General features: G+C 64.0%; 54 protein-coding genes (2 of these 54 running past the window's edge). 30 read left to right on the forward strand and 24 right to left on the reverse strand.

Annotated elements, in window-relative coordinates; translation table 11 throughout:
* Positions 1 to 360 carry the beginning of a site-specific DNA-methyltransferase gene (locus AB4037_RS20835; RefSeq protein ID WP_441772807.1) on the reverse strand. The gene continues 813 nt to the left of window position 1, outside the view, so the window shows 360 of its 1173 coding nt (coding positions 1-360); the start codon lies at positions 358 to 360; the stop codon falls past the left edge of the window.
* Between the two features lie 267 nt (positions 361 to 627).
* Here AB4037_RS20835 and AB4037_RS20840 point away from each other — a divergent pair, with 267 nt between their 5' ends.
* From AB4037_RS20840 to AB4037_RS20860, 5 genes are all read left to right on the forward strand, one after another.
* Positions 628 to 1608: an ABC transporter substrate-binding protein gene (locus AB4037_RS20840; protein ID WP_434955435.1), complete on the forward strand. Its 981-nt coding sequence runs from the start codon at positions 628 to 630 to the stop codon at positions 1606 to 1608.
* 182 nt (positions 1609 to 1790) lie between these two features.
* Positions 1791 to 3347 carry a sugar ABC transporter ATP-binding protein gene (locus AB4037_RS20845; RefSeq protein WP_434955436.1) on the forward strand — a complete coding sequence of 519 codons (1557 nt, stop codon included), beginning with the start codon at positions 1791 to 1793 and terminating at the stop codon, positions 3345 to 3347.
* Positions 3340 to 4296 carry an ABC transporter permease gene (locus AB4037_RS20850; RefSeq protein WP_441772808.1) on the forward strand — a complete coding sequence of 319 codons (957 nt, stop codon included), beginning with the start codon at positions 3340 to 3342 and terminating at the stop codon, positions 4294 to 4296. The genes AB4037_RS20845 and AB4037_RS20850 overlap by 8 nt, the downstream gene beginning before the upstream one ends.
* Complete coding sequence (locus AB4037_RS20855; RefSeq protein WP_441772809.1) at positions 4296 to 5333, forward strand: ABC transporter permease; 1038 nt, start codon at positions 4296 to 4298, stop codon at positions 5331 to 5333. Before AB4037_RS20850 ends, AB4037_RS20855 begins: the two co-directional genes overlap by 1 nt.
* 9 nt (positions 5334 to 5342) lie before the next feature.
* On the forward strand, positions 5343 to 5789 hold the full coding sequence (locus AB4037_RS20860) for an RbsD/FucU family protein (protein WP_434955439.1): 447 nt from the start codon (positions 5343 to 5345) through the stop codon (positions 5787 to 5789).
* 18 nt (positions 5790 to 5807) lie between these two features.
* Here AB4037_RS20860 and AB4037_RS20865 read toward each other — a convergent pair whose 3' ends face one another.
* Positions 5808 to 6380, reverse strand: a complete 573-nt coding sequence (locus AB4037_RS20865) for a ribonuclease HII (protein ID WP_434955440.1) — start codon at positions 6378 to 6380, stop codon at positions 5808 to 5810.
* Between the two features lie 186 nt (positions 6381 to 6566).
* Here AB4037_RS20865 and AB4037_RS20870 point away from each other — a divergent pair, with 186 nt between their 5' ends.
* Complete coding sequence (locus AB4037_RS20870) at positions 6567 to 7028, forward strand: hypothetical protein (RefSeq protein ID WP_434955441.1); 462 nt, start codon at positions 6567 to 6569, stop codon at positions 7026 to 7028.
* A 152-nt stretch (positions 7029 to 7180) separates the two neighbouring features.
* On the opposite strand, the gene AB4037_RS20875 is transcribed toward AB4037_RS20870, so the two are convergent.
* The gene (locus tag AB4037_RS20875) at positions 7181 to 8305 is read right to left on the reverse strand and encodes a PA0069 family radical SAM protein (RefSeq protein ID WP_434955442.1); all 1125 of its coding nucleotides are present in this window, start codon (positions 8303 to 8305) and stop codon (positions 7181 to 7183) included.
* On the opposite strand from AB4037_RS20875, the gene AB4037_RS20880 reads away from it, so the two are divergent.
* Positions 8286 to 8999, forward strand: coding sequence for a glycosyltransferase family 2 protein (locus tag AB4037_RS20880; RefSeq protein ID WP_441772810.1), 714 nt, complete (start codon positions 8286 to 8288; stop codon positions 8997 to 8999). The two genes, AB4037_RS20875 and AB4037_RS20880, sit on opposite strands and share 20 nt — an antisense overlap.
* Positions 9000 to 9088: 89 nt before the next feature.
* On the opposite strand, the gene AB4037_RS20885 is transcribed toward AB4037_RS20880, so the two are convergent.
* On the reverse strand, positions 9089 to 10243 hold the full coding sequence (locus AB4037_RS20885; protein WP_441772811.1) for an FAD-dependent oxidoreductase: 1155 nt from the start codon (positions 10241 to 10243) through the stop codon (positions 9089 to 9091).
* Positions 10244 to 10325: 82 nt separating this feature from the next.
* On the opposite strand from AB4037_RS20885, the gene AB4037_RS20890 reads away from it, so the two are divergent.
* Entirely contained in the window at positions 10326 to 10997 is a 672-nt protein-coding gene (locus tag AB4037_RS20890; protein ID WP_441772812.1) for a TetR/AcrR family transcriptional regulator, read from the forward strand.
* 70 nt (positions 10998 to 11067) lie between these two features.
* On the opposite strand, the gene AB4037_RS20895 is transcribed toward AB4037_RS20890, so the two are convergent.
* The 7 genes from AB4037_RS20895 to uxaC form a co-directional block, all read right to left on the reverse strand.
* A complete protein-coding gene (locus tag AB4037_RS20895) occupies positions 11068 to 12147 on the reverse strand; it encodes an ABC transporter ATP-binding protein (protein ID WP_441772813.1) in 1080 nt (359 codons plus the stop codon).
* Positions 12148 to 12157: 10 nt separating this feature from the next.
* Positions 12158 to 13225 carry a Gfo/Idh/MocA family protein gene (locus AB4037_RS20900; RefSeq protein WP_441772814.1) on the reverse strand — a complete coding sequence of 356 codons (1068 nt, stop codon included), beginning with the start codon at positions 13223 to 13225 and terminating at the stop codon, positions 12158 to 12160.
* Positions 13225 to 14235: a Gfo/Idh/MocA family protein gene (locus tag AB4037_RS20905; RefSeq protein ID WP_434955448.1), complete on the reverse strand. Its 1011-nt coding sequence runs from the start codon at positions 14233 to 14235 to the stop codon at positions 13225 to 13227. Before AB4037_RS20905 ends, AB4037_RS20900 begins: the two co-directional genes overlap by 1 nt.
* A gap of 120 nt (positions 14236 to 14355) precedes the next feature.
* A complete protein-coding gene (locus tag AB4037_RS20910) occupies positions 14356 to 15225 on the reverse strand; it encodes a carbohydrate ABC transporter permease (RefSeq protein ID WP_434955449.1) in 870 nt (289 codons plus the stop codon).
* Complete coding sequence (locus AB4037_RS20915) at positions 15215 to 16147, reverse strand: carbohydrate ABC transporter permease (RefSeq protein WP_434955450.1); 933 nt, start codon at positions 16145 to 16147, stop codon at positions 15215 to 15217. Before AB4037_RS20915 ends, AB4037_RS20910 begins: the two co-directional genes overlap by 11 nt.
* Before the next feature lie 5 nt (positions 16148 to 16152).
* Entirely contained in the window at positions 16153 to 17436 is a 1284-nt protein-coding gene (locus tag AB4037_RS20920; protein WP_441772815.1) for an ABC transporter substrate-binding protein, read from the reverse strand.
* A gap of 129 nt (positions 17437 to 17565) precedes the next feature.
* The gene (gene uxaC / locus AB4037_RS20925; RefSeq protein WP_441772816.1) at positions 17566 to 18966 is read right to left on the reverse strand and encodes a glucuronate isomerase; all 1401 of its coding nucleotides are present in this window, start codon (positions 18964 to 18966) and stop codon (positions 17566 to 17568) included.
* Positions 18967 to 19186: 220 nt separating this feature from the next.
* Here uxaC and AB4037_RS20930 point away from each other — a divergent pair, with 220 nt between their 5' ends.
* Together AB4037_RS20930 and AB4037_RS20935 are read left to right on the forward strand one after the other, a co-directional pair.
* Positions 19187 to 19927 (forward strand): GntR family transcriptional regulator, encoded by a 741-nt coding sequence (locus AB4037_RS20930; protein ID WP_434955453.1) that lies wholly within the window; start codon positions 19187 to 19189, stop codon positions 19925 to 19927.
* 163 nt (positions 19928 to 20090) lie between these two features.
* The gene (locus AB4037_RS20935; RefSeq protein WP_441772817.1) at positions 20091 to 21359 is read left to right on the forward strand and encodes a Gfo/Idh/MocA family protein; all 1269 of its coding nucleotides are present in this window, start codon (positions 20091 to 20093) and stop codon (positions 21357 to 21359) included.
* A gap of 285 nt (positions 21360 to 21644) precedes the next feature.
* Here AB4037_RS20935 and ypfJ read toward each other — a convergent pair whose 3' ends face one another.
* On the reverse strand, positions 21645 to 22547 hold the full coding sequence (gene ypfJ, locus AB4037_RS20940; RefSeq protein WP_441772818.1) for a KPN_02809 family neutral zinc metallopeptidase: 903 nt from the start codon (positions 22545 to 22547) through the stop codon (positions 21645 to 21647).
* Positions 22548 to 22785: 238 nt separating this feature from the next.
* Entirely contained in the window at positions 22786 to 23622 is an 837-nt protein-coding gene (locus AB4037_RS20945) for a uracil-DNA glycosylase (RefSeq protein WP_434955456.1), read from the reverse strand.
* 146 nt (positions 23623 to 23768) lie between these two features.
* On the opposite strand from AB4037_RS20945, the gene AB4037_RS20950 reads away from it, so the two are divergent.
* Both AB4037_RS20950 and AB4037_RS20955 read left to right on the forward strand, forming a co-directional pair.
* Positions 23769 to 25175 (forward strand): cell wall hydrolase, encoded by a 1407-nt coding sequence (locus tag AB4037_RS20950; protein WP_441772819.1) that lies wholly within the window; start codon positions 23769 to 23771, stop codon positions 25173 to 25175.
* A gap of 439 nt (positions 25176 to 25614) precedes the next feature.
* Positions 25615 to 28419, forward strand: coding sequence for a DUF2339 domain-containing protein (locus tag AB4037_RS20955; protein WP_441772820.1), 2805 nt, complete (start codon positions 25615 to 25617; stop codon positions 28417 to 28419).
* A gap of 575 nt (positions 28420 to 28994) precedes the next feature.
* Here AB4037_RS20955 and AB4037_RS20960 read toward each other — a convergent pair.
* The 3 genes from AB4037_RS20960 to AB4037_RS20970 are packed head-to-tail and all read right to left on the reverse strand — an operon-like array spanning position 28995 to position 30739.
* The gene (locus AB4037_RS20960) at positions 28995 to 29504 is read right to left on the reverse strand and encodes a tyrosine phosphatase family protein (protein ID WP_434955459.1); all 510 of its coding nucleotides are present in this window, start codon (positions 29502 to 29504) and stop codon (positions 28995 to 28997) included.
* A gap of 6 nt (positions 29505 to 29510) precedes the next feature.
* On the reverse strand, positions 29511 to 30119 hold the full coding sequence (locus tag AB4037_RS20965; RefSeq protein ID WP_434955460.1) for a hydrolase: 609 nt from the start codon (positions 30117 to 30119) through the stop codon (positions 29511 to 29513).
* 2 nt (positions 30120 to 30121) lie between these two features.
* Positions 30122 to 30739, reverse strand: coding sequence for a DNA-3-methyladenine glycosylase I (locus AB4037_RS20970; protein ID WP_441772821.1), 618 nt, complete (start codon positions 30737 to 30739; stop codon positions 30122 to 30124).
* A 150-nt stretch (positions 30740 to 30889) separates the two neighbouring features.
* Between AB4037_RS20970 and AB4037_RS20975 the strand changes: the two genes are divergently transcribed.
* Complete coding sequence (locus AB4037_RS20975; RefSeq protein WP_434955462.1) at positions 30890 to 31900, forward strand: LLM class flavin-dependent oxidoreductase; 1011 nt, start codon at positions 30890 to 30892, stop codon at positions 31898 to 31900.
* Here the strand turns inward: AB4037_RS20975 and AB4037_RS20980 are convergent.
* Together AB4037_RS20980 and ygfZ are read right to left on the reverse strand one after the other, a co-directional pair.
* Positions 31882 to 32472, reverse strand: a complete 591-nt coding sequence (locus AB4037_RS20980; RefSeq protein WP_434955463.1) for a hypothetical protein — start codon at positions 32470 to 32472, stop codon at positions 31882 to 31884. The genes AB4037_RS20975 and AB4037_RS20980 overlap by 19 nt on opposite strands.
* 379 nt (positions 32473 to 32851) lie before the next feature.
* A complete protein-coding gene (ygfZ, locus tag AB4037_RS20985; protein ID WP_441772822.1) occupies positions 32852 to 33715 on the reverse strand; it encodes a CAF17-like 4Fe-4S cluster assembly/insertion protein YgfZ in 864 nt (287 codons plus the stop codon).
* Positions 33716 to 33854: 139 nt separating this feature from the next.
* On the opposite strand from ygfZ, the gene AB4037_RS20990 reads away from it, so the two are divergent.
* On the forward strand, positions 33855 to 35180 hold the full coding sequence (locus tag AB4037_RS20990; protein WP_441772823.1) for a dihydroorotase: 1326 nt from the start codon (positions 33855 to 33857) through the stop codon (positions 35178 to 35180).
* A 20-nt stretch (positions 35181 to 35200) separates the two neighbouring features.
* Here the strand turns inward: AB4037_RS20990 and AB4037_RS20995 are convergent, their stop codons facing one another.
* On the reverse strand, positions 35201 to 36739 hold the full coding sequence (locus tag AB4037_RS20995; RefSeq protein WP_441772824.1) for a rhomboid family intramembrane serine protease: 1539 nt from the start codon (positions 36737 to 36739) through the stop codon (positions 35201 to 35203).
* Between the two features lie 153 nt (positions 36740 to 36892).
* On the opposite strand from AB4037_RS20995, the gene AB4037_RS21000 reads away from it, so the two are divergent.
* The 9 genes from AB4037_RS21000 (at position 36893) to AB4037_RS21040 (ending at position 45957) form a co-directional block, all read left to right on the forward strand.
* A complete protein-coding gene (locus AB4037_RS21000; RefSeq protein ID WP_068284665.1) occupies positions 36893 to 37141 on the forward strand; it encodes an exodeoxyribonuclease VII small subunit in 249 nt (82 codons plus the stop codon).
* A 136-nt stretch (positions 37142 to 37277) separates the two neighbouring features.
* A complete protein-coding gene (gene dxs, locus AB4037_RS21005) occupies positions 37278 to 39197 on the forward strand; it encodes a 1-deoxy-D-xylulose-5-phosphate synthase (RefSeq protein WP_434955467.1) in 1920 nt (639 codons plus the stop codon).
* A complete protein-coding gene (locus AB4037_RS21010) occupies positions 39197 to 39946 on the forward strand; it encodes a TlyA family RNA methyltransferase (protein ID WP_434955468.1) in 750 nt (249 codons plus the stop codon). Before dxs ends, AB4037_RS21010 begins: the two co-directional genes overlap by 1 nt.
* A 73-nt stretch (positions 39947 to 40019) precedes the next feature.
* Positions 40020 to 41246 (forward strand): class I SAM-dependent RNA methyltransferase, encoded by a 1227-nt coding sequence (locus AB4037_RS21015; RefSeq protein WP_434955469.1) that lies wholly within the window; start codon positions 40020 to 40022, stop codon positions 41244 to 41246.
* Positions 41247 to 41355: 109 nt separating this feature from the next.
* Positions 41356 to 41874: a gluconokinase gene (locus tag AB4037_RS21020; protein ID WP_434955470.1), complete on the forward strand. Its 519-nt coding sequence runs from the start codon at positions 41356 to 41358 to the stop codon at positions 41872 to 41874.
* Positions 41875 to 42011: 137 nt separating this feature from the next.
* Entirely contained in the window at positions 42012 to 43430 is a 1419-nt protein-coding gene (locus AB4037_RS21025; RefSeq protein WP_441772825.1) for an FAD-binding oxidoreductase, read from the forward strand.
* Position 43431: 1 nt separating this feature from the next.
* A complete protein-coding gene (locus tag AB4037_RS21030) occupies positions 43432 to 44037 on the forward strand; it encodes an NAD(P)H-dependent oxidoreductase (protein ID WP_434955472.1) in 606 nt (201 codons plus the stop codon).
* A gap of 14 nt (positions 44038 to 44051) precedes the next feature.
* Positions 44052 to 44777, forward strand: coding sequence for a 3-keto-5-aminohexanoate cleavage protein (locus AB4037_RS21035; protein WP_441772826.1), 726 nt, complete (start codon positions 44052 to 44054; stop codon positions 44775 to 44777).
* A 148-nt stretch (positions 44778 to 44925) separates the two neighbouring features.
* Positions 44926 to 45957 (forward strand): D-alanyl-D-alanine carboxypeptidase family protein, encoded by a 1032-nt coding sequence (locus AB4037_RS21040; RefSeq protein ID WP_441772827.1) that lies wholly within the window; start codon positions 44926 to 44928, stop codon positions 45955 to 45957.
* An 11-nt stretch (positions 45958 to 45968) separates the two neighbouring features.
* On the opposite strand, the gene AB4037_RS21045 is transcribed toward AB4037_RS21040, so the two are convergent.
* Both AB4037_RS21045 and AB4037_RS21050 read right to left on the reverse strand, forming a co-directional pair.
* Positions 45969 to 46196 (reverse strand): hypothetical protein, encoded by a 228-nt coding sequence (locus tag AB4037_RS21045; protein ID WP_441772828.1) that lies wholly within the window; start codon positions 46194 to 46196, stop codon positions 45969 to 45971.
* Positions 46197 to 46346: 150 nt separating this feature from the next.
* Positions 46347 to 46976 carry an SOS response-associated peptidase gene (locus AB4037_RS21050; protein WP_441772829.1) on the reverse strand — a complete coding sequence of 210 codons (630 nt, stop codon included), beginning with the start codon at positions 46974 to 46976 and terminating at the stop codon, positions 46347 to 46349.
* Between AB4037_RS21050 and AB4037_RS21055 the strand changes: the two genes are divergently transcribed.
* From AB4037_RS21055 to AB4037_RS21075, 5 genes are all read left to right on the forward strand, one after another.
* A complete protein-coding gene (locus tag AB4037_RS21055; protein WP_441772830.1) occupies positions 46975 to 47460 on the forward strand; it encodes an NUDIX hydrolase in 486 nt (161 codons plus the stop codon). The two genes, AB4037_RS21050 and AB4037_RS21055, sit on opposite strands and share 2 nt — an antisense overlap.
* A complete protein-coding gene (locus AB4037_RS21060) occupies positions 47457 to 47882 on the forward strand; it encodes a TIGR02301 family protein (RefSeq protein ID WP_441772831.1) in 426 nt (141 codons plus the stop codon). Before AB4037_RS21055 ends, AB4037_RS21060 begins: the two co-directional genes overlap by 4 nt.
* A gap of 86 nt (positions 47883 to 47968) precedes the next feature.
* Positions 47969 to 48229 (forward strand): hypothetical protein, encoded by a 261-nt coding sequence (locus AB4037_RS21065; RefSeq protein WP_068284643.1) that lies wholly within the window; start codon positions 47969 to 47971, stop codon positions 48227 to 48229.
* Between the two features lie 109 nt (positions 48230 to 48338).
* On the forward strand, positions 48339 to 48977 hold the full coding sequence (locus AB4037_RS21070; protein WP_434955479.1) for a hypothetical protein: 639 nt from the start codon (positions 48339 to 48341) through the stop codon (positions 48975 to 48977).
* Positions 48978 to 49035: 58 nt separating this feature from the next.
* Entirely contained in the window at positions 49036 to 49341 is a 306-nt protein-coding gene (locus AB4037_RS21075) for a hypothetical protein (protein ID WP_441772832.1), read from the forward strand.
* Between the two features lie 36 nt (positions 49342 to 49377).
* Here AB4037_RS21075 and AB4037_RS21080 read toward each other — a convergent pair whose 3' ends face one another.
* The 3 genes from AB4037_RS21080 to AB4037_RS21090 are packed head-to-tail and all read right to left on the reverse strand — an operon-like array spanning position 49378 to position 52979.
* On the reverse strand, positions 49378 to 50313 hold the full coding sequence (locus AB4037_RS21080; RefSeq protein WP_441772833.1) for a histone deacetylase family protein: 936 nt from the start codon (positions 50311 to 50313) through the stop codon (positions 49378 to 49380).
* A 22-nt stretch (positions 50314 to 50335) separates the two neighbouring features.
* Positions 50336 to 51199 carry an SDR family oxidoreductase gene (locus tag AB4037_RS21085; RefSeq protein WP_441772834.1) on the reverse strand — a complete coding sequence of 288 codons (864 nt, stop codon included), beginning with the start codon at positions 51197 to 51199 and terminating at the stop codon, positions 50336 to 50338.
* Positions 51200 to 51212: 13 nt separating this feature from the next.
* Entirely contained in the window at positions 51213 to 52979 is a 1767-nt protein-coding gene (locus AB4037_RS21090) for an acyl-CoA dehydrogenase (RefSeq protein ID WP_441772835.1), read from the reverse strand.
* Between the two features lie 106 nt (positions 52980 to 53085).
* Here AB4037_RS21090 and AB4037_RS21095 point away from each other — a divergent pair, with 106 nt between their 5' ends.
* Together AB4037_RS21095 and AB4037_RS21100 are read left to right on the forward strand one after the other, a co-directional pair.
* Positions 53086 to 54057, forward strand: a complete 972-nt coding sequence (locus AB4037_RS21095; protein ID WP_434955484.1) for an L-threonylcarbamoyladenylate synthase — start codon at positions 53086 to 53088, stop codon at positions 54055 to 54057.
* Positions 54058 to 54776: 719 nt separating this feature from the next.
* Positions 54777 to 55735, forward strand: partial view of a hypothetical protein gene (locus AB4037_RS21100; RefSeq protein ID WP_434955485.1) — the 5' portion only. It continues 106 nt past the right edge of the window; the window shows 959 of its 1065 coding nt (coding positions 1-959); its start codon is at positions 54777 to 54779; its stop codon lies off the right edge, out of view.

A 55735-nucleotide genomic window follows, 5' to 3' on the forward strand; every position in this document is an offset into this window, starting at 1 on the left:
GATCACCCACAGCGTGGCATCGGGCTTCATCACGCGCTTGACGGCGGCGAGCCAGGCCCGGGTGAAATCGTCATAGTCGCGCAGGGATGCGAACTTGTCCCAGTCGTCGTCGACGGCGTCGACCATGGAATTGTCGGGCCGCTGAAGATCGCCACCCAATTGAAGATTATAGGGGGGATCGGCAAAGACGAGATCGACGCTCGCGGCTGGCAAGCGCTGCAACGCGGCAATGCAGTCGCCCTCGATGATGGTATCGAGCGGTAGAACCGCACTCGCCATTGCAGACGAACGCGATTCTACACGCTTCAACCCTGGGCTCATCCGAAGCGCTTGGGCGGCTCCGGTACGCGAGATACTCATGGGGTACTCATACGCAACGCTTACTGACAACACGGTGGATCCTGGGCCGGTTTGGTAAATTCCGCGTTGCCATCCTAATAAAAATTTCGTGCCGGAACGGGACGCCCGCCGCTCCGCCACGCTTGCTGTGATTGTCCGCGTTCTGCTCAAATTGATGACTTGACGCGATTGAAATTGTCCGACCATTCTAGCCGCCGACCATGGCACCGAAACTGCGTTGCCGGCGGTCCGGGCCCGTCGGAACCAGGGCCCAAACGGGAGAGAAACATGATTACGCGTCGTTCCTTGCTGCAGATCGCGGCCGGCAGTGCTGCGTTCACCGGCCTCGGGCTGGTGCCTGCTTACGCCGACCTGCCCAAGCTGAAGAAGAAAGACAAATACAAGGTCGGCTTCGCGCAGACGGAGAGCAACAATCCCTGGCGTCTGGCACAGACCGCCAGCATGAAGGACGAGGCCCAGAAGCGGGGCTGGCAGCTCGTCTACACCGACGCCGCCGGCTCGGCCGCCAAACAGGTCGCCGACGTACGCTCGATGATCGCCCAGAAGGTCGACGTCATCCTGCTGTCGCCGCGCGAGGAAAAGCCGCTCGTGCCAGCGGTGATGGAAGCCAAGAAGGCAGGCATCCCGCTCTTCCTGATCGATCGCGGTGTCGATGCCAATCTCGCCAAGGGCGGCAAGGACTATGTCGCCTTCATCGGCTCCGACTTCATCAAGGAAGGCGAGATGGCCGGCGAATATCTGGCCAAGGCTGTCAACGGCAAGGCCAAGATCATCGAGCTGCAGGGCACGGTGGGCTCTTCTCCGGCCAACGACCGCAAGACGGGCTTCGAGAAGGCGATCAAGGCCTATCCCGACATGAAGATCATCGCCTCCCAGTCGGGTGACTTCGCCCGCGACAAGGGGCGCCAGGTGTTCGAGACGCTCTATCAGGCCCATCCCGACGCGACCGCCCTCTATTCGCACAATGACGAGATGACCATGGGCGCCATCGCCGCGATGGAGGCTGCCGGCAAAACACCGGGCAAGGACCTGATCCTGGCTTCGATCGACGGTACGCGCGATGCGGCCCAGGCCGTTTCGGACGGCAAGCTTCTCGTCCTGATCGAATGCAATCCGAAATTCGGTCCGGCTGCCTTCGACGCCATCGTCAAATATGCCGCCGGCGAAGCCGTGGCGCCGCGTCTCGTCAATACCGACCGGCTGTTCAACAAGGACAACATCGCCGCTTATTTGCCGGAATCCTATTGATCCGGCGGTCTTAGAACGCTGACTTTTGTCATTGCCGGGCTAGCCCCGGCAATCCAGCTCCTCCTTTATGACAGAGAGCCTGGATGCCCGGGTCATGCCCGGGCATGACAGAGGTCGAGCCTAAGCGGCGATTCTTTACAATGATAGAGGCGGGTTTAGCCGCCATTAGAGCTAGAGACTGAATGGCACCATCGTCCCCGCTTCTTTCCATGGACGCCATCACCAAGAGCTTTGGTGGCGTCAAGGTCCTGCATGGCGCGACCCTCGACATCGCCCCTGCTGAGGTCATGGCCTTGGTGGGCCAGAACGGGGCCGGCAAGTCGACCATGATCAAGATCCTCAATGGTGCCCATACGCATGATGGTGGCACCATCACCTTCGGCGGAGCACCCTGGCAGGCCAGTTCTCCGCAGCAGGCCCAGCGCCTGGGGGTGAGCACCATCTTCCAGGAACTCAACCTGATCGGCTATCGTTCGGTCGCCGAGAACATCTATCTCGGCCGCGAGCCCAAGCACCGCGGCTTGTTCATCGACTGGAAGGCGATGAATGCCGGTGCACGCGAACTCCTGGCCCGTTTCGACGTCAATATCGACGTTACCCAGCCGCTGGGTGAATTTCCCACCGCCATCCAGCAGATGGTGGCGATCGCCCGCGCGGTGTCCTTCAAGGCCCGCCTGGTGATCATGGACGAGCCGACTTCCTCCCTCGACGAGGCCGAGGTGGCGGTGCTGCTGCGCACCATCCGGCAGCTCAAGGATGACGGGGTTTCGGTGCTGTTCGTCACCCACAAGCTCGACGAGCTCTATGCCGTCTGCGACCGGGTCACCATCATGCGCGACGGGCGCACGGTCGCCGTTTCGCCCATGCAGGACATGCCCAAGCTGACCCTTGTCTCTTCCATGCTCGGCAGGGCCCTTGCGGAAGTGATGGCGAAAGGCACCGCCGCCGAACGGGGAGAGGGCTCGGCTGTTCGCGAGGAACTGCTCGGCGTGCGCTCGCTCGCCGTCGGGCGGCGCGTCAGCGATGCCTCCCTTTCGATCGACAAGGGCGAGATCGTCGGATTGGCTGGATTGCTGGGTTCGGGCCGTACCGAGACGGCCCGCGCCATCTTCGCCGCCGACAGGCGCGCCAAGGGAGAGATCGCCTTCAATGGAGCCAAGACGGAGTTCCGCACGCCAACGGAAGCCATCAAGGCCGGAATGGGATTTTGTTCGGAAGACCGCAAGGTCGAAGGCATCGTCCCCGACATGTCGGTCGCCGACAATCTCACCCTCGCGCTGATGCCGGCCCTTTCGCGAGGCGGCCGCTTCGACCTTGCCGAGCAGAGGCGGATCGTCGAGCGTTTCATCAAGGAAATCGGCATCAAATGCTCGGGCCCGGACCAGAAGATCCGCGAATTGTCCGGCGGCAATCAGCAAAAGGTGCTGCTCGCCCGCTGGCTGTGCATGAATCCCAAGCTTCTCATTCTCGATGAGCCGACGCGCGGCATCGATGTCGGGGCCAAGGCGGAAATTCTCAACCTGATCCGCCGCTTTTCCGCGGAGGGGCTCGGCGTGCTGGTGATTTCTTCCGAACTGGAGGAGGTCATCGAGGCGGCAAGTCGCGTCTTCGTGCTGCGCGACGGCTTGAGCGTGGCGGAGCTGCGCGCCCCTAACATCAATGAGGACAGCATCATGGCCGCCATGGCCCACGGCGCCAGCCCCGCAGCCGACGAGACGGGAACGGCTAACCATGCGTGATGTTCCTGCGTTTCTGCAGCGCTACGGTGTCATCATCGCGCTGCTGCTTCTGATCGGCTTCAATTTCGCCGTCACTCCCAATTTTGCCACCACCCAGACCCTGTTGGTCAATCTCACCCAGGTCTGCACCATCGTGATCGTCGGCATCGGCATGACGCTGGTGATCGCAACCGGCGGCATCGACCTGTCGGTTGGTTCGCTGATGGCGATTGCCGGTGCCCTGTCGCCGATGATCTTCACAGGCAAAATCGTGGATTTTTCCAACCTCTATGTCGCGATCGCCTTCGGCATCGTCATTCCGGTGCTGGTCGCGGGCGTATTCGGCCTCTTCAATGGCTGGCTGATCACCCGCTACAACATCCAGCCGATCATCGCGACGCTGATCCTGTTCATTGCGGGCAGGGGGCTCGCCCAAGTCTCCACCAATGGCGACCTGCAGGTCTTCAAGGTCCCGGAATTCCAGGCGATCGCGCTCGGCAAGGTGCTGGGATTGCCGTTCCAGGTCTGGATCATGGCGGTTCTGGTGATCGCGGCCGCCTATGTGCTCAAGGGCACCGTGTTCGGCCGGCAGGTCCTGGCGGTCGGCGGCAATGAGGCGGCGGCCCGACTCGCCGGCGTGCCGGCGGCCCGCGTCAAGGTGCTGGTCTACTTCATCTGCGGCCTGTGCGCCGGTATCGCCGGCCTCATCGAGATCGCCATGAACTCGGCAGCCGATGCCAATCTGATCGGCATGGGCAAGGAACTCGATGCCATCGCGGCGGTGGCGGTTGGCGGGACGCTGCTCTCCGGCGGCCGGGCTACCATCGTCGGTACCTTGCTCGGAGCACTCATCATCCAGCTGGTGCGCTACACCTTGCTCGCCAACGGAGTGCCGGATGCGGCGGCTCTCATCGCCAAGGCAGTGCTGATCGTGCTCGCTGTCTGGCTCCAGCGGCAGGGGACGGCGTGATGGCGAACTTTCGGTTCTCTCCGGCCCTCGGCGTGCTGCTGGCCCTCGTGCTGCTCGCGGCCTTCGGGGCCTGGCGCTATGACGGCTTCCTCGGCACCTACAACATCCAGACCGTGCTGCGCTACAATTCGATGTTTGCGCTGGTCGCCCTCGGCATGTGCTTCGTGATCATGACTGGCGGCATCGACCTGTCGGTCGGCACCACCGCCGCGCTGGCCAGCGTGGTCTCCGCCTATCTCAGCTCCTATGGCCTCATCGCCGGCGCCGCCGGCGGGCTTGCGGCGGGAGCGGCCGTCGGCATCATCAATGCGCTGATCATCACCCGTTTGAAGATCCTGCCTTTCATCGCCACGCTCGCCACCATGCTGGCGGCGCAAGGCACGGCCCTGCTGCTGGCCAACAACCAATCGGTCTCGGCTTCCTATGACACGGCCTTCACCGCGCTCGGGCAGGGCGATCTTCTCAGCTTCATGCGACCTGAATGGGTGGATGCCGAAAATGCCGGCACCGCCGCGAACATTCTCGGCTTCATCCTGAGCTTCCCGACGCCGGCCTGGATCGCCCTGGTGGCGTATATCGTGGGCGCCATTACCCTGAACTCCACCTCTTTCGGGCGCCATGTGCTGGCGGTCGGCGGCGGCGCGGAAGCCTCCCGGCTGATGGGCTTGCCGGTCAACCGCACCATCTTCGCGGTCTATGTGATCTCCGGCGTGACGGCCGGCATGGCGGGCGTGATCCTGGCCTCGCAATTCGGTGCCGGCCAACCGATCGAAGGCATTGGCTGGGAGCTGATCGCCGTCGCCTCGGTGGTGGTGGGCGGCACGCTGCTGACAGGGGGCAAGGGCTCCATCGGCGGCACGCTGGCCGGCGCCCTGCTGCTCGGCCTGATCTACACGATCCTCAATTTCGAGAATGGCATGGGCTGGATCTCGCTCTCAGCCTATTGGCAGTCGGTGGTGCGCGGCGCCTTCTTGCTGATCGTCGTCATACTGCAGGCCAAGCTCATGCAGACCAGACCTGCGCAGATCGCAAAATAGGAAACTACCATGCTCAAGAATATCGATCCGTTGCTGAATGCCGATGTGCTCTATGCCCTCCGAGCGATGGGCCATGGCGACACGCTGGTGATCTGCGACACCAATTTCCCGGCCGATTCGGTCGCTCGCGAGACGGTGCTGGGGGACCTCCTGCGCATCGACGGTGTGACGGCCGCCCGTGCGGTTGAGGCCGTACTGTCGGTTGTGCCGCTCGACACCTTCGTCGACGACTCGGCCCGCCGCATGGAGATCGTCGGCTCGCCCGACGAAGTCCCGCCGGTCCAGCAGGAAGTGCAGGCCGCGATCGACAAGGCGGAAGGCAAGTCCTGGCCGATGACCTCGATCGAGCGCATGGAATTCTACGAACACGCCAAGAAGGCCTATTGCGTGATCGCTACTGGCGAACGGCGCTTCTATGGCTGTTTCATCTTCCGCAAGGGCGTGGTCGCGCCGTAAGGAGACAGCACCGCTCTCTCAAACCCGATATGCCTTCAGCCTTCCGAAGGACAGGCGGTGATGCGGGCAGGGTCCATGCGTGTCGATGGCGGCGGTATGTTCGGGCGTGCCGTAGCCCATATGGCGCTCGAAGCCATAGAGCGGGTAGGTGGCCGAAAGCTTGATCATCAGGCGGTCGCGGGTGACCTTGGCGATGATCGAGGCGGCGGAGATGGTCGGCACCAGCGCGTCACCGTCGATGATGGCGCGGGCCGGAAGCTGCAGGCCGTGGGGCACGTCCTTGCCGTCGATCTCCACCGACGAGGGGCGCAGGGACAGCCCCCTGACGGCCCGCCGCATGGCGTCCAGCGTGGCGCCGCGGATGTTGAGCCGGTCGATCAAGGCTGGACTCGAAAAGGCGACCGAGACAGAGAGCGCCGAGGCCATGATCTCCTGATAGAGCTCTTCGCGCCGTGCCGCCGTGATGACCTTGGAATCGGCCAGGCCGACCGGCACCCTGTCGGGATCGAGGATGACGGCGGCAGCCGATACCGGGCCCGCCAGCGGTCCCCGGCCAGCCTCGTCGACGCCAGCGAGAAGATGTTTTGTCATGAACTGGCGTTAGAAGATTCCCGCCGGCAGGTCCAGCGCAGAGGGTGGGCTGACGCTGTACCGATACAAATCGTGACTTGCTTTGTGCCTCTGCCATGTCAAGTTTAGCCGCAATTTTTCACGGTATGTTGCCGACAACGATGGACAGCGTTTGGGCAGATAGCGTTTGTTGCGGGGCAGGGCGGAATGCAAAAGAACGTGACCGATATCGAGGCTGCTACACCTTCTCAGGACCATCAATCCCAGAGCGAAGCGGCGCCGGCTCCGATCAAGGCTGGCTTGCCCTCCGACAATGTGTTCGATCGCCTGGTGCATGACGAGGAGGATGTCGTCGGCCTGCTGGCCTTTTCCCTCTCCACGCAGAACAAGCGCGACTGGCTGGTGGCTTTCAAACAGGAGGTCGGGCGCGATCCGACACCGGACGAATTGGCCGCCTACGACATCGGCGAGCGGATCGACCGTCGCCTGGCAACCTATCGCAAGCTCGCCGAGCATGCCCTGGCCGGCAATTCCTTCTGGGCTTCGGCGACCCTGACGCCCGTGAGCGAACTGCCCGGCCCGACGATCAGCGAGCTTTTATCCACGCCGGCCAAACCGGAGCCGGCCAAACCGGCGCGCTCGTCCTGGTTCAAAGGCAGCAAGCGGTGATTGCCGGCAGTTCTTCGGATATTAGGGCGGAAGAAGACCGTTTCTTCACGGTCCGCGGCGTTGCCCCCTTGCCCTCTCTCTGTAAGAACCGGGCAACGGCAAGGGCGACAGGCAACACGACCGAAGAACGAAAATATCTGCTTTTCGCCTGATCAGAACAGCGCCAGTTGTTCACCCATCCGCACCGGGCGGGTGAACAGGTCCGTACGCAGCTTCAACCGCCTGGCGTTGAGGCCCAGCCGGGCGGCAGCCAGTTCGAAACGCCGCCCGATCATCCAGGCATAGGGTCCGGTTCCCGACATGCGCAGGCCCCAGCGCGAATCATAGTCCTTGCCGTCGCGGCTCGATCGCATCAGCGAGAAGACATGGTTCATGGCATCGGGGCGATGCTCGCCCAGCCAATCGCGCATCAGGCCCGAAATCTCGAGGGGCAGGCGTAGCATGACGTAACCCGCCTCGCGGGCGCCCGCCGCACGGGCCGCTTCGAGGATGCGCTCGATCTCGGCATCGTTGATCTTGGGGATGATCGGCGCCACCATCACCGTCACGGGAATGCCGGCATCGGCCAGCTGACGCATGGCCTTCAGGCGCAAGGACGGCGTGGCCGCTCGTGGCTCGAGCGAGCGGGAGAGCTTTGCGTCGAGGGTGGTCACCGACAGGGCGACCTTGACCAGGCCGCGCCGCGCAAGGCGTGCGAGAATGTCGATGTCGCGGGTGATCAAGCCCGATTTGGTGACGATGCCGACCGGGTGGCTGGTTCTATCAAGAACCTCCAGAATGGAGCGGGTGATGCCGCGCTGGCGCTCGATCGGCTGGTAGGGGTCGGTGTTGGTGCCCATCGCGATGGTGCGCGGCTGATAATTCCTGGCCGACAATTCTTTTTCCAGCAGGGTCGCCGCATTCGGCTTGGCGAACAGCTTGGTCTCGAAGTCGAGCCCCGGCGAGAGTCCCATATGCGCGTGCGTCGGCCTGGCGAAGCAATAGACGCAGCCATGCTCGCAGCCGCGATAGGGGTTGATCGAACGGTCGAAGGAGATGTCCGGCGAGTCGTTGAAGGTGATGATCTTGCGGGCCTGCTCGTCCTGGATCTCGGTGCGCAGAGTCGGCAATTCCTCGATCGAGTTCCAGCCGTCATCCTCGATGAAGCGCGAAAGCCCTTCGAAACGCCCGCTGGCGTTGGAGCCGGCGCCGCGGCCCCGCCGCCGATCGATGTCGATCACGGTCGTGCCCACCGGCACCGCATCGGTAAGAGAGACCTTGCTTATCGGCACGCCCATGGCCGCCTCCGCGAATCAAATTCCTCTGTTCTCATTAGAACAAAAAGAGAACATTGCTGCAAGCGAAACGAAATTGCCGATAATTTGCGCAGGATCGGCTGTTTCGGGCTCTGATTTCGAAGGGCGCCGCGTGATATGCGAGGAGGAGAATGAGACTGAAACAACCCCCCTGCCTGCCATGATCAGTGTCGTCATCGCCGCGAACGGCCAGGAATTGCTGCTGGCGGAAACGCTGGCTGCCCTTGTCCCGGCGGCGGCGGATGGTTTCGTGCGCGAGGTGGTGGTCGCCGAGAGCGGATCTTCCCAGGGCACGCGCCTGGTCGCGGATGCCGTCGGCTGCGTCATCGTAGAAGGTGACGAGCGTACCGGCCTCGAGGCTGCCCGCAGCGATTGGGTGTTGGTGATGGCCCCCGGCGTGCGGCTGGAGAGCGATTGGTTTCGCGAAGCCGGCGTGATGATGCAGCGATTGCAGAGAGTGGGCGACCGGCCGGTCGCGATGCTGTTTCGCGGCGCGGTCGACGATTATGGCTGGCGGGCAAGAGCGCGGGAGATCCTGCTCAAACTGTCGCGCAGCCGCAGGCGGCGGCAGGCCGTGCTGGCGCCCCGCCAAGCGCTGCTGGCCGGCGCGCGCCTGGCAATCCATGCGCTGCGGGCGCGTGCTTTTACGGGCGGGGTCGGGCCTGTTGGCTTATGAGACAGATCCTGTCGGCTTGAGCCAGCCTTTTGCCCGCGATGATCCGGCGAGAGCGTCGGCCGTCATGCCGGCACTGGTGGTGGCGCGGATCAGGACAGGGCGCTTTCTTCCTGTCTCCCCTGATGGGCGGCAGTGAGGAAGTCGATAAGTCCGAACGGAGCGCGGTCGCCGAGGCAGATTTCCAGCATCAAATGCGCGTCCGCGGCTTCGGGGGCGCTGCGCGCGAACATCGCATTTTCATGGATGGCGAGGGCCGCTTCGATGTCGTCGGGGCGAGCGGCGATCGCTTTTGCGAGTTCGGCGCCGTCGAGCATCGCCAGGTTCCCGCCCTCGCCGGCGGGGGGCATCAGGTGGGCGGCGTCGCCGAGAAGCGTCACCCCGGGCACGCGGTCCCATCGGTGTCCGACGGGAAGCGCATGGATCATGCGCGGGGTCGGCGGAGTCTCGCCATCGGTAATCAGCGCGGTGAGCGCCGGCGCCCAGCCCTCGAATTCAGCTGCGATCCGGGCTGTTGCGGCAGCGGCGTCACTAAAGTCGATGTCGGCGATCCATTCGGCGGAGCGGTTCAACTCGACATAGGTGTGAAGGATATTTCCGGCCTCGCGATGTGCGACGATGCCCTTTCCCGGGGCGAGTGCGTACATCGCGCCGCGGCCGACGGCTCCGGCAGACGCGGAATGCCGTTCGTCGACATCATGTAGATAGGTCTCGATCAATGTGGTGCCGACATAGTCGGGCTTCGCATCGGACAGCAGGGGGCGGACCTTCGACCAGGCGCCATCCGCCCCCACGAGAAGTTCCGTTCTCGCGGTCGACCCGTCCGTGAATGCCAACTCGTGCCGGCCATCGCCGAGGTCCGCGACGTGGGCGAGCTTCTTTCCCCACTGAATCGTATTCTCGGGCAGGGACTGGACAAGAATTCGTCGCAGGTCGCCTCGAAGCACCTCGGGACGTCCGCTGGTGCCGTCGTCGGGCTCGTCGAGTAATAAGTTGCCGTGTCGGTCGAGAATGCGTGCCGCCGCGCCGCCCCGGTGGATGATCGCGTGGAATTCATCGAGGAGGCCGGCGTCATCGAGCGCGCGTTGCCCGTTATATTCGTGGATATCGAGCTGTCCGCCCTGCGTGCGCGCCCCGGCCGAGGGCTCGGCCTCGTAGACCGTCGCCGAGATGCCGTGCCGGGAGAGGACGCGTGCGAGGATGAGGCCGCCGAGGCCCGCGCCGATAATCGTGACTGGTGTCGTCATTCTATTCCTTTCAAATGTCTATGGAACACTGTTCCATAGACATTTGTTGGAACGATGTTCCAACCATGTCAAGATGGTGGGTATGACAACCAAGATTCAGCGAACCGGACGGCGCGCGGACACGCTCTCGAAGGAGAGGATCGTCGAAGCCGCGATCGAGATCCTGGACAGCGGGGGGGAAGGCGCCCTGACATTCCGCGCACTCGCCGCCCGTCTGGCAACGGGAAGCGGAGCGATCTACTGGCACGTCGCCGACAAGGACGAGCTCCTCGCGGCTACCACCAACGATATCATTGCCCGCGCCATGACCGAGGTGGGCGATGGAGACAGGCCCCAGCAGGCCATCAGAGCCATGGCGCTCGGTGTGTTCGATGCGATCGACGCACACCCCTGGGTGGGTGCGCAACTCTCCCGTGAGCCATTGCAAGCCGCCATGCTCCAGATTTCCGAAGGCATCGGCAGCCATCTCCAGGCGCTCGGCGTTCCCGAGCGGGCGGAGTTCGACTGCTGGTCCGCGCTCGTGAATTACATTCTCGGCGTCGCCGGGCAGAACGCTGCGAATGCCCGTCTCGCCCCGCGCGAAATGGACCGGACGGCGTTCCTCACCACCGTTGCAGCGCGGTGGAGGCAGCTCGACCCCGCCAAATATGCCTTCGTGCATCGGTTGGCGACGCGGCTGCCCGGCCATGACGACCGGGAGCAGTTCCTTGCCGGCATCGACCTCATCCTGGCCGGGATCGCAACCGTCCGATAGCGTTGCCGACCCATCCATCTGTCGCGGGCGCACCACCCTTCGAAATCGGCGTTCCGGCGATCCGCTGGGCTCACCGTCGCAGGGAAGCACCCTCTTGGTTGAAGACATGGCAGAGGGCGGGGTCGGCGCGCAGGGGCACGGTTTCGCCATGGCGGACTCGTAATTGCCCAGGGGCCGAAATGGTCAGGTTCTCCCCGCCTGAGGTGGTTGCGTAGAGCACGGTCTCTCCGCCGAGATGCTCGACCAGATGGACTTTGACGTCGCCGAGCGGCTCGCCGGCCCCGCCGCCGACCAGGACATGCTCGGGGCGCACGCCGAAGGTGACGGGGGCAGTCGTCCTGGCGCCCGCTAGAGGCGAACCGAGGCTTACGGTTCGGCCGGCAACTTCGATCGCATCGCCGGCTCCGGCCAGGCGGCCGGCCAGGAAATTCATCTTGGGCGAGCCGATGAAGCCGGCCACGAACTGGTTGGCCGGCGCGTTGTAGAGATCGAGGGGTGCGCCGACCTGCATCACCACGCCGTCGCGCAGCACCACGATCTTGTCGGCCATGGTCATCGCCTCGACCTGGTCGTGGGTCACGTAGATCATGGTGTTTCCGAGATCCTGGTGCAGCTTGGCGATCTCCACGCGCATCTGCACCCGCAGTTCCGCGTCGAGATTGGAAAGGGGTTCGTCGAACAGGAAGATGCGCGGTTCGCGCACGATCGCCCGCCCGATGGCGACGCGCTGGCGCTGGCCACCGGACAGGGCCTTGGGGCGGCGCTGCAAATAGTCCTCGATCTTGAGGATCCTGGCGGCATGGCGCACCCGTTGGTCGACCTCGGCCCGCTTGTAGCCGGCGGTCTCCAGCCCGAAAGCGAGGTTCTTGTAGACCGTCATGTGCGGATAGAGGGCGTAGGACTGGAACACCATGGCGATGCCCCTGCGCGAGGCGGGGACATTGTTCATGCGTTCCCCGTCGATGGTGAGGTCGCCGCCCGAAATCGGCTCGAGACCGGCGATCATGCGCAGAAGGGTGGATTTGCCACAGCCCGACGGGCCGACGAACACCGTGAACTCGCCCGGTTCGATGACAAGATCCACGCCGTGAATGACGTCCAGCGAGCCGTAGCGCTTCACCACCTTGTCGAGCCGGATGCTCGTCGCCATGTCGTCCTCCTTACGGTCGCCAACCGCGATATTTCGGATGATCGGGGCCGATCGGCAGGGCCACGTCGCTGCCGGTCTGGGCGGAATGATAAAAGGCGGTCGCCAGTTCCAGCGCCCGGCGCGCATCGGCAACCGTGACCGGGACCGGTGCACGGCCGTGCAGGGCCTCGTGCAAGGCATCCATCTGGCCGAGGAAGCGGCGGCCGACCGGGGGCAGGTCGGCGACGAGATCCTTGATGTCAGCCGCCACGGCCTCGTTCGCTGGCAGGATCGTCCAGGGGTCGTCACCCGGCGAATAGGCCTCGCCGCCGCTCTCGAAAGTGACGTTTTCGAAGCACAGGCGCAGCCGCGAAATCTCGTTCTGCGAGCCCAAAGTGGCGCTGGCCGCCACCAGCGCGCCATTGTCCATTTCCCAGGAGGAGGAGACGCAATCCTCGACCTCGATGGCGTTGACCCTCGTCGTCGCCCGTGCGAACAGCCGCCGCACCGGTCCCATCAGATGGGTCATCATGTCATGCTGGTGGATGGCATGGGTCATCAGCACCCCGCCGAGCTCTGTGTCCCATTTGCCGCGCCAATAGACGGCATAATAATCGGGCGTGCGCTTCCAATGCGTTTCGACCGTGCCAAGATAGGGCTTTCCGGCCAACCCCGCCTCGATGATGCGCTTGGCCTTCTGCAGACCCTCGCCGAAACGGTACTGGAAGATCGGCATCAGGATCTGGCCGCTCTGGGTCTGGGCATTGGCCAGAAGATCGGCCTCGTGCAGCGAGCCCACCAAAGGCTTTTCGCAGACAACGTGCTTGCCCGCCGCCAGGGCCCGGCTGACCAGCTCGAAATGGGTTGCGGGCGGTGTGGCGATGTCGATCACGTCGATATCGTCGCGAGCGAGGAGTTCGTCGAAATGCAGCGTGCGGCTTTCGGCCGAGAATTCATCGGCAACCGCATCGAGGCGTTCCTGGTTGCGATCGCAGACGGCGGCGAGGCGCCAGCGTTCGGGGCGCGGCGCATAGGCCTCGGCGATATGCGCGCGCCCGATGTTCAGCCCGACGACGGCGACGGATTTGATCTCGCCCATCACGCAGCCTCCTCGGCGCGCTGCTGGGCCTTGAGGGCGAGTTCCATCGCCTTGAAGCAACGGGCCTGCGGCATGGCCGTCTCGGTCCGCTCCAAGACGTCGGTGATGAACTGCCGGCCGAAGGGAAGCTCGACCGCCGAACAATCGATATGCTGCATACCCTTCCGATCGGTGAGGAAGAGATGGTCTCCGCCGGCGCGGCCGGCGACATCGACATATTTTCGCAGCTCGATGGTGCCTTGGGTGCCGGTGATGAAGAGCCGCCCGTCGCCCCATACCGGCAGGCCGTCGGGCGTGAACCAGTCGACGCGGATATAGCCCGTGACACCCTGCGGCGTGCGAAGGTGGACATCGCCGACATCCTGCAGGCCGGGCTTGTCGGCATTGGCGCGGTTGCCGACAGAGGCGGAGAGGATATCGGCATCCTCGGCGCCGGTGAAGAACAGGAACTGCTCGAACTGGTGGGCGCCGATATCGACGAGGATGCCGCCATAGCGCTCGCGCTCGAAGAACCAGCCCGGTCGCTGCGGCTTGCGCAGGCGATGCGGGCCGAGTCCGGCCATGGTCACGATCTCGCCGATGGCACCCGAGGCCACCAGTTCGCCGGCCTTCACGGTGGCGGGCACCTCGAAATGTTCCGAATAGAGGATGGAGAGGATGCGCCTGGTCTCGGCCTGCACCAGGCGCACGCTCTCAAGCTGGCCGAGGCTGGTCATGCCCGGCTTGTCCAGCAGCACATCCTTGCCGTGGCGCATGGCCGTGACGGCGACGTCGGCGCGATCGCCCGGAATGGCGGCGCTGACGATCACATCGATCGCAGGGTCCTCATAGAGCCGCGCCGCCTCGGCGACGCGTGGGATCTCGGGATAGGCCCCGGCAAAGGCGACGGCGAGATCGTCTTCGGTGGCATGAAAGCCCGTGCAGACGGCACCGGCCTGCCTGAGCGCCCTGATCTGGCCGTGGATATGGTCGTGATTGATGCCGATGACGGCGAATTTCAAAGGTTTCATATCAATTGTCCGCTCGGGCGTTCTACTTTCAGATTGAATCGCTAGAATCGCAAAATGCGTCTGTTCCCAGTGTGTTAAGTCGAACGAAGACTTCGGCTTGAACGCATTTTGCTCCGGATGTCAGCGTTTCATGCCGGTGGTGGCGATGCCTTCGATCAGAAGGCGCTGGAAGAACAGGAAGACCAGGAAGATCGGGATCAAGGAGAGCACCGACATGGCGAACAGGGCGCCCCAGTCGGAGGTGCCGCTGGCATCGACCAGCGAGCGCAGGCCAAGCTGGACGGTGTAGGTGTGGATGTCGCCCAGATAGATCAGCGGCCCGAAGAAATCCTCCCAGGTCCAGATGAAGGAGAAGATCGCGGCGGTGGCGAGGACAGGCATGGAAAGCGGCAGCACGATCTTCCAGTAGATGCGCCAGGCGCTGCAGCCATCCATCATCGCGGCCTCGTCGAGCTCGCGTGGCAGGCCGCGGAAGAACTGCACCATCAGGAAGATGAAGAAGGCATCGACCGCGAGGAATTTGGGCACCACCAGCGGCAGCCAGGTGTTCACCCAGCCGATGTTCAGGAACAGCACATATTGAGGAATGAGGGTGACGTGGTAGGGCAGCATCAGCGTGCCCAGCATCAATGCAAACCAGAAGTTCTTGCCGAAGAACTGCAGCCGCGCGAAGGCATAGGCCGTCAGCGAGGCGGCCATGACGTTGCCGATCGTCGCCAGCACGGAGATGGCGAGCGAGTTGAGGAAGAAGGTTCCAAAGCTCACCTGCAGTCCGAACCAGCCGGTTTCATAGGCCCGGATCGAGACCTGGGAGGGGATCAGCGAAGTCTGGCCGCCGAAGATGTCGTCCGCCGGCCGCACCGAGCCTGCCAGCATCCAGAGCAGCGGATAGAGCATCACGAAGGAGGCGGCGATCAGGCCAGCATGGATCAGGGCCGAACGCAGGACTGAGCGCTCCGGCGCGTGCACGGCGGCGGCGTCAGTCGTCATAATGCACCCAATAGCGCGCGGTGAGGAAGGAGAAGGCGGTGAAGAAGGCGATGATCAGCACGAGGATCCAGGCCAGCGCCGAGGCATAGCCCATGCGGAAATAGCCGAAGGCCTCCTGGTAGAGATAGAGCGTGTAGAACAGGGTCGAGTTGATCGGGCCGCCATTGCCTTCGGAGATGATGAAGGCGGGCGTGAAGGCCTTGAAGGCTTCGATGGTCTGGATGACGAAATTGAAGAACACCACCGGGGTGAGCAGCGGCAGGGTGATCTTGAAGAATTGCCGGGCCTTGGAAGCGCCGTCGAGGCTGGCGGCCTCGTACATGTCCTGCGGAATCTGGCGCAGGCCCGCCAGGAAGATGATCATGGGCGAGCCGAACTGCCAAACCGAGAGCGCCACCAGCGTGTAGAGCGAATAGCGCGGATTGGAGATCCAGCTCGGCCCGTCGATGCCGGCGAGGGCGAGGAGGGAATTGACGAGGCCGTCGGCGGCGAAGAGCTGGCGCCAGAGCACTGCGATCGCCACGGAGGCGCCGAGCAAAGAGGGCAGGTAGAAGATGGCGCGATAGAGCGGAAGCCCTCTTATGCCGCGATTGAAGGCCATGGCCAGAGCCAGGGCGAAGATCAGCTTGAGCGGCACCGACAGCAGCACATAGGTGAAGGTCACCTTCATCGCCGCCGCGAATTTCGGATCGGCGGTGGCGATACGCACATAATTGGCGGTGCCGACGAATTGCGGGCTCTGCAGCAGGTCATAGTCCGTGAAGGACAGATAGAGCGAGGCCAGGGCCGGCCCCAAGGTGAGGCCGAGAAAGCCGATCAGCCAGGGCGCCAGGAACAGATAGCCGGCACCGTTTCGGCGCAGGGCCTGCCGCAGCCGACCTTCGGAGATCTCGCTGGGCTGAACCAGTGTCGTCGCGGCCATGGCGCTCAGCCCCGTTTCAGGATGGACTCGGCTTCCGCAATGAACTGTTCGCCGCCTTGTTCCGGCGTCGACCCGAAGGCGACTTCCTGGCTGATGCGCTGCAGCACGAAGGAGATCTCGCCAGCCCCCTTGGGCGGGGAGGGCGGCAGGCCCCCGACATAGGGGTCGAGCTTGCCGACATAATCGACCATCTGCCTGCTGACGTCGTCGAGCGAGGCGGCGGCAAGGTCGCGCATGGCGGGGGAGGCGGGAACGCCCCGCTCCACGCCGAGGATCTTGACGCCGGCGGGATCGTGCACGGTGAAGTTGGCCAGCTTGACGGCGAGCTCCGGCGCCTTGGCGTCCGAGGAGATCGACCACATCTGCGAGGGCTTGAGATAGTGGCCGGGCTTGCCCCCAGCGAGGATGGGATAGGCCGTGATCGACAGTCTGGCCTTGCTGAGCTGCTGGGCGCCAATGAACTGGTTGGAGTGCAGGAAGCTGGTGGCCGAGTAGCCGAGGGCGAGGGGCGAGGTTTCCAGCGTCAGCTTGTCGAGGGCCTGGATGTCGGCGCTGACGCTGCCGCCGGAATCGCGCAGGGCGCCCCAGAGCTTGAACCAGTCGGCGGCATCCTTGGCGTCGAAGGCGAGTGCGCCCTTGTCGTCATAAAGGGCCTTGCCCCGTTGCCGTAGCCAGAGTTCGAAGGCCGGCTCGACGCCGCTGGCATCGGCCGTGGCGTAGAATTTCTTGCGCTTGTTGGCCTTGCCGAAAGCCTCGCATTTGCCGGCGAATTCCTCCCAGCTTGTGCCGAATTTCGGCGGCTCCACGCCCGCTTCCTGCCAGGCAGCGGGGTCATAGGCCATGGCTGAGGAGTTGACCCCGAGATTGATGCCGTAGAGCTTGCCGTCGACGCTGCAAGAACCGAGATTGGCCTTGCCGAAATCGGCGATGTCGAGAAGGTTGCCCAAATATTGGTCGAGCGGCAGGATGGCCCCGCGGCGGGCATATTCGAACATGTAGCGATAGTCCATCTGGACTAGGTCCGGCGCATTGCGCCCGGCGACGCGGGTGGCGAGACGCGGCCAGTAGTCGCTCCATCCGGTGAATTCGGTCTTGGTGTCGACGCCGGCATTCGCCGTCCGGAAGGCGTCCACCGCCTTGTTGGTGCGGTCGGCCCGCTCCTGCGAACCCCACCAGAACACCCTGAGCTGCTTGTCCTCTGCCCGGGCCTGACTGCCCAGCAGGACGGAAGCGGCAAATCCGCAGCCGGCTCCGAGCATTGCACGACGACTGACGAGATGGGCACGCATGGCTTCCCCCCTTTTCCGGTCCGTATGGCTGCTTGAAAGCCGGTTTTTCTGCGTTCTTGTCTTTGTACTCGCGGGTTTCGATACCGATATGACGTTACGTGACATCGCATGCCGCCATGGCACACGATGTCAGAGTTTGTAGGCGCGCTTGGCGAGGCTGTAGGCGAGGTCGACGGCGACCTCAGCTGCCTCGTCCTCGTCGAGGCGATGATCGGCCACTAGGCGGGCGAGGCAGGCGCAATCGACGCGGCGAGCCATGTCGTGGCGCGCCGGGATCGACAGATAGGCCCTGGTATCGTCGTTGAAGCCGACCGTGTTGTAGAAACCGGCCGTTTCCGTCGCGAGTTCGCGGAAGCGGCGCATGCCTTCCGGACTGTCGAGGAACCACCAGGGCGGGCCGAGCCGGAGCGCGGGATAATGGCCGGCGAGGGGCGCGAGTTCCCGGTTGAAGGCCGTTTCGTCCAAGGTGAACAGCACGACGGTGAGACCGGGCTCGTTGCCGACGGCGTCGAGCAGGGGCTTCAGCGCCTCGACATAGCTGGTCTGCCTGGGAATGTCGGCACCGACATCCGGACCGAAGCGGGTGAACAGCGCCGGATTGTGATTGCGGTAGGAGCCCGGATGGATCTGCATGGTGAGCCCGTCCTCCAGGCTCATCCGCGCCATTTCGGTCAGCATCTGCGCCCGGAACAGCTCGGCATCGGCGGGCGTTGCCGGTCCGGCGATGAGGCGGGCGAAGAGCGCTTCCGCCTCTGCCCGGCCGAGATTGGCCGTGCGGGCGCTGGGATGTCCATGGTCGCTCGAGGTCGCCCCCAGCGATCTGAAGAAGGCACGGCGTTCGCGGTGCGCCGTCAGATAGCCTTCCCAACTCGCGGGCTGCCCGGTCATATCGAGGAGATGTCGAACCTGGTTCCGGAAATCGGCACGATCGGCATCGACGACGGCGTCGGGGCGATAGGCCGGCAGGACACGGCCCTTCCAGCCGGAGGCACGGATGGCCTGATGGGCCTTCAGATCGTCGGTTGCCGCGTCGGTGGTGGAGATGGCCTCGATGTTGAAGCGGTCATAGAGGGCGCGGGGGCGGAATTCCGGCCGTTCGAGTGCGGCGGCGATCTCGTCATAGAGCCGGTCGGCATTGTCCGGTGCCAGGCGCTCGGTGATGCCGAAGCCGCTTTCCAGCGAATGCTCGAACCACAACCGGCTCGGCGTACCCCGGAACAGATACCAGTGTTCGGCAAAAAGCCGCCAGATCTTGCGGCCGTCGGTTTCGACAGCTGTCCCGTCTCGGCTGGGAATGCCGAGCATGTCCAGCCGTACACCCTGCGAATAGAGCATGCGTGTGATGTAGTGGTCCGGCTTGACGAACAGCGTGGCGGGATCGGGGAAGGGAGCATCCTCGGCATACCAATTGGGGTCGGTATGGCCGTGCGGGGAGAGAATCGGCAGGCCTGCCACCTGCCTGTAGAGGCGGCGGGCAATAGCCCTGGCGTCCGGTTCGATCGGCAAAAGCCTGTCGGGATGAAGTGCCATGCGGGGCTCGGCCCTGTTCTGGTTGGCGTCTCCTCTTGACGTTGGCTTTAACACTAAGATACTAGTGTGTCAAAATCTGATGATCGCGGCTCTCTGGAGCAAAGCGCGGTTGGTGGAAACGCTCTTCTACCCTAACTCCTTGTTCCGACGCGTCTTTGTGATTTGAAGTGGTTCAGTCAAATCACAGAATGCTCTGCGAGGACCACACCGGGCCGGGGCCATGGAAAGCCACGATACAAGCCATTCGCTGGAAATCCTGACGGCACGAGGCAAGGCGGCGCAATCCGGCCTTCGTCCGACGCGTCCGCGCGTCACCACAGCGACCCTGATCTACGATGACCTGCGTGAGGCGATCCTCGGCATGCGGCTGGTTCCCGGTACGCCACTGCAGGAAAAGGCGCTGACCCAGCGTTTCGGCGTGAGCAAGACACCGGTACGCGAGGCCCTGATCCGCCTGGCCGAGGACGGCCTGGTCGATATCTTCGCGCAATCGGGAACCTTCGTGTCGCGCGTGCCGGTGGCGGCCATTCCGGAGGCGGTGGTGATCCGCCAGTCGCTGGAGGACACGGCGGTGCGGCGCTTGATCGAGATCGCTACGGAAGCCGACATCGCCACGATCGACGCCATTCTGGCGCGCCAGCGCCTGCTGGCCGATCTTGGCGACAAGGACGCCTTTCACGAGGCGGACGAGGCTTTCCACCAGGCCATCGCCCAGATCGCCGGCTATCCCAGCATTCCGCGCCTGCTGCGCCAGATCAAGGTGCAGATGGATCGCGCAAGGCGGCTGACCCTGCCGGTGACGGGCCGCATGCATCAGGTCATCGCCGAGCATAGCTTCATCCGCGATGCCATTGCCCGCCGTGATGTCGAGGTGGCCAGCAAGGCCATGAAAGCCCATCTGAGCGCCGTCGTTCCCGACATCGACCGGCTCCGGGTGCAGTATCCCGACTATTTCGTTTAGGGAGAAATGCGATTTCAATAAATCGTTTTTCTCTAAGTTGTTGTTTTAACGCATTTTCTTAACCGAAAAGTCTACCAACTTTTCTGGAAGATGCTCCAAGCGCCCCGGAGAAAGATCCCGTTCCCGGGCGCCGTCAACAGCCAGAACCGCATGAGGAAACGCTATGACGATGCAAGCGACGAGACATGAGGATGGGGAAAGCGCAGAGAGGCATCGGGTGGCCCTGGTCGGCACAGGCCATCGCGGAGCCGGCATGTGGGGCAAGGAACTGCTCCAGGGCTGGCGCGACCGGGCCGAATTCGTGGCGATCTGCGACATCAACGAAATGCGGGCCACGGCCGCGCGCACTGCGATCGGCACCAACGCAGCCGTCTACACCGATGTCGACCAGATGCTGGCGAGCGTGAAGCCGGAGATCGTCATCGTCTGCAGCCGCGACGACACCCATGACGAGATCATCGTCAAGGCGCTAGAGGCGGGCTGCCGGGTGATCACCGAAAAGCCGATGACCACCACGCCGGAAAAATGCCGCCGCATCCTCGAAGCCGAGGCGCGCACCGGCCGGCCTGTCGACGTGACCTTCAACTATCGCTTCGCGCCCACGGCCGCCCGCATCAAGCAGTTGCTGCGCGAGGAGGCTGTTGGGACCGTGACCTCGGTCGATTTCCATTGGTATCTCGACACCCAGCATGGCGCCGATTATTTCCGCCGCTGGCACGCCAAGGAAGCCCATTCGGGCAGCCTGTTCGTGCACAAGGCTACCCACCATTTCGACCTGCTCAACTGGTATCTGGAATCGGTGCCGCGCGAGGTCTCGGCCTTCGGCACGCAGCGCAATTACGGCCGCAACGGGCCGTTCCGCGGCGAGCGCTGCCAGACCTGCGTCCATGCCCAGGATTGCGATTTCTATTTCGACATGAGCAAGGACCCTTGGCTGACCATGCTCTATGAGGATCCGTCAGCCGAGGACGGCTATGTGCGCGATGGCTGCGTCTATCGTGAGGACATCGACATCGCCGACACCATGACGGCGATGCTGCGCTTCGAAAACGAAGTCATCGTGTCCTATTCCCTCAACACTTTCATGCCGATCGAGGGCTATCACCTGGCCTTCAACGGCACCAAGGGGCGCATCGAGGTTCGCCAATATGAGCGCCAGGCCTTCGAAACGCCCGACCATGACGAGATCGTGCTGATGCACAATTTCGGCGGCGTCGAACGCATTCACGTGCCGCATGCCGGCGGCGGGCATTTCGGAGGCGACGATCGCCTGCGCGACATGCTGCTACGCCCCGGCATGACCGATCCGCTTGGCCAGCGCGCCGGCGCGCTGGCAGGGGCGATGTCGATGCTGTGCGGTGCGGCGGCTCTTGCCAGCATGAAGTCGGGACGGCCGGTCAAACTGGCCGAACTCGGAGGCCTGCCGGCCTGATGAGGGCGGGTCTTCGTCTTCTGACCTGCATCTTTGCATGCCGCCTGAAATCGAATGAGTTTACGCAAGGGGGGCTGCCCCTCACCTTACCTCTCCCCGTAAGAACGGGGGGAGGGGACTTTGACGTCGAGTTTATGCAAAAGCCTCTCATCTCGCCCAACGGTGGGCGAGATGAAAGCTCCGAGGATCAATTGCAACGCTTGCGCCTCCTCTCCCCGTCCTTACGGGGAGAGGTAAGGTGAGGGGCCGCGCGACCTCAACGACAAGGGAGCGAAGTATTCCCCCTCAGATGGCGCCGGAGGTGTCGCAGGAACGGATCTGGCCGCTCTTCAGGCCGGTGACGAACCAGCGCTGGCGCTGCGCCGCCGTGCCATGGGTGAAGCTGTCGGGCACGACATAGCCCTGCATCTTCTTCTGCAGCATGTCGTCGCCGATGGCCTGGGCCGTCTGCAATGCGCCCTCGATGTCGCCCTGCTCGATGAACTTGAAATCCTGCTGCGTGCGATTAGCCCAGACGCCTGCCAGGCAATCGGCCTGCAGTTCCTGGCGCACCGAGGAGCCGCCGGCGCCCGCGCCGCCCTCTCGCAGCAGGCCGAGTTCGTCCTGCACATGATGGCCGACTTCATGCGCGATCACATAGGCCTGGGCGAAGGCGCAGGCGCCCTGGCCGGCCGGACAGGCATTGAAGCGGTTGCGCATCTCATCGAAGAAGGCGGTGTCGAGGTAGACCTTCTTGTCGTTCGGGCAATAGAACGGACCCATGGCCGACTGGGCCGTGCCGCAGGCCGAGCGAGTCACGCCGTTGAACAGCACAAGCTCGGTCGGCTGGTAGGCCTTGCCCTTGACCTGTTCCTGGAACAATTTCGTCCAGGTGTCCTCGGTGGAGCCGAGGATCTTGCGTACGAACGTGCCTGAAGCGTCGTCGGCGCCGCCTGTCTGGCTGGAGGGGCGCGGTTGCTGCTGTTGCTGGACCTGCGGCTCACCGCCGCCACTCAAGCCCTGCAGGGCGTTGAAGGCCGCTTCGGGGCCGACGAGGAAATAGAGAGCCGCGACGATCACCAGGCCGCCCAGGCCGATGCCGCCCCGTCCGCCCGGAAAGCCTCCGCCGCCGCCACCGCCGCCGAAACCACCGCCTTCGCCGCGACGATCGTCGACATTGTCGGATGCGCGCATATCGTCGAGTTTCATCGCCCTGTCTCCTGCTCCCCGGATGCCGGCCGTTCACCGATGTCGGGCCGGCATGGTGATTTGTGCTCCTGCAAGCCATACCCAATAAATATGTCTTCGCAAAGCCCGTTACAGGGGCTCTAGGCGGTGCTTACGTAAGGAAATACAGTTTTCCCGAAATGCGCCGTTCGGTTCGGCGCAAGGAGCGGGGATCACAAAGTTTCTCCCACGACGGCAAAGGGCTGGGCACGCGTTTGTCTCAGGAAGCGTCCTGCTCGAGTGCCGTGCGGATCGCGCGGAAATCGCGCCAGGCCAGCCTCTTCTGCACCGGCTGGCGTAAGAGATAGGCCGGATGCAGCGTAGCGATCGCCCGGATACGCTGGCCTGAAAGCTCATGGTCGAGCCAGCGCCCGCGCAGTTTCAGGATACCGTCGGTGGCGCCAAGCAGCGCCTGGGCACTGCGTGCGCCGAGGCAGACCAGGACCTTGGGCGCGACCAGTTCGATCTGGCGTTCGATGAAGGGACGGCAGATCGTGGTCTCCTGCGGGGTCGGGTCGCGATTGCCGGGCGGGCGCCAGGGCACGACATTGGCGATATAGGCCTTGGTGCGGTCAAGGCCGATGGCGGTGAGCATGCGGTCGAGCAACTGGCCCGAGCGGCCGACGAAAGGTTTGCCCTGGATGTCCTCGTCGCGCCCGGGCGCTTCGCCCACGAACATCACCTTGGCGTCGGCAGCCCCGTCGGCAAAGACGAGTCGGCTCGCCGTGGCCTTGAGGGCGCAGCCGTCGAAGCGCTCGAGAAGATCGCGCAATTCGTCCAGCGTGCGGGCGCTGCGCGCCTGCTCGCGCGCAGCCAGTTCCACCGCGTCCGGGGAGGTGGTGAGCATGGTCGGCGCCGGGGACGCCATGCGGGGCTGCGCCGTGGCGGCAGGAGCTCTGCGCGCCGGCTCGGGCTCCGGTGCGGAACGGACGGGGGAGGGGGAGAAAACAGCCTGCGCGCTTTCGGTAAAGCGGTCGACCGGTTCGTCGCCAACAGCCACGTCTACGCCCATATCGGCATACCATTGCAGCAGCGCGACGATCTGTTCGGGGGGCATGGACGCGGACATCATGGCGAAAGGATAGAGCAAAGCTTCCAGAGTTGGAACAGGCTGGGCGCCCCTGTTAACTCCCCATCAAGGTTAATGCATCATCAATGAGCTCATCGGCAACGCCGTGTTGGTTGAACCTGTGAGCCTCGTCCATGCTGCTGCGCCGGCCCGTCATCATCGCCCTTCTGCTCTGCGCTGGCGCCACCAGCACGATGATGTACCGCCGCTCGACCGCCGTGCAGGCGAGCCCCGCCGTTGCCGCTACCATGCATGGCGCCCTGCAGGGCGCGCCGGGCGCGCGGCGCGCCGTGGTGATGCGGGCTGGTCTGTTCGCAATGCCGCAGCTCAGCCTAGCCGATATCGGTTTGGCGCCGCAGACCGCCTTCGGTGACGGCTTCACGCTGCGGGCCATGCCTGCCAGCCTGACGCTGACGCCGAACCGAAACGATTTCATGCCGCTTCCCGATGATGTCGGCCCGCCCAGTGCACCGATCCGGGACGCCACCAAGAAAGGCATGACGATCTGGCCCGAGGTGATCCGGGCAGCCAAGGGTGACCGGCGGCCAGACCGGGGTGTCGGAGAGAATGTTGCCTATATGGCGTTGGGCGATCCACATGTGCTGATGCCCAAAGTCGGCGCCAAGCCGATGGCGCGGCAGTCGCGCAGGCTCCAGCCGCCAGAGACCGCCGAGGGGCTGCAGCAATTCCAGCCGTCCCGGCTCAGTGCCATCGTGGTCACGAAGCTTGCCGAGCGGCTTTCGGTCGCCGATGTCGATCTCGGCGGACATGATGGCGCGGTCCCTCTCGATCATTCGCTTGCCCCGGCTGGTGGCATGTCGCCGGCGGCGAGCCGCCCCGACCTCGCGAGCCTGACCAGCAGTACGACCCGAGCGGACGAGGCGCGGCCGGTCGAACTCGCCATGGCCGACCCGAGCGCCCTCCAGCCGGTGGTGGCCCAGCCAGTCTTGACCCAACCTGTCATGGCTTTGGCGAACGTGCAGCCGGTGATGACGCCGGACGATGCCCAGACCATGCCTGAAATCGGCAGCGACGAGGGTTTGACCGATGCGCAGAAGAAATCGCGTATTGCCGGCCTGCCCGGGCTGGACGACGGCAAGGCCCGCCCGCTCGACCTGCCGCCGGCAGCCTTCACCAAGGCACAGATTTGCCTGGCGACGGCGATCTATTTCGAGGCCCGCGGCGAAAGCCGCGAGGGACAGGTGGCCGTCGCCCAAGTCATCATCAACCGCCTGCGCTCGCCCTTCTATCCCAAGAATGTCTGCGACGTAGTCTACCAGGGGGCCAGCAACAAGCGCTATGGCGGCTGCCAGTTCTCCTTCGCCTGCGATCTCGTCGCCGACAAGGTTACCGAGAAGGAGCCCTGGGAGCAGGCCCTGGTCCTCGCCGAGCGGGTGATGAACGCCAAGGACTGGATCCCAGAAGTCGGGAACGCCACGCATTATCATGCCAATTATGTTCGTCCGCGCTGGGTGCGCGACATGCGCGAGAAGGACAAGATCGGCAAACATATCTTCTACCGCGTCAAATGGTGGGCCTGATCGGCAAGCTTCCACGATAGGCGTCCACAGTTCCTGTAACCGGCGGGATACACAAGATCCGGATTCACGCGTATGGCTGGCACCATAGTTGCGTTTATGGATGGCGTGATTTTCGCATCGTCGATGCGAGTGTAGCGAAGCAATCCAAATGTCGCTGAGGCGGCAATTCTTGCTACAGGATTGGCACGCGTCACTCGCGATGACGGCAAAGATCTTGTCCATGATCAACGCAGCTTCAATTGCCGGGCAAACCGCCTGCACTTGTCGCCCAGAGCATTTTGCGATTTGTCCGGATCGGCCAGAATCGCAAAGACGCTCTAACCAATCCGTTGGATTGGCTTGGAAACAATGAGCTGGAGTGAAGCAGCGTTCACGCTTGAACGCGCTTTGCTCGAGGACCGCGCGGAGCCCGCGCTGCAATGACCTGTCATGGGTGAGCATGTCTGAAGATAGCGCCTTCCTCCTCATCGGCCTCCTGGTGCTCGCCTTTCCGGTGCTGGCGATTGTCGGCTTCGTGATGACACTCGGCCTCAGGCGCAGGGTGCAGGAGCTGGAGGAAAGGGTTCGTCTGCTGGCAGGCCAGCGCCCGGTGCCGGTCGACATCGCCAGCACCGGCGCGACGGCCTCGCCGGCGCCAGCTCTGGCCGGGGAAAGAAAGGCCGCCGAGCCCGTACGGGCAACGGTTGCACCGGTTTCCACTGCCTCGCCTGTCGAGACGTCGCCGATAGTCGGGCAGGCACAGGCGCCAGTCCGGCCGGAACCGGTGATGGCTGCTTCCGGGCAGGCTCAGCGCCGCGCGGCGCCCGACAAGCCCAAGGTCAGCCTCGAGGAGAAGCTTGGCACGCGCTGGGCCGTCTGGGTCGGCGGGCTGGCGCTGGCACTCGGAGGTGCTTTTATGGTGCGGTATGCCATCGAGGAGGAGCTTCTCGGCCCCGGTGCGCGCATCCTGGCTGGCCTCGTCTTCTCCCTGGCCCTGATCTGCGGCGGCGAATATTTGAGGCGTCGTCCGGTGGCGCCAGCCGCAGGACAGGCGGCCTATATTCCCGGCGTGGTCACGGCCGCGGGCACGGTGGCCCTCTTCGCCACCGTCTATGCCGCTTATGCGCTCTATGATTTCCTCAGCCCGGCCCAAGCCTTCGTGCTGCTTGGCCTGGTCGGCATCGCCACCATGTATGCGGCGGCGCTGCATGGCCCCTGGCTCGCCGGCCTGGGCCTCGTCGGCGCCTATGGCGCGCCCCTGCTGGTGTCCTCGAACCAGCCCAATCCCTGGGCGCTCGCCCTCTATGTCGTAGTGGTGACATCAGCCGCTTTCATGCTGGCGCGTATTCGCCTCTGGCGCTGGCTCGCCATCGCCGCCGGTATCGGCGCCTTCTGCTATGGCTTCGTGCTGGGCAGCATCATGGGCGAGGACACCGGTGCCATGGTGTTCTACATCCTCGCTTTGTCGGCGCTGGTCGGCGCGGCGCTGATCTACGAGCCCCATCACGGCAAGACCTATCAGCGTTTCGATCCCATCGGCCTCGGCGCGGTCGCGGGTCTCGCGGTGCTGGCCGTCTCTTTCGCCGGCGCCGATGTGTTCGGGCATGCCTCGCTCGCCACCTTGCTGATCGTGATGGCACTGGCGCTGGCGGCCGCGCTCGCCTTCGATGCACTGGCCCCGGCCGCCGTGATCGCCGGCCTGGCCGGGCTGGCCTGCCTGTGGATCTGGCCGATTGGCGGGCAACTCGCCGCCGAACCACTGGTGGTGGTGCCGGGCCATCTCTATCTGCCCTTCCTGATGCCGGACGCGCTGCAGGCCTATCTGCAGATCGCGATCATCCCGGCTGGCGTGCTGCTGCTGGCTACCACGATCAGCCTGATGCGCCACCCCAGGCCGCAACTGCCGGCACTGGCGCTGGCACTGGCGGGGACGGCAACCCCGGTCTTCGCACTGGCCATCGCCTATCTGCGTATCGAGAGCCTGCGCACCAGCCTGCCTTTCGGCGCGGTGGCAGCCGGGCTCGCCGTGCTCTTCGCCGCGACGACCGAGCGTTTCCTGCGATTGGAGAGGCAGGCGGGCGAGGATGAGACGCCCGGTGCCGGTTCCTCCCTGCATGCCGTCGCGAGCGCCTCGGCAGTGGCGCTGACGCTCACTTTCCTGATCACCGATTCCCCGCTCACACTGGCTTTTGGCCTGTCTGCGCTCGGCGCAGCCTGGATCTCGACCCTGCGGCCGCTGCCGGCCCTGCGCTGGTGCGCGGCCGGTTTCGTCCTGCTGGTGCTGGCGCGCATGGGCGGGGCCTGGACCCTGGCCGGCGCCAGCCTGGAACACTTCCCGGACTGGCAGGATATCGCGCTGCGCTATGCCGTGCCCGCCGCGGCCTTCTATTATGGCGGCGTCCTCCTGCGCCGGCGCAAGACAGATATTCCGGCCGCCATCCTCGATCTCGGCGCCATCCTGCTTGGCAGCGCAGCGGTGGTCTTCGCCATCCGCCTCGGCCTGCGCGGAGCGGAGGAGGCCGCTTATCCCGGCATGTCCCTCGCCGAGGCAGGGCTTTATACGGCACTCGCCTTTGCCGCCTCGATGGCGCTGGTCTATCGTTCCGGGGCGACCACCAGCCCGGTCTACCGGGTCGCGGCGCCGATCAGCGTCATCATCGCGCTTTGCCTGACGGTCACGGGGCCGTTGATCACTGCCAATCCCGTGATCAGCGGCGAGGCGATCGGCGGCGGCGCCCTCTTCAACACCTTGCTGCCCGGCTATGCCCTGCCGGCGCTGCTCGCGGGGGCGGCGGCGCTGTTCTGGCACTGGTATGGTCGTGGCGTCGGTAAGGAGGAACACAAGAATCGGGGCATGGAGAATGCGCCCTTTGCCCTGCTGTGCGGGATCTGTGCCTTCGTGCTCGGCTTCGTCTATGTCACCCTCGAAGTGCGCAAGATCTTTGCCGAGGGCGTGCCCGACTTCGCGTCGATCTCCTCGGCCGAGAACTGGGGCTATACCATCGCCTGGCTGCTCTATGGCCTGGTGCTGCTTGCCCTCGGCATTTGGGCGAAGGTGCGCGCCATCCGCCTGGGCTCGGCCATCGTGATCATGCTGGCGGTCGCCAAGGCCTTTCTGTTCGACATGTCGGAGCTGGAGGGGATCTGGCGTGCCTTGTCCTTCATGGGGCTCGGCGTCGCCTTGATCGGCATCGGCCTCGTCTATCAGCGCCTGTTGTTCGGGCCCAAAATCGGATCCGGGCAGGAACCGCGGCAGTCGCAGTGAATGGCTGGCATCGAGCCTTGTCCCGATGGCATCTTGCAGCGTCTCAGGCTGGAAGTGGCTTTGACGAACTTTGCCGTCCAAGAGTTGCGCCGGCACGCGGTGGAACGGCGGACGACCCGTGCGCGCAGCTGACCGTTTCGCTAAAAATCGTTTCGCAGCCAGCCGCGCGCAATTCCGTTAAGCTCTGCACACAGCCGTGCCACATCATCTTGCATCGCAGGGGGAGCGCGCGGGCGGGATTCACCGCATGTTCAAGTAGTTTTGTCATGCTGCCGGTATACCATATCCGTCGCTGCCCAAGCCTGCGGGGCTGCGCCACACCGACCGGCTCTGCCCCTCCACGGCTCCCGTCAGTGTCCGAAAGCGTGGTATGCCAGATTAAGTTTAAACTTGTATACTTCCAGCTCGGAGACAGATAGGCGGCGTCATCGGCCCGTCATCGATCTTTGCCATGGTCGCGGCCATCGAGCTGTCCGTTCCTCGACAGCGATGCGATGTTTGACCTTTTCCTGGCCCGGCTCCCCGCCGGGCTTTTTTTGGCGGGTCGCCGAGCGGCACTTTCCTGACGACACGCCTTACAAATGCAAGGCGAAGGGCACGCCTTCGAAGCAGTCCTCGCCGCGGCCGATGGCGTCGATGGCGGCAAGCATGCGGCCGTTGCGGCCAAGGCGCATGTCCGCCAGGGCCACGATGCGGCGGTTGGGGGTTGCGGTCGGCGACAGCCGGCGAATGGTTTGCGCCAGCTCATGCTCGTCGAGCGTGGGGTTGAGAGCGCAGGCCGCCGTGAAGGCCGCGGCGGTCGAGCGGCTGACCCCGGCATAGCAATGCACCACCAGCGGCGTCGCCTGGTCCCAGTCCCTGACGAAGGCGAGAAGCTGCGAGAGGTGGTCCTCGCCGGGCAGGATCTGCCCTTCTTCCGCCACCTCGACGATGTCGTTCATGCTGAGAAAGAGATGGCGCTTCTCCTCCACCGTGACAGGCCTGATCACCTTGGTGCCGGCATTGATCAAGGTCAGGATCTGGCGGGCGCCGGTGGCGGTGACCGTGGCGTCGAGCCGGGAGAGCGAGCAGACATTGATTTGCATGGTGGCTTACCTGAAGATCTGGGTAAAACGGTCGAGGAAGGCCCGCTGCGCCTGCTCCGCCGGCAGAGGTTCCAGCCTGGTCTGGTCCATTGGCCGGGGCAGGGGGCGCGGATCGCCGAAGATGCGGCAAGATTCCTCGATGCCGAAGCCGGCAAGCTGGGTCGCTTCGAGAAAGGCAGCCACCATGTCGGCTTTCTTGGTTAGTGCCTTGATCGCCGGAGGCGGGATGGCCGGCAGGCCGAAGCGCAGATGGATGGCTCCGAGCAGGCGGGCCTCCACGCTCTTATAGCTCTCCCCGATCACTGCCTTGAAGGGCGAGATCATGTCGCCGATGACATATTCGGGTGCATCGTGCAGCAGCACCATCAGCCTCACCATGTCGGGCTGGGAGGGCTCCATCGCATCGAGCACGTCGAGGACGAGCACGCTGTGCTGGGCCACCGAGAAGATGGCATTACCGCTGGTCTGGCCGTTCCAGCGCGCGACCCGGGCCAGGCCGTGGGCGATATCCTCGATTTCGATATCGAGCGGGGAAGGGTCGAGCAAATCGAGCCGTCGGCCCGATAACATGCGCTGCCAGGCCCGGTGAGGAGTGGCTTTCTTTACGCGTGCCATGGTCAGCCCGGATGCCCCGCCTTGCCGAGCTCGGCGCATTCGGCATGGCGGAAGCAGTCGACGAGATGGTCGTTGACCATGCCGACCGCCTGCATGAAGGCATAGACGATGGTGGGTCCGACGAATTTGAAGCCGCGCGCCTTCAGATCCTTGGAGATCTTTTGCGACAGGGCCGTCTCGGCCGGGACGTCGCCATGGGCGCGCGGTGTGTTCTGCAGGGGACGGCCGTCGAGGAAGTCCCACAGATAGGGCGAGAAGCCCTGCTTTTCCTCGATCTCCAGCCAGAGCCGGGCGCCCATGATGGTGCCTTCCACCTTGGAACGATTGCGCACGATGCCGGGATCGGCCATCAGGGCCGCCACCTTCTCCGGACCGTAAAGCGCGATCTTGGCCGGCTCGAAGCCGTCGAACACCTCGCGGAAATGCTCGCGCTTGCGCAGGATGGTAATCCAGGACAGGCCGGCCTGGAAACCGTCGAGGATGAGCTTTTCATAGAGAGCGCGGCCGTCATATTCGGGCACGCCCCATTCCTCGTCGTGATAGGCGATGTAGAAGGGGTCCAGCCCCGGCCAGGGACAACGGTACTTGCCGTCGTCGTGCAGAATGACTGTGCGTTCCATGCCGCCTTCTTGCCATGGCGAAAGCCGACTCGGGAAGAGGCAAGAACATTTCGTGATCGAGGGGAGAAGGTTAACTGCGCCCTTCCTTGCCAGGGCGGCAAAGCCACCTATATTAGTTCGATCGTCATCGAATTTTGTCGTGCCCTTTTCATGATCCCGATTTCAGTCCTCGACCTCTCGCCCATCGCCGTCGGCAGCAATGCCGGGCAGGCCCTCCACAATTCGCTGGACCTTGCCCGCCATGTCGAGCGGCTCGGCTATAATAGGCTGTGGCTGGCCGAGCATCACAACATGCCGGGCATTGCCAGCGCTGCCACCGCGGTGGCGCTTGCCCATGTCGCATCCGGCACCTCCACCATCCGTCTCGGGGCCGGCGGCATCATGCTGCCCAACCATGCGCCCTTGATGGTCGCCGAGGCCTTCGGCACGCTGGCGGCCCTGCATCCCGGGCGCATCGATCTCGGCGTCGGGCGGGCGCCCGGCACCGACCAGATTACAGCGCAGGCGCTGCGCCGCAATCTCAACGCAGAGATCGACGCCTTTCCGCGCGACGTCATCGAGCTGATGAATTATTTCAAGCCGGTGAGCCCGGATCAGCGCGTGCAGGCCGTTCCGGGGGCGGGGCTGGAGGTGCCGGTCTGGATCCTCGGTTCCAGCCTGTTCGGTGCGCAGCTTGCCGCCATGCTCGGCCTGCCCTTCGCATTCGCCTCGCATTTCGCGGCGGCTGATCTCGAAGGGGCGATCGCCATTTATCGCGGCCGCTTCGAGCCCTCCGAATATCTCGACAAACCCCATGTCATGCTGGGCATGAACGTGGTTGCCGCCGACACCGACGAGGAGGCCCAGTTCCTGCAGAGCTCACGCCTGCAGGCCTTCGTTAGCCTGCGCACGGGGCGGCCGGGCCTGATCCAGCCGCCGGTCGAGAACTACGAGGAGACGCTCGATGCCGTCGGCCGTGCAACGCTGCAGCATATGCGTCACATATCGGTGGTCGGCTCGCCCGCTACCGTCAAGGCGGGGATCGAGGAATTCGTCGCCCGTACCGGCGCCGACGAGATCATCGCCACCAACATGATCTTCGACCACGAGAAGACCAAGCGCTCCTACGAGATCCTCGCCGGTGAGATGATCGGTGCTCCGGCTCAGGTCAGCGTGTCATAGAGGCCGAGGGCCCAGCCGATCTCGGCAACCAGCGCGACGATGGCGAAGGCGAGCTGAAAGCGCTGGTTTGATACAATAATGGCGGCCGCGCTGGTGATGACGAAGAAGGCGATGCGCACCCAATATTCCGGGCCGAGCGACTGGACGTAGTCGCCGCCCTTGATGAGGGTGTCGATGATGTCGAGGAAGAAGGTGCCGATCAGGATGCCGAAAAACCATTTCCGGCGGGACATGAAATAGTCCTCGAAGCCCTTATACTCGTACATGGTGTCCGGAAAGAGCATCGTGCACATGAAGAAGAACACGCTCGCATAGAAGGCGACGAAGCCATAAAGCGGGAAGGTCCACTGCACGTTGACCAGATGGAATTCCCACCACCAGAACGAGATGATGTGAAGCAGCATGAAGAAGGTCCACGCCAGATGGACGCTGTAGATCTTGTGCTGGCGCGGATGCTGGACGAAGCGGGCAAGGCCGGTGAGCAGCCGGCCCATGCTGAGGCCCACGATGATGCTGATCACCGTGCGGACATGGCTCAAGACCGTCGGATCGAAGGCGTGGGGCTGGTTCACGGAGGCATCCTCGCGCTTTAGAGCGACAGCATGCCATTGCAACCATGACGCCCGGCATACTCATGAAGAGTCCCGCGCTCGGGCGGGTATGAAATTACTTCCCCAAAGCGTTTGCGATTTGACGGAGTCACCAAGAATCGCAAAGACGCGTCGAGACAAGAAGCTGGAGCAAAGCGCGTTCAGTCATGAACGTGCTTTGCTCTAGGATTGCCCGGAATCATCGCGGGAGCAAGACAGGCAGAGCGGGGTGTTGGGGAAGACTGCGCCGCGACGCCTGAATACAGCGCCGTACGGCTCACCATCTCGGCCGGCGCGTTGCCGAGACGACTCTGCAATTCGTGCGAGGGCGCAACGCCGGTTGAAGGCCGGGGAAGGAAGCTCAGGCCATCGCCTTGTGCGTCTCGCTCGGTCCAATCCACCAGAAGGGCTTGTCGACCGCCAGGGCAATGCCCTCCGCCGCCAGGATCTCGCCGGCAGCCAGCCCGTCTTCCACACGATCGAGCCGGAGCAGGGCCAACCCCCGCGTGCCGGCCGAGGAGCCGAGGGTGCCGGCAGGCCGGTCGCCGATGCGGATTTCCGTGCCGGCTGGCGGCAGGGGGGCGCTGGTTGTCACAGGCACGATGCGGGTGCGCGCGGTGCCGCGATGCTGCATGCGGCTGACGACTTCCTGGCCGACGAAGCAGCCTTTCTTGAAGTCGACGCCGGCGAGCATGTCCATCAGCACTTCGTGCGGGAAGGCATCGCCGAAGCGAAAATCCTTGCCGCCTTCGGGAATGCCGAGCTCGATGCGGCGGGCGTGATAGGCGGCAGTAGCGGTATCATCCACGCCGGCGACGACAGGCGCGTAAATGCGCAGACCAAGCTCGGGACGGCGGGGGTCGGGGAAGGCGATGGCGCTTTCGATAGCCAGGCCCTCGATATTGATCTCTTTGGAGGGCAGGGCAACGTAGACACCCCAGGCCGGCGACAGAGTCTCGACCGTCACCTTGGCGCGCAGCCGATAGAAATTGAGCCTCTTGGCTAAATCGGGCGCCACGTCGGCGTCGGTATCGAGATAGAGCCCGTCTTCCCCGATCGTCGCCAGGAAATCGAACAGGATCTTGCCCTGCGGCGTCAGCAAGGCACCCCATCTTCCCCGGCCGGGTTCGAGATGGGCAATGTCGCAGGTGACGAGATTGGCGAACCAGGATCGAGCATCCTCGCCGCTGAGGCGGAGTATGGCGCGGTCGAGCAGATGGATCATGGCAAGGCAGTCCCGTTTCAGCCTCCCCTATATGGCAATCCCTGTGCGCGGCGTGAAGAGGCGGCGGATTGTTGGTTGAAAGCTGGCGCTCTCTGGGGGAAAAGCGCAGGGTTTCAGTTTCGTCCTCGAGGAGAGCGCCATGCCCCAGATCTTCGACCGCATCTTCCGCAATGGCGAAATCGTCAATCAGGACGGGCGGCATGGTGGCGATGTGGGGGTCAAGGATGGACGCATCGCGGCGCTGGGAGACCTGTCGCAGGCCAGTGCCGGCGAGGTGATCGATTGCACCGGGCTCACCATCCTTCCGGGTGTGATCGACAGCCAGGTGCATTTTCGCGAGCCGGGACCGACGCACAAGGAAGACCTCGAATCGGGGTCGCGGGCGGCGGTGATGGGCGGCGTCACCGCAGTGTTCGAGATGCCGAACACCGACCCGCTCACCATTACGCCCGAAGCCCTGGCCGACAAGGTCAGCCGCGGCACGCATCGCATGCATTGCGATTTCGCCTTCTGGGTTGGCGGCACCCGCGAGAACGCGCCGGAGGTGGCGGAACTGGAGCGCCTGCCGGGCGCAGCCGGCATCAAGGTGTTCATGGGCTCTTCCACCGGTTCGCTCTTGGTCGAGGACGACGAGGGCGTGCGCGAGATCCTCAAGCGTACGCGCCGCCGTGCCGCCTTCCATTCGGAGGACGAGTATCGCCTGCGCGAGCGGCGCGATTTGCGCATCCAGGGGGACGCCTCGTCCCACCCGGTCTGGCGCGACGTCGAGGCGGCCCTCAACTGCACGCGCCGCCTCGTCGCCATTGCCGAGGAGACGGGCGCGCCCATCCATGTCCTGCACATCTCGACGGCGGACGAGATACCCTTCCTCGGCGCGCATAAGCGGCTGGTGACCTGCGAGGCGACGCCGCATCATCTCACTCTGGCTGGCCCGGAGGCCTATGAGAAACTGGGCACGCTGGTGCAGATGAACCCGCCGGTTCGTGATGCCGGTCATCGCGAGGGCATCTGGCACGGCATCCGCCAGGGCATCGTCGACGTGCTCGGCTCCGACCACGCGCCGCATACGCTGGAAGAAAAGGCCAAGCCCTATCCCGATTCTCCCTCGGGCATGACCGGCGTGCAGACCTTGGTGCCGGTGATGCTCGACCATGTGAACCAAGGCCGGCTGTCATTGGAGCGTTTCGTCGACCTCACCAGCCACGGCCCCTGCCGCATCTTCGGCATGGCCGGCAAGGGTCGCATCGCCGTCGGTTATGACGCTGACCTCACCATCGTCGACCTCAAGCGCAAGGAGACCATCCGCAACGGGTGGATTGCCTCCAAATGCGGCTGGACGCCCTATGACGGCGTTGAGGTCACTGGCTGGCCTGTTGGCACCATCGTGCGCGGTGCCAGGGTGATGTGGGAAGGCTCGCTGGACGAACATTCGCGCGGCGAGGCCGTGCGTTTCTGGACGGCCTGACGCGATGTTCGCACTCCGCGTCATCGCCGCTTGGAGTGCGCCGTGCCAAACATCCAGGCCAGTGCTATGCCGGCGACGAAGCCGAGGCCATGGGCGGCGAAACTGATCTGCGGCAGCGAAAGATCGATCGACGCCTGGATCAGCAATACGATGACGATCAGGCTGAGATTGTGCCGGTCGGCGATGTGGCGCGTTGCCAGGAAGTCCGACAAGCGCCGCAGGGCGATGGCTCCGATCAAGGCGAAGATGGCGCCGGAGGCCCCGACCAGGACCTCGGGCTGGGTTACGCCGGCTACGGCCAAAGCGAGCACCCCGGCCATGGAAGCCAGGCCGCCGATCACATAGATCAGGCCCATGCGCAGGCTTCCGACCGTGGCCTCCACCATGCGGCCAAGAAGGAAAAGCCCGATCATGTTGCTGATCAGATGTTCGGGGCCGGCATGCAGGAACATGGCGCTGAGCAGGCGCCACCATTCATGATCCCTGACCACAGCATCGGGCCATAACCCCCCAAGCCGGAACAGATTTTCGGCGTCGGTGGTGTCGCCATTCCACAGTTCGATGCCGAAGAAGGCGCAATTGGCCAGGATCAGCAGATAGGTCACCGGAGCGGCGCGCCAGCCGGTGCGGCGCAGGGGCGCGTTGCGCCGGATATGCGCCTCTAAATCATCGAGGAAGGCGGTGGCCTGCGGCGAGAGCTGGCCCTCCGCCTCGCTCGCCGGCTTGTCCAGGCGAGCGACGATCGCTTCATGCTGGGCCGGCGTCAGCGATGCGGAAGCAAAGCCCCGCAGCAGTGGTTCGGCAAGTTCGCCGCGCGCCGCCGCCTGCAGGGCGGTCGCCTGCCAGAAGGCCTTCACGGAGACCGGCATGGCGTGGAACGAGGCCAGCATCGAATCCGTGGCCTGAACGCGCCCGCAGAAGGCCAGGAGCATCAGGGTCGACAATTGTCCGGAGCCCAGCAGGCCGCGATGGCGCGCGGCTGTCGCCACCATGGCCTCCAGCTGACCAGTTTCCCCCAGAGCCCGAATCGGGAAGGCGACCGCGTCTGCGCCTGGCGGCATGGGGTTACGGGCGAGATAGTCGACGATGCCCTGCCAGTTCTGGCGCTGCCGCAGCAACTGTAGGTCGATGATTACCTCCTGGTCCGGCTTGGTGGTCTGGCGCAGTGCTTCAAGGGCGTCGATCCGGTCCTCGCGCGTCGATTCGGAAAGGGCCTTGAACAGATTGGCCGTGAAGCGGATTTGCCCGGTGGGCTGGATGACGCTGGCCAGGCGGGCGAGCAGGGCGGCGCGTTCGTTGCGGCCGGCCAACAATTCGCGATTGGCTCGATTCAGCAAGGGCCCTGGCGCAATGATCATCAGCAGGGCCAGGGCGGCCAGGAAACCGTAATAGTCGGGCAGAAATTGGTATCCCGCGATGGCGATGGCGATCACGATCGCATGCCCCGCCAGGTAGAGAGCGATGCCTGGAAAACGATGGGCCTGGGTAACGAACACCTGGGCGATGGCCACGGCGGACAGGGAACCGGCGGAGAGCGCAAGGAAGGTCTGCAAATCCATGCGCCGCTTTTGCCGGAAGCGCGCCTGAGCCGCAACCTGTCGCTTTCCCGCGCCTTATGCACGGTTGGGTCATGCCGTTTGCATGGCTTTTTCTTTCAATGCGGCGAGGTTAGGGGCTATAGAGGGGAAAATAGCAGATCTGACAGGTTGATAATGGCCGACAAGCCGTCCGATATCGCAACGCTCAGCTTCGAGAAGGCGCTCGCCGAACTCGAGCAAATCGTGCGCAGCCTTGAGGGAGGCAATGTGCCGCTGGAGGAATCGATCACGCTGTTCGGGCGTGGCGAGCAGCTCAAGGCCCATTGCGACAAGCTTCTGAAGGTCGCAGAGGCCAAGGTCGACAAGATCCGGCTCGACGCCGAGGGCAAGCCCGCCGGGCTCGAACCCTTGCCGGAAGCCTGATACGCAACAGCCTTCAGGGCGTCCTGCGATCCGCCGAAATGGGCCGTACTCGCAAAGACGCGTCGGAACAAAGAGTTAGAGCAAAATGATGTTTCCACTTATGCGTGCTTTGCTCTAATCTTCTCGGGTGAAAAATTTGGCAAACACTTCCGCAACCCCGCTGCTCGACACCATCAATCTGCCGGCTGATCTGCGCCGCCTGCCCGAGGACAAGCTCCAGCAGGTGGTGGACGAACTGCGCCGGGAGACCATCGATGCCGTCTCGGTGACCGGCGGTCATCTGGGCGCGGGCCTCGGGGTGGTCGAGCTGACGGTCGCCATCCACGCCGTGTTCGACACGCCGCGTGATCGCCTGATCTGGGATGTCGGCCATCAGGCCTATCCGCACAAGATCCTCACCGGGCGGCGTGACCGTATCCGTACCCTGCGCCAGACGGGGGGGCTCAGCGGCTTCACCAAGCGCAGCGAGAGCGAATACGATCCCTTCGGGGCCGCGCATTCCTCGACCTCGATCTCGGCGGGCCTCGGCATGGCGGCGGCGCGCGATCTCGACGGCCGCGACAACAATGTCATCTGCGTGATCGGTGACGGCTCGATGTCGGCCGGAATGGCCTATGAGGCGATGAACAATGCCGGGGCGCTGGGTTCGCGCCTCGTCGTCATCCTCAACGACAACGACATGTCGATCGCCCCGCCCGTGGGCGCGATGTCGGCCTATCTGGCCCGGCTGGTCTCCGGCGGGACCTACAAGAATTTGCGCGATTTCGGCAAGATGCTGGCCAAGAAGCTGCCGAAATTCTTCTACGACAAGGCCAAGCGCACCGAGGAATATGCTCGCGGCTTCTGGACCGGCGGCACGCTGTTCGAGGAGCTCGGCTTCTACTATATCGGCCCGATCGACGGACATAATCTCGACCACCTCCTGCCGGTGCTCAAGAATGTGCGCGACAAGGCCGACGGACCGGTGCTCATCCACGTCGTCACCCAGAAGGGCAAGGGCTACGGCCCGGCCGAGAACGCGCCCGACAAATATCACGGTGTGGTGAAGTTCGACGTCATCACCGGAGCGCAGGTGAAGGCCAAGGCCAATGCACCGTCCTACACCCGCATCTTTGCCGAGAGCCTGATCAAGGAGGCCCGCAAGGACGAGAAGGTGGTGGCGATCACCGCTGCCATGCCGTCCGGTACGGGGCTGGACCTGTTCGAACAGGCCTTTCCCCAACGGCTTTACGATGTCGGCATTGCCGAGCAGCATGCGATAACCTTCGCGGCGGGTCTCGCCAGTGAAGGCTACAAACCATTCTGCGCGATCTACTCCACCTTCCTGCAGCGCGGCTACGACCAGGTCGTCCACGACGTGGCGATCCAGAACCTGCCGGTGCGCTTCCCGATCGACCGCGCCGGTCTCGTCGGGGCGGATGGAGCCACCCATGCCGGCTCCTTCGACGTTGCCTTCCTGGGCTGCCTGCCGAACATGGTAGTGATGGCCGCCGCCGACGAAGCCGAACTGGTGCATATGGTGGCGACCGCGGCAGCCTATGACGATGGCCCGATCGCCTTCCGCTATCCGCGCGGGGAGGGAGTCGGCGTCGAGATGCCCGAAATCGGCGCGCCCCTGCCGATCGGTAAGGGACGCGTCCTGCGCGAAGGCAGCAACATTGCCCTGCTCTCCTTCGGCACGCGCCTGGCCGAGTGCCTGAAGGCGGCCGAGGACCTGGCCGCGCTCGGGCTGTCGGCGACCGTCGCGGACGCCCGCTTTGCCAAGCCGCTCGACGAGGAACTGGTCCTCAGGCTCGCCCGCCAGCACGAGGTGCTGCTGACGGTCGAGGAAGGTTCCGTGGGGGGCTTCGGCAGCTTCGTGGCCCAGTGCCTGGCCGAAGCCGGCGCCTTCGACAACGGCCTGAAATTCCGTTCGCTGGTGCTGCCCGACATCTTCCTCGATCAGGACAAGCCAGAGGCGATGTATGCGCAGGCCGGGCTCGATGCCGCCGGTATCGTGACCAAGGTTTTGTCGGTGCTCGGGCGCGATGTCGTAACCGGGGCCAAGCGTGCCTGATGCGCAAGCGCGCGGACGTGCTGCTGGTTGAGCGCGGTCACTTCGACAGCCGTGCCAAGGCACAGGCCGCGATCGCTGCGGGACTTGTGGTCGCCGATGGCAAGCCTGTGCGCAAGGCCTCAGAGGGTTTGGCGCCAGAGGCCGTCATCCGAGCGCAGGCGGCCTTCCCCTTCGTGTCGCGCGGTGGGCTCAAGCTCGAACACGCGCTCGATATATTTTCGGTGCCGGTCGAGGGACGCATCGCGCTCGACATCGGCGCCTCCACCGGCGGCTTCAGCGACGTGCTGCTGCGGCGGGGCGTGGTCCGGGTCTATGCCGTCGATGTCGGCCATGATCAGCTTCATGCCAGCCTGCGGGGAAATGACAGGTTGATTTCGCTGGAAGGGGTGGATGCGCGCAGGCTCGATCGCAGTCTCGTGCCCGACCCCGTCGATGTCGTCGTCGCCGATGTCAGCTTCATCTCGCTGGCGCTGGTGCTGCCGGCGGCGCTGGCGCTCGCCGGCCCGGGCGCGGATCTTGCCGTGCTCGTCAAGCCGCAATTCGAGGCGGGTCGCGAGCGGATTGGCAAGGGGGGCGTGGTCAAGGACGAGGCCGTGCATGCCGAGGTCTGCGAGCGTATCGCCGGCCTCGTCTCCTCGCTCGGCTGGCAACTGCGCGGGATCGTGCCGTCCCCCATCGAAGGTGGCGACGGTAACAAGGAGTTTCTGCTGTCTGCCCATAGGGTTAGTATAGCCGAGCTCGTAGATTGAATCAGGGGACTTGCGTGCCTGAACTGAGGTTTTGATTCATCTCGTTCAGGCGCCGCATGATGAAGTTGAGATCGTGAATCAGCACGTTGAGACATCACTGGAACTCAAGATCGAAAGGCTGGGGCATCGCGGTGACGGCATCGCGCCGGGCCCGGTCTTCGTGCCTTATGCCTTGCCGGGTGAAACGGTTCTGGCCGAGGTGAACGGTGAGCGGGGACGGCTGATCGCCCTGCAGGAGCCGAGCCCGGATCGCATCGAGGCTTTCTGCCCCCACTTCAGCCATTGCGGCGGCTGCGCCATCCAGCACTGGTCGCTCCAGGCCTATCAGACCTGGAAGCGCGGCCTGGTGGTCGAGGCGCTGAGGCAGGCCGGCATCGAAACACCGGTCGAGCCGCTCGTCGATGCCCATGGTCGCGGCCGCCGCCGGGCGACCCTGCATGCCCGCAAGGGTTTGGTCGGCTTCGCCGAGGCGCGTTCGCATGCCATCGTCGAACTCGACGCCTGTCCGATTTTGGTGCCGGAACTGAACCGTGGCCTGGAGGTGGTGCGTGCGCTGGAGAAGCAAATGCGCGGCCTTGGCAAGCCCCTCGATCTGGTACTGACCGCCACGGTCACCGGCCTCGACTGTGATATTCGCGGCGCCGGGCGCATCGACGACAAGATGCGGCTGAGGCTCGGCGAGCTTGCCCAGCAGTTCGACCTGGCCAGGCTTTCCAATCACGGCGACGTGGTGATCGAACGCCGGGCTCCGGTGGTGCGTTTCGGAACGGTGGAGGTTTCACCGCCGCCGGGAGCCTTCCTGCAGGCCACGGCCGAGGCAGACCTTGCCCTCACGGGCCTGGTGCGTGAGGGCCTTTCCGGTGCCAAGCGTATCGCTGACCTCTTCTCGGGCTGTGGCACCTTCGCGCTCGCGTTGGCGGATGCCATGCATGTGCAGGCCTTCGATTCGGACAAGCCAGCGGTCGGCGCGCTCGACCGGGCGGCCAGGCGAGCCCAAGGCCTCAAGCCTACCGGGGCGACCGCACGTGATCTCTTCTACCGACCCCTGCTGGCCGAGGAGCTCAAGCCGTTCGATGCCGTGGTGTTCGATCCGCCGCGCGCCGGTGCGGAAGCGCAGGCCAAACGCCTTGCCGCTGCCAAGTTGCGCCGTATCGTCGGTGTGTCCTGCAACCCGACGACCTTTGCCCGCGACGCAGCGCTTTTGATTGCTGGTGGCTACCGGCTCACCAAGGTGACGCCGGTCGACCAGTTTCGCCACTCCGGCCATGTCGAACTGGTCGGCGTGTTCGAGCGAAAATAGCGTTTTGCAATTGGACGGAATCGCCAGGAATCGCAAAATGTTCCTGGCACCCGGCGATTTGATCGAGAGAACCACCTCAACCAGACCGCATTCTGCTCTAGGAAATGTCATGACTTCATCGCCGCCCCTTCCTACTGCTCTCGTTGTCATGGGCGTTTCCGGTTCCGGAAAGAGCAGCATCGGTGAACGCCTGGGGACGCGGCTCGGCTGGACGTTCCGGGATGGCGATTCCTTCCACCCGCCGGCCAATGTCACCAAGATGCATGCGGGCATCCCTTTGACCGACGAGGATCGATGGCCCTGGCTCGCGGCCATCGCGGCCTGGATCGCCGAGTTGAGAGGAGCGGGGCAACACGGCGTCGTCGCCTGTTCGGCGCTCAAGCGCGGCTATCGCAATGCCCTGCGGGATGGGCACGCGGACGTCCGCTTCGTCTTTCTCGAAGGCAGCGCCGAATTGATCTCTGCGCGGTTGGCCAAGCGCAAGAACCATTTCATGCCGCCGAGCCTGCTCGCCAGCCAGTTTGCCACGCTGGAGCCGCCGGGGCCGGACGAGACGCCGATTATCGTTTCAATCGATGCGGAGCCCGACGCGATCGTCGCCAATACGCTCCACCATCTTGTCCGCTAGAGCAAAGCGCATTCACGTGTAAACATGCTTTGCCCCGACTCGTTGTTTCCAAGCCAATCCAACGGATTGGCTAGAGCGTTTTGCGATTCTTGCCACTTCCGTCCAATTGCAAAACGCCGCAGCCAGGATGACCCTCCATGTCCGCTCAGCCTTCTCCCGAACTTCTCGCCCGCTTCGCCGCCCTGGTTGGAGAGCGCTACGCCATTGCTGACGCGGATGCGCAGCAGCCCTTCCTGAAGGAATGGCGCGACCGCTATCACGGCAGGACGCCGCTGGTGCTGCTGCCCGGGACGGTGGAGGAGGTTGCGGCGATCCTCAAGCTGGCCGACGAGACCGATACCGCGATCGTGCCGCAGGGCGGCAATACCGGCCTGGTCGGCGGCCAGGTTCCGCATGCGGAAGGCAACGAACTGCTGGTCTCGCTCAAGCGCCTGGACAAGGTTCGTGCCGTCGACCCCGACAGCAATACCATCGATGTCGAGGCCGGCGTGACGCTGCAGCGCGTGCAGGAGGCGGCGGAGGCGGCCGGGCGTTTCTTCCCGCTCACTCTGCCATCCGAGGGGAGCTGCACCATCGGCGGCAATATCGGCACCAATGCTGGCGGCACCGGCGTGATCGCCTATGGCAACACACGCGACCTGGTGATGGGGCTGGAAGTCGTGCTGCCGGGCGGGCGGATCTGGCACGGCATGCGCCATTTGCGCAAGGACAACACCGGCTACGATCTGAAGAACCTCTTCATCGGCGCCGAGGGCACGCTCGGCATCGTCACCGCGGCGGTGCTGAAACTGTTTCCCAAACCCCGCTCCGTCGGCACGGCCTTCATCGGTGTCGACAATCCGGCGGCGGCGCTGGCGCTTCTCCATGTTGCGCGGGAAAACGGCGGCGGCACGGTGACGGCTTTCGAATTGATGCCGCGCATCGGCATCGATTTCGTCATCCGCCATGTTGCCGATGCCCGCGATCCCATCGAGGGCAGCTATCCCTGGTATGTGCTGCTGGAGGTCTCGAACTCCTCCGAGGGCGGCGTGAACGAGGCGTTGGAGACGATGCTGATGACGGCCTATGAGCGCGGCTATGCCCGCGATGCCGTGATCGCCGCCTCGCTCGAACAGGCCGCCGATTTCTGGCGTCTGCGCGAATTGCTGTCGGAGAGCCAGCGCTTCGAGGGCGGTTCGATCAAGCATGACGTCTCGGTGCCGATCCGCCTCGTGCCTGCTTTCCTCGACAAGGCCATTGCCGCCGTGGAGGCTTTCATCCCGGGCGCTCGTCCCTTGCCTTTCGGCCATCTTGGCGACGGCAATATCCACTTCAACGTTTCCCAGCCCGTGGGCGGTGACAAGCAGGCCTTCCTGGACAAGTGGGAAAAGACCAACGAGATCGTTCATGCCATCGTCGCCGAGTTCCACGGTTCGATCTCAGCCGAACACGGCATCGGCCAGGCCAAGCGCAAGCTGCTGCCAGGGGTCAAGGATCCGGTGGAGTTGGAGATGATGCGCGCCATCAAGGCGACGTTCGATCCCAAGGGCATCATGAATCCCGGCAAGGTGCTCTGACATGCGAGCGATGGTCGTCATCGGCCATCCCGTGCCAGCGAGTTTCAACCATGCATTGGCCGAGGTCGTGCGAAGGACCTGGCGGGAAGCCGGCTGCGATGTTGCCTATCACGACCTGGCCGCCGAGGGCTTCGACCCACTCCTGACCACCGAGGAGGCTCGCGGCCGTCCGAGCGAGAATACCCTGGTGCAGGCCCATATCGCCGAGCTGCAGTCCTGCGATCTCCTCGCGGTCATCCATCCCAATTGCTGGGGCGCGCCGCCGGCGATCATGAAGGGCTGGATCGACCGGGTCTTCGCGCCCGGTGCCGCCTATACCTTCGCCAAGGGGGACGATCGAGGTGACGTGCCGCAGGGGCTCCTGCGGGCCTGTGCCGCGCTGGTGCTCAACACCGGCAATACGCCTTCGGATCGAGAGCAGGCCGTTTTCGGCGATCCGCTCGATCGCATGTGGCGGGAGGGCATTTTGCGCTATTGTGGCGTGCACCATGTTCTGCGTGCGCTCTATGGCGTGGTCGCCACCAGCACTGCGGCGGATCGGGCCGACTGGCTTGCGGATGCGGAGGCTTTGGCGCTGCGGGCGCGGGATCTCGCTGCGCAGATATGATCAGGGAGAGGACGATGCTGCAAGCTTGCCTGAACGGCAGCAGGAGCCGCGATTTCCACCCGGCGCTGGCCTGCACGCCGGCTGAACTGGCGTACGATGCCAAGGCGGCCATCGGCGCCGGTGCCGAGGAGCTGCATGTCCACCCCCGAGGGCAGGATGGCGAGCAGAGCCTGGAGCCGGCCGATGTTGGCGCAGCCCTGGAAGCGATCCGTGCGAGCGTGCCGGGCGTGCCGGTCGGCATCTCGACCCTGTGGACCATTCCGCCGACTGGCCGGGCGCGCCAGGCACCGATGCGCGAATGGCGGACCCTGCCGGATTATGTTTCCGTCAATCTCAGTGAGGAGGATGCGCCGGAGATCATGGCGCTGATGATCCAGCGCCGCATCGGCATCGAAGCGGGGTTGGCCACGGTCGCCGACGCCTTGCGTCTGGTGGCGCTGCCTTCCGCCGAGCGCTGCCTGCGTGTGCTCATCGAGATCGAGGAACAGGAAACGGCGGCGGGACTGCATGTCGCCCACGAGATTCTCGCCGTCCTCAACCACGCCAATCTCGGCCTGCCGATCCAGTTGCACGGTAGCGACCGGACCCAGTGGTCGATGCATGACGAAGCTGTCCGCCTGGGTCTCGACCGCCGCATCGGCCTGGAGGATGGCGCTGACCTGCCAGATGGGACCAGAGCCGCCGACAATGCCGAACTGCTGCGTACGGCAGTGGTGCTTGCCGGGCGGGCGAGCGGCTGACCGCCAGGCCGTTCGCTCTAGCGCCGATCGGTTGTCGTGAATGTCGCAAAAAGGTCGGAAGCGGACGTCATAGAAACGATTGATTGATTGGGCCGCCTGGGCGGTCGAAAGGGATATGGATAGAATGTTTTGGAAGAGTCTCGGCTGCTTGGCGCTCGTTTTGACGCTTCACGGCCCTGCGCGTGCCGCGGATGCGACGCCCATTCTCGTCGTCGATGTCGCGGCTGGACAGGTGCTCTATGCCGAAGAGGCAGGGCGTCCCTGGTTTCCAGCTTCGACGACCAAGTTGATGACGGCCTTCGTCACTTTTGAGGCCATTCGCGCCGGGCGTGTTTCGATGCAGACGCCAGTGGTGCTTTCCACCCATGCGATGAGCCAGAAATTCCTCGACTCCGGCCTGCACGTCGGAAGCACCATGACGATGGAGGATGCTCTGTTCGCCATGATATCCGGCTCGACCAACGACATCGCCATGGCGATTGCCGAGACGGTTGCCGGATCGGAAGAGGCGTTCGTCAAGGCGATGAACGATGCCGCAAGGCGATTGGGTATGACGGGAAGCCGGTTTACCAACCCGAACGGATTGTTCGATCGCCGGCAAAAGGCGACGGCGCGCGACATGGCGCTGCTGGGCATAGCCATTGACAGGGAGTTTCCGCAATACCGGCACTTCTTCGAGACGTCGGCTGTCGTCATCGATGGAAAGACCGTTGAATCGCACAACGAATTGCTCACCCGCTTTGACGGCGCCAGAGGCCTGAAAACCGGTTATCTCTGCGCGGCGGGCAACAATGTGGTCGCTCTCGCCGAGAGGGGCGGGAGGCAGGTCATGGTGGTCGTGATGGGCGCGACGACCGAGCGCGAACGCAACGAGCGGGCAGCAATGTATCTAACCCAGGCGTTTGCCGGCGAGCTTTCGCCCGGCAACAAAGCACTCTCCGCCCTTACCAACGACACCAAGCGCAGTCCCCCGGACATGCGGGCAAAGCAATGCGGCGAGCAAACGCGAGACTATGAGCGAATGCGCGATGCTGCCTATCCGATGGGGCTGCCCGGGCAGATCAGTTATCTCGCGCAGGTTGAGGCCGCCAAGAAGGTACATCAGATCACGACTTGGCTGACCCCCAGCGCCCCGAAGCCCGAAAAAACGTCGACCACCGTCAAGCCGAAGCGTGGATGACGCGGCGAGGTTCAGTCCTCGTCGTCGGTGGGCGATCGCGTCACGCAACCGCGCTGGCGATGCACGCCGCTGCCTTGGGCATCGGGCGCTTCGATGCTGGCGCCGACGCTGCGCGAGCAGTAGGTCGATCCCCGCTCATCGGCGCTGTAGGTCGCGCTGCCGACGCTGACACCGGCACTGCAACTGGCAAGGGCCGTTGCGGCTGCAAGCGCGAGGGCTGCGGATAGGATCTTCATCATCGTCTTTCCCTCCAGAGATCGAATCTCGTCGAACAGGAAACCGTCCTTTCTCACAAGATTTCGCTAAGAATTTGAACGCGCGCCATTTCCGGCTTTGGGGTGACAACGGTCATGCGAACTCGAAGACGCTTAAGTGAACTGCATGGGGGATCAGAGGCCGCGATTCAAATCCGGTGCGACTGGCGCCAGTTCGAGCATGTCGGCAGCGGGGGGCCGCAGCAGGACGGCTGCTTCGCCAGGCTTTGTCAGCGGATCGAGCCAGAAGGCCATGGCGTCGGGCTCGATCAGCACGGGACTGCGTTCGCCGACTGCCGCGAGCATGCCGCTGGCATCGGTGGTGAGAAGGCCGACCGTGTCGATCTCGCTGCCGTCACAGCCCGACCAGGTCTCCCAGATCGCCGCCAGGGCCATGAGGCCTCCGTCGGGCCGGTGCAGCATATAGGGTCGTTTCGTGCGTCCCTGTTTCTGCCATTGGTAAAAGCCATCTGCCGGTATCAGGCAACGCCGCCGCGCAAAGGCGTTGCGGAAAGAGGGCTTCTCCTGCACCGTCTCAGAGCGGATGTTGATCAGCAGCGGATAGCCTGCCGTATCCTTGATGAAGGCCGGAATGAAGCCCCACCGCATCAAGGTGAAATGCCGTGCCGAAAAGTCGGCATGCACCACGGCAACGGGCTGGCTCGGTGCAATATTGGTGCGCGGCGGGAAATCCGGTTCCTCGACATAGCCGAACCAGTCTCGCACCTGTCGTGGCGAATGGGTGAGCGCGAAACGGCCGGTCATGATTTCGAAAGAGGTTGCGGGGCAGGGCGCTGCCGCCAATAGTGGCGCCATGACGGAAGCACCGCGATCCTATCCCGCCCGACCGATTCTTGCAGCCAGCATCGCTCTCTTCCGCCATGGCAGAATATTGCTGGGTGAGCGGGCGCGAGCGCCGGGCCGGGGCCTGTTCTCGCTGCCGGGCGGTGTGGTGGAGTTGGGTGAAAACCTCGAAGCGGCGGTACGGCGGGAAGTCCGCGAAGAGACCGGGCTGGAGATCGAGATCACCGGCTTCGTCCGCCATCACGAAGTGATCGCCCGCGACGACGCGGGGGCCGTGCAGCGCCATTTCGTGGTGGCGGTCTTCGTGGGGCGCTCGGTGCGGGGTGAACCGCGGCTCAGCGAGGAAACCCTGAGCTTTCGCTGGGCCGACCCTCTCACTCTCGACGGCCTGCCGCTGACCGACGGGTTGGCCGATATCGTCGCTGCGGCCGGGAGGATGCTGTGAGCGGCCGCAGCCTTCTGCCTGCCGTCCTGTTGGTTTTGGCGGGAGCCCTCTCGCCTGGTTCGGCACAGACCCCGCCGCCCAAGCCGGTGCAACCGTCAACTGTACCGGCGGCTCCCCAGATCGCACCCTATGAACCGCAATTGCTGCGGCTCGCGGAGTTGATGGGGGCCTTGCATTATCTGCGCGGTCTGTGCGGCTTTGCCGATGCGGGGGCCTGGCGGGACAAGATGAATGCCCTGGCCGAAGCCCAGGGTTTCGACGAGGCCGCCAAGGCACGCTTCGCGGGAGCCTTCAATCGCGGCTATCGTAGTTTCAGCGAGAGCTACCGCAGCTGCAACGAGGCAGCCGGCAAGGTGATCGACCTCTATCTGGAAGAGGGCAGCACCATCATCAAGACGCTGGAAGCGCGCTACGGGCGTTAACGATTAATTGGGAAGTGTCTATTCCTGGGACACCAGCGTGCTATGGTCCGGCTCGCCCGCAGCCATCGCCGCGGCAGGATTTTGTCATGTATGATCGCGTTACCCATCTGAAACAGCAATTCGCCGCAGACGATGCCCGGCGGGCAGCGCTCGACTATCTGCTGCAGGCCTGGGAAGAAGCCATTCTCGATGGCATCGACGGCGATTGCGTGGCAAATGCGGCTCTTTTTGCAGCCTTCAAGGAATTGGTCGCGACCTATGGCGAGGAACCCGTCGCGCGCTTTGCCGAGCGCCTGCCCGAGCGGGTGCGCAATGGCGAGTTTACGGTCAAGGGGACCCATCAATAGAATGTGAGCGGCCTCCTCTGTCCGGGAAGGCTCGCAATCGCGCGTGGCTGTGGTTAGGCTAGCATCAAGCGAATGCCGTGATTCGCCTGATCCCGGATTGATGCCGACCATGCGCCGAATTGTCCTTGCCGTTTCCGCTGTCGTCCTGCTCGGCACCGTGCCGTCACAGGCGGCCAACGACGCGACCAAGAATGCGCCGGGCAAGTCTCCGCCCGTGACCACAGAGGCCCCCACCGTGACGGTCACGCCGCCGGCGAGCGACGACAGCGACAGTGGGCAGGTGGCACCGCAGGTCTTTTATGGCGACGCCGATCTGCCGGCACCGGTGAAGGAATTGCGGCAGAAACTGCTGACGGCGATCAAGACGGGCGAACTGGAATCGCTGCGCCCTATCTTTGCTGCCAATGGCGGCAATCCCGACCTGCCCGGCGGCGAGAGCGACGATCCGATCGCGACGCTCAAGCTGCTGGCCGGCGACCCGAAGGGCCGGGAAATTCTCGCCATCATGGATGACGTGCTCGAGGCAGGCTATGTCCATGTCGACGTCGGCACGCCGCAGGAAGCCTATGTCTGGCCCTATTTCGCGCGCTATCCCCTCAACAAGCTGACCGGCCCGCAGATGGTCGAGCTGTTCCGCCTGATCACCGCCGGAGATTTCCAGGACATGCAGGACAAGGGGGTCTATTCCTTCTATCGCCTCGGCATCAGCCCCCAGGGCAAGTGGCAGTTCTTCGAGGACGGCGATTGATCGTGTCGGCTGTCGCTTGCGTTATCGCAGGCGCACTGGGAAAATAGGATGTCAAGGCATGACCAGCCTGACGGCGCGACGTGATCCAGATGACGTAGAGCTGGAACGCGAAACGACGCTACCCGATTTTCAGCAGTGGGTGATTCACTGCTTCGGCCTTCAAGAGCAGGACGACCTTACGCGCCGTATTCGCGATGAATCGCAGATCAAGCAAATGCTTTCGCCGATCTTTGATGAAATGAGGGGCGGCGATAGCCTTTGGCTGTGCCGCAGTATAGTTCTTGGCCCGCTCTTGGGCCATAGAGGCATTGCCCTTGTTCGGGCAGGTCGTCCTCTGATCTATGTAAAGGTCTTGAACTATTAGCTTGACGAGGATGCTCTGCCGATTTCATTCCTCGCACTACGCCTGCATCAACGTGGCGACATGCACGGCGCTGGAGCGGGCGAGGGCGGTGAGATCATAGCCGCCTTCGAGCACGGAGACGATACGCCCGCCTGCCGTCCTTGCTGCGAGGTCGATCAACACGGAGGTCGCCCAGGCATAATCCTCCTCGACGAAATTGAGGCCGCCGAGCGGATCGCGCTCATGGGCATCGAAACCGGCCGAAATCAGGATCAGATCCGGCGCGAATTCCTGCAGACGCGGCAGGATCACGCTTTGCATGGCCTCGCGGAACTCGCTGCCGCCTTGCCCGGGCCTGAGGGGCGCGTTGACGATGGTCCCGGCCTCGCCGGTTTCGCTGGGCGCGCCGGTGCCCGGATAGAGCGGCATCTGATGGGTGGAGGCATAGAGCACGCTGGGATCGTTCCAGAAGATCGCCTGGGTGCCATTGCCGTGATGCACATCGAAATCCATGATCGCCACTCGCTCGGCGCCATGCGCCTTCTGGGCGTGGCGGGCGGCGATGGCGACATTGTTGAAGAGGCAAAAGCCCATCGCCCGTTGCGGTTCGGCATGATGGCCGGGTGGGCGTGAGGCACTGAAGGCGTTCTGGGCCTTGCCGGTCATGACATGGTCGACCGCCAGCGCCGCGCCGCCGGCTCCGCGCAGGGCCGCTTCGAAACTACCCGACGACATCGAGGTGTCGCCGTCGAGCTGCGCCAACCCCTCATCGTCATGCGGGCTCAGGCGCTGTAAGGTTTCGACATAGGTGCGCGGATGGCAGGCCTCGATCATTTCGATCGAAGCCTCCGGCGCCTGGATCCGCTCCAGCGCGTCGAACATCGGACTGGCCAGCATCGCCTCTACCGCCAGGATACGATCAACCCGTTCGGGATGCCCCCGCGGCGTCTCGTGGCGGGCGTAGGCCGGGTGCGTCACCAACAGCGTCGTCATGCCGGAGCTGTCCTATTGTATTTCAATGCATGGCCTCGCCGATAACCACGCCGGGGGGCGGCACGGAATCGTCGGGCACGAAGAAGTCGGGCGCCAGGGTTTCGCCCGGAACCGCGCGATAAGCCTCGAAATCGGTGACCCCCTCGCCGGAGAGGAAGGTATCGTCGATCAGGAAGTTGCCGGAGAAGCTGACCGGCTTGTTGAAGATGCGATAAGCGGCATCGGCCAGGATATCGGGCTTGCGCGAGCGGCGCATCAGAGCTTCGCCGCCGAGAATGTTCTTGATCGCGGCGGTGGCGATGGTGGTGCGGGGCCATAAGGCGTTCACACCGATGCGTCCGCGCGTCTCGCCGGCGAGGCCGAGCACCACCAGGCTCATGCCGAACTTCGCCATGGAATAGGCGGTGTGGGGAGCGAACCACTTTTCCTTCATGTCGAGCGGCGGCGACAGCATCAGGATATGCGGCTGCTGCGCCTTTTCGAGATAGGGCAGCGCCGTCTTCGAGACCAGGAAGGTGCCGCGCGCGTTGATCTGATGCATCAGATCGAAGCGCTTCATCTCGGTGTCAACAGTCTTGCTCATCTGAATGGCCGAGGCATTGTTGACCACGATGTCCACACCGCCGAACTGGGCCGCCGTCTTGGCGAAGGCTTCCTTGACGCTATCCTCGTCACGCACGTCGACCACCAGGGGCAGGGCCTTGCCACCCGCCTTCTCGATCGCCTCGGCGGCCGTGTAGATCGTGCCTTCCAGCTTCGGATGGGGGGTCTCCGTCTTGGCCGCGATGGCGATGTTGGCGCCATCCCTGGCTGCTCTCAGCGCGATGGCGAGCCCAATGCCACGCGAGGCGCCAGTGATGAACAAGGTTTTGTTGGCAAGGGACATTCAGGGGATCCTGTCAGAGAACGGTTTCGAGTCCGGCGGCAACGTAGCCGCTTACCGCGCTTTCCGCGAGCCCCTCGGCCTGCGGCGAAATCTGCGTGGCGTAGAAATGCGCGGTGTCGATGCGCAGGCGATTGGCGGGCTCGCCAGGATCGATGGCAGCCGCGGCCAGCGCTTCCTTCGCCACCACGCCGCCGCCGGCGGCGATGGCGAACACGCGCAGATAGGGCGTGGCCCCCGCCAGGATGTCCTCGGGGCGCTCGCGGGGCGCCAGCATATAGGCCGTGGCGCGCTCGAGCGCGTCGACGGAGCGTCCCAGGAGCGGCGCGAGGGCCGCAAAGCGCTCGCTGGCCGCAACGGTCGCGACGGTCTCCCGCAACTCGGCGATGAAGCCACCGATCACATCGCCCCCTTCGAGCGGCAGCTTGCGGGTGACGAGGTCGATCGCCTGGATGCCGTTGGTTCCCTCATAGATCGCGGCGATGCGGGCATCGCGAAAATGCTGGGCGGCGCCCGTCTCCTCGATATAGCCCATGCCGCCATGGATCTGGACGCCGAGCGAGGCGACTTCGTTGCCGATATCGGTGGAGAAGGCCTTGGCCACGGGCGTGAGCAAAGCGGCACGGTTGGAGGCTTGTCTGCGCCTGTCGACATTGGTCTCGTGATGGGAACGATCGATCGCCACCGCGAGCAGGTAGGAGATGCCGCGGGCAGCCACGGTCTTCGCCCGCATCTCCAGGAGCATGCGCCGGATGTCGGGATGCTCGATGATCGGGCTCATGCCGCCATTCCGCCAGAGCGCGCTCTTGCCCTGGCGCCGCTCGCGCGCATAGGCGAGCGCGTGCTGATAGGCGCGTTCGGCGATGGCGACCCCCTGTAGGCCGACGGCGAGGCGGGCATTGTTCATCATGGTGAACATGCAGGCCAGGCCCTTGTGTTCCTCGCCGATGAGATAGCCGATGGCGCCGCCTTCGTCACCGAACACCATCACGCAGGTCGGCGAGCCGTGAATGCCGAGCTTGTGCTCGATACTGGAGCAGAAGGCATCGTTGCGGCGGCCCGGATTACCCTCGGCGTCGGTGAGATATTTCGGCACCAGGAACAACGAGATGCCGCGCGTGCCCGCGGGCGCATCGGGCAGCCTGGCGAGTACCAGATGCACAATATTGGGCGTCAGGTCGTGATCGCCATAGGTGATGAAGATCTTCTGCCCGAAGATGCGGTAGCTGCCGTCGTCGTGTCGTTCGGCGCGACTGCGCAGGGCGGCGAGGTCGGAGCCCGCCTGCGGTTCTGTCAGGTTCATCGTGCCCGTCCACTCGCCGCTGACCAGCTTGGCGAGATAGGTCTCACGCAGCTCCGGCGTGGCGTGGGTGGCGAGAGCCTCGACCGCGCCCATGGTGAGCACCGGTCCGATGCCGAAAGCCATCGAGGCCGAGTTCCACATTTCCAGGCAGGCGGCGTTGAGCAGCAGAGGCAAGCCTTGACCGCCGAACTCCACCGGTCCCGCCAAGCTGTTCCAGCCGCCGCCGCTCCAGTCGGCATAGGCCTCTCGCCAGCCCGGGGCGGTCACGACGCCCTGCTGTTCGAGCCGGGCGCCGACCCGGTCGCCCTCGCGGTTGAGCGGGGCGATGCGATCGGTCGCGAAACGGCCTGCTTCCTCCAGGATAGTGTCGACCAGATCCGGCGTGGCATCGGGGAACAGCCCCTCGCTCTGCAAAGCGTCGACATCAGCGACATGACGAAGAGAAAAGGCAATATCGGCGACAGGCGCTTGATAGGTCATTGTTGGCTCTTGAACTCCATTGCGCACCTTCGACCTTGACGGAATGCGTGGCTGCGGGCAATGGCGCATCACGCATCGATCAACAGAAGAGCGGACGGCGGCCCTGATGACATATCGAAACACTTTGCATCTTGGGGCCGACCCGTCTTCCCTCGCGACGGCCGGACGTATCCTGGCGGAGGGCGGGCTGGTCTCCTTTCCCACCGAAACGGTATACGGCCTGGGCGCCGATGCCACCAATGGCCGAGCAGTCGCCGGTATTTACGAGGCGAAGGGCCGTCCACGCTTCAACCCGCTGATTGCCCATCTGGCTTCGTTCGAACTCGCTCGTGGCCAGGGTGTCTTCTCGCCAGCCGCCGAACGACTGGCCCGAGCCTTCTGGCCGGGGCCGCTGACGCTGGTCGTGCCGAAGGCGCCGACCTGCACGGTCAGCGAGATCGCCACCGCAGGGCTCGACAGCGTCGCCTTGCGCGTGCCCGATCATCCCGTGGCCCATGCCGTTCTCGAGGCTGTCGGCCGGCCTGTCGCTGCGCCCTCGGCCAATCGCTCTGGTCATGTCAGCGCCACCACCGCCGCCCATGTCGCCGCCGATCTCGACGGGCGCATCGATGCCATCGTGGATGGCGGCGGCACCAAGGTCGGTGTCGAATCGACTATCCTGTCCTGCCTCGGCGATCGCGTGGCGATGCTGCGGCCCGGCGGCTTGTCACGCGACATGATCGAAGACGTGCTCGGCTTTGCCCTCGCCGAGGGTCCTGAGGGCGCAGGTGACGAGCCGGTGGCCCCTGGCATGCTGGCGTCCCATTACGCGCCTCGGGCCCATGTCAGGCTCGATGCCGAGAATGCCGAACCCGACGAAGCCTGGCTGGGGTTCGGGCCGGGTGGTGGCGAGCAGGCCCGCGTCTCTGCCAATCTCAGTCCGAGCGGCGACCTTACCGAAGCCGCCGCCAATCTCTTCGGCATGCTGCGCCTGCTCGACCGGGCCGACATTCATGCCATTGCCATCGCCCCCATTCCCGGTGACGGATTGGGCGAGGCCATACGCGACAGGCTCGCCCGCGCCGCCGCCGAGCGCTAGAGCGTTTTCCAGAAAAATTGATAGACTTTTCGATTAAGAAAACGCGCCGAAACAAAGAGTTAGAGAAAATAACGTTTCGAAGGAAGTCATTCTATTCTAGGGGGATGGCCCGCGTCGTAAGCAGTGCGGTTGGCTCGCCAGGCGCCGCTATCGACGCCCGGCCCGGCGGCATCCCTGCACCGGATTGTGTCTCCGGCTATTCCGGCGCGCCGATTCCTCCGCCGAGCTTCACCGCTTCATTCCTTCATTGGAGCGTACCTTTCAGGAGTGGAGAGCGAAGTTACGGTGTCTCGGGATAAATTCTTGTTGATCGGATAGGGCAAGGCCGAGCCGTCGGGGCCCTCAGCGGCTTCAGATTTTGACGCGGCCTCACGTCTTCACTCGGCCTTCATGGCATCGGGCCTGGCGTGATCCGCTCAGGACCAATTTTATAATGTTTCCAAAACGATGGGTGTCCCGGCGCTGTCATGCCAGCGGGAAAGCTGCGTGAGCGCAGATTGGTTCACCGAGCCTGGAACTTTGGACAAGCGGGGACGTTGTCTTGCTGCCGGTTCGCTACGGCCGGTGCGGCTCTGTGGAAAAAATGAGAATAGCCTAAGGTTGAACCGACAGAAAAATTATGTTCCCTATCGCATGACGCTGGGTAGTTACTGGGGGGTGACTGAGTAGCAAGGCAATCTCCAATCATCGGGATCGATTGTTCGAGCGAAGGAGACGCGATGTCGCATCATGTTCTTGTGGCCTGTATGCCTAAGTCAGCTTCGACATTCATAACCAGCGCCATAGCAAACGCGGTCAGTCTTAATTTAATCAATTTGATTCCAAGTTACGGACGCCGCGAGCAGGAACTTTGTGAAATCTGCCTGGCCCAAAACGCCGAGCTTGACTACGTCGCCCAGCACCACATCAAGCACAGCACTTGGACCGAAGAGCTGTGCCGCGATTATGACGTCTCCATCATTGTCCTGATCCGCAGCCTTTTCGATGTCGTGGTCAGCATCCGGGACCACGTCCATCGCGAAAGCCCGGTCAGCCCTGTCTTCTATCTCGACAAACAGCATCTTGGCCGGGACCGTGCCGAGCTCGAGCATATGATCGCGATGCTGGCGATCCCCTGGTACATCAATTTCTATATGGGCTGGCGCAGTTCGAAGGTCGCGCGGATCTTCATGTATGAGGATTTCATTGCCGATCCGGACAAGGCGATAGGCGAGATGCTGGCCTTTGCCAGCATCCCCGCAAGTACCGCGCAAATTGCTGCCGGTCTGGAGGCAGCAAGATCCAAGGGCAGCCGTATCAATGTCGGCAAGGCCGGTCGTGGCATGGACCTCAAACCGGAGACGGTCGCGATGATCATGGATATGGTGGACGCCTATCCTGAAATTCAGGATGACCCCTATGTCCGGATGATGAAAACCCAGGCGGGGAGTATCTTGGCTACGGGAACAGACGAAGTTGCAGCGCCGCTTCCTGCTACCGGCAAGCCGATGGTTCGTCCTTCTTTCGCGATGCGGGCAAGGCGTTATTACAGGCGCAAGGCGAGGTTGCTCGGCAAAAGACGTAACCCGCTCATGGCGACAGGGTTGCTGGCCATCGCCGCCCTCTATTATGCTTTCCTGAACAATCTCATCCCGAATTCGCTGAGTGGGGGGCGCGCCGATGACCTCATCGTGCCGGC

This window comes from Labrys sp. KB_33_2, from assembly GCF_052114505.1.
Lineage (GTDB): Bacteria > Pseudomonadota > Alphaproteobacteria > Rhizobiales > Labraceae > Labrys.

What these genes read in the sequence shown, in the direction of transcription:
- AB4037_RS20870 (WP_434955441.1), top strand. Translation starts at nt 6,567, where the DNA reads ATGCAAAAGAACGTGACCGATATCGAGGCTGCTACACCTTCTCAGGAC.
- AB4037_RS20890 (WP_441772812.1), top strand. Translation starts at nt 10,326, where the DNA reads ATGACAACCAAGATTCAGCGAACCGGACGGCGCGCGGACACGCTCTCG.
- AB4037_RS21025 (WP_441772825.1), top strand. Translation starts at nt 42,012, where the DNA reads ATGTCCGCTCAGCCTTCTCCCGAACTTCTCGCCCGCTTCGCCGCCCTG.
- AB4037_RS20935 (WP_441772817.1), top strand. Translation starts at nt 20,091, where the DNA reads ATGACGATGCAAGCGACGAGACATGAGGATGGGGAAAGCGCAGAGAGG.
- AB4037_RS21065 (WP_068284643.1), top strand. Translation starts at nt 47,969, where the DNA reads ATGTATGATCGCGTTACCCATCTGAAACAGCAATTCGCCGCAGACGAT.
- AB4037_RS20900 (WP_441772814.1), bottom strand. Translation starts at nt 13,225, where the DNA reads ATGGGCGAGATCAAATCCGTCGCCGTCGTCGGGCTGAACATCGGGCGC.
- AB4037_RS20975 (WP_434955462.1), top strand. Translation starts at nt 30,890, where the DNA reads ATGATCCCGATTTCAGTCCTCGACCTCTCGCCCATCGCCGTCGGCAGC.
- AB4037_RS21000 (WP_068284665.1), top strand. Translation starts at nt 36,893, where the DNA reads ATGGCCGACAAGCCGTCCGATATCGCAACGCTCAGCTTCGAGAAGGCG.
- AB4037_RS20905 (WP_434955448.1), bottom strand. Translation starts at nt 14,235, where the DNA reads ATGAAACCTTTGAAATTCGCCGTCATCGGCATCAATCACGACCATATC.
- uxaC (WP_441772816.1), bottom strand. Translation starts at nt 18,966, where the DNA reads ATGGCACTTCATCCCGACAGGCTTTTGCCGATCGAACCGGACGCCAGG.
- AB4037_RS21080 (WP_441772833.1), bottom strand. Translation starts at nt 50,313, where the DNA reads ATGACGACGCTGTTGGTGACGCACCCGGCCTACGCCCGCCACGAGACG.
- AB4037_RS20990 (WP_441772823.1), top strand. Translation starts at nt 33,855, where the DNA reads ATGCCCCAGATCTTCGACCGCATCTTCCGCAATGGCGAAATCGTCAAT.
- ygfZ (WP_441772822.1), bottom strand. Translation starts at nt 33,715, where the DNA reads ATGATCCATCTGCTCGACCGCGCCATACTCCGCCTCAGCGGCGAGGAT.
- AB4037_RS20970 (WP_441772821.1), bottom strand. Translation starts at nt 30,739, where the DNA reads ATGGAACGCACAGTCATTCTGCACGACGACGGCAAGTACCGTTGTCCC.
- ypfJ (WP_441772818.1), bottom strand. Translation starts at nt 22,547, where the DNA reads ATGAAACTCGACGATATGCGCGCATCCGACAATGTCGACGATCGTCGC.
- AB4037_RS21085 (WP_441772834.1), bottom strand. Translation starts at nt 51,199, where the DNA reads ATGTCCCTTGCCAACAAAACCTTGTTCATCACTGGCGCCTCGCGTGGC.
- AB4037_RS20950 (WP_441772819.1), top strand. Translation starts at nt 23,769, where the DNA reads ATGCTGCTGCGCCGGCCCGTCATCATCGCCCTTCTGCTCTGCGCTGGC.
- AB4037_RS20945 (WP_434955456.1), bottom strand. Translation starts at nt 23,622, where the DNA reads ATGCCCCCCGAACAGATCGTCGCGCTGCTGCAATGGTATGCCGATATG.
- AB4037_RS21090 (WP_441772835.1), bottom strand. Translation starts at nt 52,979, where the DNA reads ATGACCTATCAAGCGCCTGTCGCCGATATTGCCTTTTCTCTTCGTCAT.
- AB4037_RS20960 (WP_434955459.1), bottom strand. Translation starts at nt 29,504, where the DNA reads ATGCAAATCAATGTCTGCTCGCTCTCCCGGCTCGACGCCACGGTCACC.
- AB4037_RS21055 (WP_441772830.1), top strand. Translation starts at nt 46,975, where the DNA reads ATGATTTCGAAAGAGGTTGCGGGGCAGGGCGCTGCCGCCAATAGTGGC.
- AB4037_RS20895 (WP_441772813.1), bottom strand. Translation starts at nt 12,147, where the DNA reads ATGGCGACGAGCATCCGGCTCGACAAGGTGGTGAAGCGCTACGGCTCG.
- AB4037_RS20875 (WP_434955442.1), bottom strand. Translation starts at nt 8,305, where the DNA reads ATGGGCGTGCCGATAAGCAAGGTCTCTCTTACCGATGCGGTGCCGGTG.
- AB4037_RS21070 (WP_434955479.1), top strand. Translation starts at nt 48,339, where the DNA reads ATGCGCCGAATTGTCCTTGCCGTTTCCGCTGTCGTCCTGCTCGGCACC.
- AB4037_RS21075 (WP_441772832.1), top strand. Translation starts at nt 49,036, where the DNA reads ATGACCAGCCTGACGGCGCGACGTGATCCAGATGACGTAGAGCTGGAA.
- AB4037_RS21020 (WP_434955470.1), top strand. Translation starts at nt 41,356, where the DNA reads ATGACTTCATCGCCGCCCCTTCCTACTGCTCTCGTTGTCATGGGCGTT.
- AB4037_RS20995 (WP_441772824.1), bottom strand. Translation starts at nt 36,739, where the DNA reads ATGGATTTGCAGACCTTCCTTGCGCTCTCCGCCGGTTCCCTGTCCGCC.
- AB4037_RS20860 (WP_434955439.1), top strand. Translation starts at nt 5,343, where the DNA reads ATGCTCAAGAATATCGATCCGTTGCTGAATGCCGATGTGCTCTATGCC.
- AB4037_RS20955 (WP_441772820.1), top strand. Translation starts at nt 25,615, where the DNA reads ATGTCTGAAGATAGCGCCTTCCTCCTCATCGGCCTCCTGGTGCTCGCC.
- AB4037_RS20920 (WP_441772815.1), bottom strand. Translation starts at nt 17,436, where the DNA reads ATGCGTGCCCATCTCGTCAGTCGTCGTGCAATGCTCGGAGCCGGCTGC.
- AB4037_RS21045 (WP_441772828.1), bottom strand. Translation starts at nt 46,196, where the DNA reads ATGATGAAGATCCTATCCGCAGCCCTCGCGCTTGCAGCCGCAACGGCC.
- AB4037_RS20865 (WP_434955440.1), bottom strand. Translation starts at nt 6,380, where the DNA reads ATGACAAAACATCTTCTCGCTGGCGTCGACGAGGCTGGCCGGGGACCG.
- AB4037_RS21035 (WP_441772826.1), top strand. Translation starts at nt 44,052, where the DNA reads ATGCTGCAAGCTTGCCTGAACGGCAGCAGGAGCCGCGATTTCCACCCG.
- AB4037_RS20845 (WP_434955436.1), top strand. Translation starts at nt 1,791, where the DNA reads ATGGCACCATCGTCCCCGCTTCTTTCCATGGACGCCATCACCAAGAGC.
- AB4037_RS20850 (WP_441772808.1), top strand. Translation starts at nt 3,340, where the DNA reads ATGCGTGATGTTCCTGCGTTTCTGCAGCGCTACGGTGTCATCATCGCG.
- AB4037_RS20965 (WP_434955460.1), bottom strand. Translation starts at nt 30,119, where the DNA reads ATGGCACGCGTAAAGAAAGCCACTCCTCACCGGGCCTGGCAGCGCATG.
- AB4037_RS20840 (WP_434955435.1), top strand. Translation starts at nt 628, where the DNA reads ATGATTACGCGTCGTTCCTTGCTGCAGATCGCGGCCGGCAGTGCTGCG.
- AB4037_RS20930 (WP_434955453.1), top strand. Translation starts at nt 19,187, where the DNA reads ATGGAAAGCCACGATACAAGCCATTCGCTGGAAATCCTGACGGCACGA.
- AB4037_RS20915 (WP_434955450.1), bottom strand. Translation starts at nt 16,147, where the DNA reads ATGGCCGCGACGACACTGGTTCAGCCCAGCGAGATCTCCGAAGGTCGG.
- AB4037_RS20885 (WP_441772811.1), bottom strand. Translation starts at nt 10,243, where the DNA reads ATGACGACACCAGTCACGATTATCGGCGCGGGCCTCGGCGGCCTCATC.
- AB4037_RS21010 (WP_434955468.1), top strand. Translation starts at nt 39,197, where the DNA reads ATGCGCAAGCGCGCGGACGTGCTGCTGGTTGAGCGCGGTCACTTCGAC.
- AB4037_RS20855 (WP_441772809.1), top strand. Translation starts at nt 4,296, where the DNA reads ATGGCGAACTTTCGGTTCTCTCCGGCCCTCGGCGTGCTGCTGGCCCTC.
- AB4037_RS21050 (WP_441772829.1), bottom strand. Translation starts at nt 46,976, where the DNA reads ATGACCGGCCGTTTCGCGCTCACCCATTCGCCACGACAGGTGCGAGAC.
- AB4037_RS20910 (WP_434955449.1), bottom strand. Translation starts at nt 15,225, where the DNA reads ATGACGACTGACGCCGCCGCCGTGCACGCGCCGGAGCGCTCAGTCCTG.
- AB4037_RS21095 (WP_434955484.1), top strand. Translation starts at nt 53,086, where the DNA reads ATGACATATCGAAACACTTTGCATCTTGGGGCCGACCCGTCTTCCCTC.
- AB4037_RS21030 (WP_434955472.1), top strand. Translation starts at nt 43,432, where the DNA reads ATGCGAGCGATGGTCGTCATCGGCCATCCCGTGCCAGCGAGTTTCAAC.